The following is a 44,483-nucleotide window of genomic DNA, read 5'->3' on the forward strand; positions in this document are numbered from 1 at the left end:
ACGTCACCGAGATCCTCTCCGCCGCCCCTCCCGGTTTCATGGGCGAGCGGAAGGTGGACCTGGGCCTCCTCGACGGCCCCGTCCTGGTGGGCATCGCGGACGTCCTGCGCGGCTACCCCGCAGAGCACTGCGCACACATCGGCCTGCTGCTCGTCCGGGGAGACCGCCACGGGCGCGGACTCGGCCGGCAGCTGCACCGGCACGTCCTGGACCTGGTCCAGACCTGGCCCGAGGTGAGCACCCTGCGGCTGGGCGTTGTGGAGACGAACGCGACGAGCGCCGTCGGCTTCTGGGAGGCCCTGGGCTACACGCCCACGGGCGAGACCGCGCCGTACGAGAACGGCTCGGTGCGCTGCCAGGTGACCCCCTACGAACGGCCCGTGCCGCACGCCTGATCGCGCGCAGTTCAGGGAGCAGGGCGACGACGCCGCCCGCTCACCTCAGCGCCGCGCCACCCGCGCCTCCAGACCCGCCTTCACGGAGGGCCACTCGTGGGCGAGCACCGAGTAGACCACGGTGTCCCGGAGCACGCCGTTGGACTCCAGGCGGTCGCCGCGCAGGACGCCGTCCAGCCGGGCGCCGAGATGCTCGATGGCGGTGCGGGACTGCTGGTTGGCCCAGCTGGTCTCGTAGCGCACGCACTGGCAGCCGAGCTCCTCGAACGCGTGGGTCATGAGCAGCAGCTTGGACTCCGCATTGGTGCCCGTGCCGTGGGTGGAAGCACGGTTCCAGGTGTGGCCCACGCTCACGCGGGGCACGGCCCACTGGGGGTCGTGGAAGGTGGTCATCCCCAGCACGGTGCCGTCCGCCTGGCGCACGGTGGTGAAGGGGAGCATGAAGCCCTCGTCCTGCCACGTGAGGCGCTGCTCGATCGCGGCCGCCATGCCGTCCGGCGCGGGGATGCTCGTGTACCAGCGGTCCCACATGCGCCCGTCCTCGGTGGCCTCCACGAGCCCCTGCAGATGATCGCGGCGCAGCGGTTCCAGCCGCACCAGCCGGCCCTCGAGTGTCACGGGTGTCCACGTCATGGGGTCACTGTCTCACGGACGGGACCACACCTACAGGTGTAGCCAGAACCGTCAGCGCCCTGGCAGTCTGGATGTATTGCGTCCAATGTTTTATCCGATGGGCGTGAGCCGTCTCTCCGCAGGAGGATCACCATGTCCGCACACGAGAACCAGACACCTCAGGTCCCGGGCGTTCCCGGCACGGGGGAGCCGTCCCTCGAGGAGCCCACGACGCCGCGCGAGCCCCTGCCGCCCAAGCCGGACCAGGGCGCGCCCGAACGGGTGTCCCCCACCGGTGCACCGACCGGTGCGCCGATGTCCAGCATGGCGCAGCAGGGCGAGTACCTCACCACCGCCCACGGTGCCCGGCTGACGAACTCGGACCAGTCCCTGAAGGCCGGACCTCGCGGCCCGGTGCTGCTGCAGGACCACCACTTCCGCGAGAAGATCTCGCACTTCGACCACGAGCGCATCCCCGAGCGCGTGGTCCACGCCCGCGGCGCCGGCGCCCACGGCACGTTCCGCTCCTACGGCACCGCGTCCCGCATCAGCCGCGCGGGTGTCTTCGCGGAGGGCAAGGAGACGCCGGTGTTCGTGCGCTTCTCCACCGTCCTGGGCTCCCGCGGCTCCGGGGACCTGGCCCGTGACACCCGCGGCTTCGCCACGAAGTTCTACACGGACGAGGGCACGTGGGACCTGGTGGGCAACAACATCCCCGTGTTCTTCATCCAGGACGCCATCAAGTTCCCGGACGTGATCCACGCGGGCAAGCCCCACCCGGACCGCGAGATCCCCCAGGCGCAGTCCGCGCACGACACGTTCTGGGACTTCGTCTCCCTGCACACCGAGGCGCAGCACCACACCATCTGGAACATGTCCGACCGCGGCATCCCGCGCTCCTTCCGCACCATGGAGGGCTTCGGCATCCACACCTTCCGGCTGGTGGCCGAGGACGGTTCCAGCGTGCTGGTCAAGTTCCACTGGAAGCCGCGCCTGGGTGTGCACTCCGTGGCCTGGGAGGAGGCGCAGCTGATCAACGGCGCGGATCCGGACTTCCACCGCCGCGACCTGGCGGACGCCATCGAGGCGGGCGCCTACCCGCAGTGGGAGCTGGGCGTGCAGGTCTTCGACGACAACGAGGACCAGAGCTACCAGGGCATCGACCTGCTCGACCCCACCAAGCTCGTGCCGGAGGAGCTGGTCCCGGTGCAGCCGGTGGGTCTCATGACCCTGGACAGGAACCCCTCCAACTACTTCGCGGAGACGGAGCAGGTGGCGTTCAACCCCAACAACCTGGTGCCGGGCATCGACGTCACCAACGACCCCCTGCTGCAGGGCCGGCTCTTCTCGTACCTGGACACCCAGATCACCCGCCTGGGCGGGCCGAACTGGAACCAGCTGCCCATCAACCGCCCGCACGCGGCGGTCAACGACATGCTGCGGGACGGCTACCACCAGAGCGCCGTGCACTCCGGTGTGGCCCCGTACCGCCCCAACTCGCTGGACGGCGGCAACCCGTTCGAAACCCCCGAGAACGAGCACCCGTTCATCGACTTCCCCGCCCCCGTGGCGGCCTCGGTGAAGGAGCGCGCCCGGCCGCAGTCCTTCGAGGACCACTTCTCCCAGGCGCGCATGTTCTGGCTCAGCCTGAGTGAGGTGGAGCGCGAGCACACCGCGCAGGCCTACGCGTTCGAGCTCGGCAAGTGCTGGGACGAGACCATCCGCACGCGCCAGCTGCGGCACCTGTTCGCCATCGACCCCGCCCTGGGTCACGCGGTGGCGCAGGGGCTGGGTCTGCCGGACCAGGAGCCCACGGAGGCCCCGGCCCAGGACGTGCAGCCCTCCCCGGCGCTGTCCCAGGTGGGTGGCACGTGGCCCGTGGACGGCCGTCAGGTGGGCATCCTCGCGGGTCCGGACACGGACGCCGGGCAGCTCACCACGCTGATCTCCCGGATCGACGCCGCGGACATGGTCCCGCTGGTGATCGCCCCGCAGGGCGGCGAGGTGGCCCCGGGCGTCGTCGCGCACCGCACGCTGCTCACGGCGCGTTCCATCGAGTTCGACGCCGTGGTGGTCGCCACCGCGGGCGCGCCGGCCCACCAGGTGGCCGCGGGCATGGACGCGAAGGCGGGTGCCCCCAGCCCGGGCGACGTCGACCCCCGCGTGAGCCTGCTGCTCAACGAGATGTGGCGCCACGCCAAGGCGATCGCCGCGGTCGGGCCAGGCACCACTGCACTGGACTCGCTGCAGATCGCGCAGACGCCCGGTGTGGTCTCGGCGGAATCCCCCGAGGACGCGCTGAGCGCCGTGGTGGAGCTGCTGGGCAGCCACCGGGTCTGGGAACGCTTCCCGACCACCGGTATGTTGGGCTGAGAAGCACCCGCAGCACCTCATCCGGGTGCCCGCATCCCGTGACCGGGTCACGGGGTGCGGGCACCCGCTTGCTCCCCCACCCATCCCGCGCGTGGCAGACCGTCGCGCGCCTCGTGCCGACGGCGCCGCCCCACCCGGTGTGCGCGGTCGGCGGCACGTCCGCCAGCGGGCCATCCCGTCCGCAGGCGGGCCATCCACGACGTCTTCACGGGAGATCACGATCATGACCACCACCGCCGTCCGCACCCCCGTTCCGACCGCCCGCGGCCCCGTGAGTTCCGCCCTCCTGGATGTCCTCACCGGTCCCGAGGACACCCCGGCGGCCGCGTACGAGACGCTCGCGAGCGCCGTCGCCCGCGCCGTGGAGAGCACCGAGGACGTGCTCGCGGACGAGGATGTCCAGCTGTCCCTGTTCCTGCTGTACCTGCTGCACTACGGCCCGGCGGAGTTCGTGACCGGGGAGCGCGAGTGGGATCCCGAGCTGCTGCGGATCCGCGCGGTGCTGGAGGAACGCTTCGAGCGGGAGCTGCGGGACCGGGTGCCCGTGCCGGATCCCCTGCCGCAGGACGGTGCCGAGCTGGTGGACGCGATGTTCACCATGACCGGTGGCGAGGAGAAGCCCACCCTGGCCACGTGGCTCGCCCGGCACCCCAGCGAGGAGATCCTGCGGGAGTTCCTGATCCACCGCTCCATCTACACGCTGCGCGAGGCGGACCCGCACTCGTGGGGCATCGCGCGGTTGCGCGGGCGGGCGAAGGCCGCCCTGGTGGAGATCCAGTCGGACGAGTACGGCGGCGGGCGCCCGGAGCGCGTGCACGCCACGATCTTCGCGCAGAGCATGCGCGGCGTCGGCCTGGACGACACCCTGGACCACTACCTGGACCTCGTGCCCGCTCCCACGCTCGCGTCCATGAACGTGATGAGCCTGTTCGGCCTGCACCGCAGGCTGCGCGGCGCGATCGCCGGGCACCTCGCGGCGTTCGAGATGACCTCCTCGATCCCCAACAAGTACTACGGCCGCGCGTTCCGCAAGCTCGGCTACGGCGAGGACGTCACCTGGTACTACGACGAGCACGTGGAGGCCGACGCCGTCCACGAGCAGATCGCCGCCCGTGACCTCGCCGGAGCACTCGCCCAGGACGAGCCCGCCCTGCTGCCGGACATTCTCTTCGGTGCCGCCGCGTGCCTGTACGTGGACGGGCTCATGGGCGAGCACATGCTGGAGTGCTGGCGCGAGGAGCGCTCCTCCCTGCGCCCCGCAGAGGCCGCCCTGTGAAGAACGAACGCTCCGAAGATCCCAGTGAGGACCCCGTGGTGATCACCCCGTGCCCCAACGGGCCGCTGCTGGTGCGCGGGGACGTGCTGATCGCCCCGGAACCGGGGGCCGAGCCGCAGAAGCCGCCGCGCCGCGTCGTCGCGCTGTGCCGGTGCAACATGTCCTCGATCGCGCCGTTCTGCGACGGCTCCCACAAGCTCGCGAACTTCCGCACGCGCCCGCCGCGCTACAACATCGGCAGCCCGCGGGAGGACGCGGGCGAGGAGGACTGAGGGGCTCTCCGACGGGCGGTGCGGGGCGTCCTGCATGGCATCTGCGCCCCCCGGCCGAGCGGCCCCGTGTCGCGCACCGGGCGCCCGCGCGGCACCGCTCCGGCCGCGGCGTCGTGTCGCTACGGGACCAGCCGGGAACCACCACACGCTCGCACCACGCACAGAACGGCGCCCCGCAGGCCTGCGGGGCGCCGTCGGCAATGGCGGGGACTCAGTTCTCGGTGGCCGGGGCCTCACCCTTGTTGTCGGTCATGGCGCCCACGCCCTCGTCGGCGGGCTCGGCGTCCACCTGGGTGTCGCGGGCCATGGCGGCGGCCTCGTCCTGCGGGTTCATCTTGATGGACTCTTCGCCAGCACTGGCGGGATTCTTCTGTGCCACGGTCCTGCCCTCTCTGTGGACTGCTGATCGGCGGGATCGCCGACATGCCCATTTTCGTCAGTGTGCTGTCGGATGACAAGGGGAGGTGTGGGCCACGGTGCGGGGGTGGGTGTCAAGCGTGCGACATGGGAGGACGCGGGAGGACGCACGGCGCAACATTGCTTGGGCCCGGGTTGCGCCCGTTTCTAGGCTGGGGCGATTCACGCGGCACCCGCCGGCACACCACCGGCTCCGCCGCCCGTCGACCGCCCCGGGAGGGACATCGTGCGCACACTGGTTCTGCTGGCCCTCGTGGGCTTCGGCGCGCAGCTCGTGGACGGTTCCCTGGGGATGGCGTACGGCGTGACGTCGTCCACCCTGTTGCTGGCCGTGGGGCTCACCCCGGCGTCCGTGTCCGCGACCGTGCACCTCGCTGAGGTGGGCACCACGCTCGCGTCCGGGTTCTCGCACTGGCGCTTCGGCAACATCGACTGGCGCGTGGTGGGCTTCATGGCCGTTCCCGGTGGCATCGCCGCGTTCTTCGGCGCCAATCTGCTGACCGTGTCCGGCGACGCCGCCGCGCCGGTCATGTCCACCATCCTCCTGCTGCTCGGGGTCTACGTGGTGTGGCGCTTCCTCAGCATCGGCGGGCGGCGCCCTTCCTTCCACGGTCGGGTGCCCGCGGCGTTCCTGGTGCCCCTGGCGGCGGTGGCCGGGTTCATGGACGCGATCGGCGGCGGCGGGTGGGGGCCCGTGGGCACCCCCACGCTGCTGGCTTCCGGGAAGATCGCCCCGCGCAAGGTCATCGGCTCGATCGACACGTCCGAGTTCGTGGTGAGCCTGGGCGCCTCGGCGGGGTTCCTGCTGGCGCTCGGCGGCCAGCACATCAACTACGGCATGGTGGTGGCACTGCTCATCGGCGGCGTGGCGGCCGCTCCCCTGGCCGCGTGGCTCGTGCGCCTGCTCGCCCCGCGCATCCTCGCCATCGGCGCGGGCGGGCTCATCATCGTCACCAACGCGCGCACGCTGCTGCGGGTGGACGCCGTCCGCAACGCCCTGCCCGACGCCGCTCCCGCCCTGGTCCTCGCGGCTCTCGCCGTCCTGTGGGCCGGGGCGCTCGTGTGGGTGATCCGCCGGGAGGTGGCGGACCGCCGCGCCTCGCCCGCGCGCACGGAGGTGCGGGTGCCGGAGAAGGTGTGAGGGCGCCGTCGGCCTTGTGCTGGGCCAGCCCGCTGAACCACTGGACGCCGCTGTCCGTTGGCGCCGTTCTGGGGCGCCCACATGGCCTCAGGCCATGAGGAGATACTCCGAGCTCACGTCACAACCCCTCCGGACTGTCCGGGGTCTGTCGATGGAAGAAACGCGCCATGACCCAGTAGGCCATGCCGCCGAAGGCCGCTGCGATCAGCACGGTGACAGCTGCGCCGGGCAACGACCGGTCCAGCAGTATGAACCCGGGCGCGGCGTACGCCACAGCCGCGAGCAATGTGGCCGCAGCGGTCTTCGCGGGGCTGGCGAGGAAGAATCCCAGGTACACAGGGTGCTTGATGGCGTGAGGAAGAAGTAGAGCAGAACAGCGGTCGGCCCCACGATGATGAAGCCGCTCAACGCCGCCCGGGTGGTGCCGTCGTCATGGCGCATCGTCCCGACCATGGTCCGCAGCAGGCCGAGTGCCGCGCCAACGAGGGCCACGAGCACCCAGGCGGCCCCTCGGGGAGGGAGTCCGGCGTGAGTCACATTTGCGTCGATAGAGAACACACTATGGAAGTCTGGGGTTCAAGGGGCAAGACGCCGATGACCCCAGATAAGGAGTGCCATACCCATGCGGCTGTTTTTTGTCGTAGGTACGTTGCAACTGGCCCTTGGGCTCTTTCAGTTCCTCACTGACCGATCGTCAGTCCTCGCGTGGTGGAACATCGGTCTCGGTGTGTTCTGGTTCCTGCTGGGTTGGCGCGTGAAGCGCCGCGAAGACCCCGCTGCCGGTATGGAAGGGCGCGAGGCGGACTCCCTTATGCAGGAAGCACAATCGCCGGAGAGAAGATGGCCGTCACCCAAAGATTCCCCTCGCGGGTAAGACGCACCACGTATCGGCAAACGAGAAACCCTCGGGTCTCCGGCTTGCTTGGCCCCGCATCATTCCGGTCACTCGATTTGGGGAGTGCCAGTCCGCTAGCGTGGACCAGATCCAGATTTCCTCGCGCTAGCTGTCAATCCGACCCCGCCCGTCGTACCCGAAAGGAACCCCGCCCGTGACGAACACGTCAGCCATCCAGTACATCGGCACCGCCGTGGTCACGCTCATCGCGGTCTTCGCAACTGCCGGGATCCATGAGATTTGGGTGCGCCTGGTCGTGGGGCTCGTCATCGCATGCGTTGGCGCCTTCGTGGTGGAGTTCTTCCGACGCCGCACGGGGCGGCTCGCCCGTGAGGACCAGCCGGAATAGGCCGCTCACCCCTTCCGCTCCCGCAGCGCCTCGATCAGCTGCGGCAGCACCTTGTTGAGGTCTCCCACCACGCCGTAGTCCGCGATGTCGAAGATCTGCGCGTTCTCGTCCTTGTTGACGGCCACGATGGTCTGCGAGGTCTGCATTCCCGCGCGGTGCTGGATGGCGCCGGAGACGCCCGCGCACAGGTACAGCTGCGGGGACACCGTCACACCCGTCTGACCCACCTGCGCGGAGTGCTCCGCCCAGCCGGCGTCCACGGCCGCGCGGGACGCGCCCACCGCGGCACCGAGCTCGTCCGCCAGCTCCTCCACCAGGGAGAAGTTCTCGCCCACACCACGGCCGCCCACCACGACCACCCGGGCCTCGGTGAGCTTGGGGCGCGACGACGCCGGGGCCACCTGCGTGCCCGTCACCGTGGCCGCCGCCCCGGAGGCCGAGACCGCCAGCGGCTTCACGTCGGGGGCCTGCCCGCCCTGCGCTTCCCCGGCCGCGACGGCGTTCGGCGCGACCGTGACGAACGCGAGTTCCGTGGTGGGTTCCACCGTGGTGGTGTACCCACCCGCGAGCACGGACTTGGTCACGGTGCGGTCCGCGTCCACGCCCACGGCGTCCGTGATGATCGCAGCCGAGTGACGCACGGCCAGGCGGGCGAAGCAGTCGGTGACCTCCGCGGCGTTGGGCCCGAGGACCAGGGTGGCGCCGGACTCGGCCAGGGCGGCATCGAGCAGGGCCGTGTCTGTGAGCGAGAGGTCCGGGGCCGCGTCCTGCGGGGCGAGCAGCACGGCAACGTCGAAGCCGCCGAGCTCCTCCGCCAGTCCGGCTGCGTCCGGCGCGTGGGTCAGCACGGAGACGGTACCGCCCGCGGCCACCGTGCGCGCGAGCGTGAGGACCTCGCGGTCCGGGGAGCGCAGGGCGGTGGTGTGGCCGAGGTCGACGAGAACGTTCATGGTGTTTCCTCTCGAACGGAGTGGAAGAACGGGAAGATCGTGGGTGCGGGACGGGCCCGGTGTGTTAGCCGGACCCCCGGGACGCAGGCGCCGGGGTCCCGGGCAGCCGTGCGGCCCCCGGCCCCGCCGGCGTCAGAGCAGACGCTGCTCCGCCAGGTAGGCCGCGAGCTGAATCCCGGCCTCGCCCTCGTCCTGGATCTTGACCCCGGCCGCGCGCGGGGGCCGGGGGGTCGCGGACTGCACGGACGCGGCCGCGGCATCACGGCCCACGGTGGAGGCGTCCACCCCGAGGTCGGCGAGCGTGAGCACCGCGGAGGGCTTCTTCTTGGCCGCCATGATGGCCTTGAAGTTGGGGTAGCGGGGCTCGTTGGCCTGGTCCGTCACGGACACGACCGCGGGGAAGGCCACCGCAACGGTCTGCGTGGCGTCCGCGGTCGCCCGGGTCAGGGCCAGGCCGTTGCGCTCCTCGCCCCACTCCACGGTCCCCGCGCGCGTCACGAGCGCGAAGTCCAGGCGCTCCGCGAGCATGGGCGGGACCACGGACATCTCGCCGTCCGTGGACGCCATGCCCGTGAGCACCAGGTCCACCCCGCCGTGCTCCTCGCCCACGTGCTGGATCGCGGCGGCGAGCGCCGCGGAGGTGCCGAGCGCGTCGGAACCGGCCAGGGCGGCGTCGTCCACGTGGAAGGCGGCGTCCGCGCCCATCTGCAGGGCCTTCTTCACCGCCCCCGAGGCGGCCGCGGGCCCCACCGTGACGGCTACGATGGTGACCTCCGCCTCCGGGGCGGCCTCCCGCAGCGCGAGCGCGGCCTCCAGGGGGTACTCGTCCAGCTCGGAGAGGATCGCGTCCGAGCGGTCCACGGTGAGGTCCTCCCGGAAGGTGCGCTGCTTCTGCGCGTCCGGCACGTACTTGACCGGCACCACGATGTTCACGCTCATGAGTTCTCCCTCGAATCGGTCCGGGTGGCGCGGGCCAGCGTGCGCTCCGCGTGGCGCAGCAGCGGCCCGTCGATCATGTGGCCCTCGAAGCGGAACACGCCTGGGGCCCCCTCGGCGGCCTCCAGCAGCCGCCGCGCGTGGTCCACGTCCGCGGCGGTGGGCAGGTACGCCTCGCGGATCACGGCCACCTGGCCGGGGTGGATGCACGCGGTCGCCGCGAACCCGCTGCCCGCGGCGTCCTCGGCCTCCGCCGCGAGGCCCTCGGTGTCCGCGATGTCCACGTGCACGGCGTCGATCGCGGCCCTCCCGTGCGCCCCCGCGGCCAGCAGCACCGCGGCGCGCGCGGCCACGGCCACGTCCCGGTAGGAGCCGTCCGGGCGCCGGCTGGAGCGCCCGCCCAGGGACGCCACCAGGTCCTCCGCGCCCCACATCAGGGCGACGACGCCGCTCGCCGCCGCGATCTCGGGCGCCGCCACGATCCCGGCGGCCGTCTCGCACAGGGCAATGACCCGCACGTCCGGCAGGGCCTCCGTGACCCGGCGGACCTGCTCGGCGGACTCCGCCTTGGCGAGCATCACGGTCCGGAACGGGGTGTCACGCAGGGCCGCGAGGTCGTCCTCGAAGAACTCCGAGGCGGCGTCGTTCACGCGCACCACTGTGGTGGCGGGGTTCAGCTCGGCGGCGCGGACGTTCTCCCGCGCGGCGGGCTTGGCGTCCGGGGCCACGGCGTCCTCGAGGTCCAGGATCACCGCGTCCGCGCGCTCCGCCGCCTTGGCGAAGCGCTCGGGGCGGTCCGCCGGGCAGAAGAGGAGGGCGGGGCCCATCGTGAAGGTGGGGTCGCTCATGACTGGTCCTTTCCGGGGGCGCCCTGCATGAGCACCGAGCGCACGCACGTGGCCACCACGGTGCCGTCCTGGTTACGGCCCACGTGGCGGACCCGGATGATTCCCTGGCCGGGCCGGGACTTCGAGGGACGCGCGTCCAGAATCTCTGACTCGCTGTAGAGGGTGTCCCCGTGGTGCATGGGGTGCGGGAACGCGACCTCCTCGAAGCCCAGGTTCGCCACGATGGTGCCCTGTGTGAGCTGCGCGACGGATGCGCCCACGACGATCGACAGCGTCATCATGGAGTTCACCAGACGCTCCCCGAACTCCTGGCGCCCGCTCCACGCGGCGTCCAGGTGCAGGGACTGGGTGTTCATGGTGAGCGTGGTGAACAGGACGTTGTCCGCCTCGGTGACGGTGCGCCCCGGGGCGTGCTTGTAGAGCGCCCCCACCTCGAACTCGTCGAAGTACAGTCCGCGCTGCTCGATGACCTTGCCCATGGACCCCCCTTACAGACCCAGCTCGCGGGCGATGAGCATGAGCTGGACCTCCGTGGTGCCCTCGCCCACCTCCAGGATCTTGGAGTCGCGGTAGTGGCGGGCCACGCGGAACTCGTTGATGAAGCCGTAGCCGCCGAACACCTGTGTGGCGTCCCGGGCGTTGTCCATGGCGGCCTCACCGGCCACGAGCTTGGCGATCGCAGCCTCCGTCTTGAACGGCCTGCCCTTGAGCATGCGGGACGCGGCGTCGTAGTACGCCAGGCGGGCCTGGTGCACGCGGGCGCGCATCCGGGCGATCTTGAACGCGACCGCCTGGTTCTTGCCGATCGAGCGGCCGAACTGCTCGCGCTCCGTGGCGTAGCGGATGGCCTCCTCCAGGCAGCCCTGCGCGGCTCCCGTGGCCAGGGCGGCGATCGCGATCCGGCCCTCGTCCAGGATGCGCAGGAAGTTCGCGTAGCCGCGGCCCTGCTCACCCAGCAGGTTGGCCTCGGGGACGGTGACGTCCTCGAACGTGAGGGGGTGGGTGTCGGAGGCGTTCCAGCCCACCTTGTTGTACGCCTTCTGCGCCGTGAAGCCCGGGGTGTCCGCGGGGACCAGGATGGTGGAGATCTCCTTCTTCTCCCGCCCGTCCGCCGTGGTGGAGGTGCCCGTGACCGCGGTGACCGTGACGAGCTTCGTGATGTCCGTCCCGGAGTTGGTGATGAACTCCTTGCTGCCGTTGACCACCCAGTTCCCGTCCCTGAGCTCCGCGCGGGTGCGGGTGCCGCCGGCGTCGGAGCCGGCCTCCGGCTCGGTGAGCCCGAAGCCCGCGAGCGCCTGACCGCTCGCGAGCTGCGGCAGCCACTGCTGCTTCTGCTCCTCGGTGCCGAAGAGGTACACGGGCATCGCGCCCAGCGAGACGCCGGCCTCGAGGGTGATGGCCACGGACTGGTCCACGCGGGCGATCTGCTCGAGTGCGAGGCACAGCGCGAAGTAGTCCCCGCCCTGCCCGCCGTACTCCTCCGGGAAGGGCAGGCCGAACAGGCCCATCTCCGCCATCTGCGCCTGGATCTCGTACGGGAACGAGTGCTCCTCGTCGTGCTTCGCGGAGACCGGGGCGATCTCCTCGTCCGCGAACTCGCGCACGGCGTCCGAGAGCGCCTGGTACTCCTCGGACAGTTCGAACGTGTTCAGCTCGGTGTTCTCGCTCATGCCTGTTCCTCCGTGTGTTCGTCGGTGTCCTGCTCGCTGCTGTCCTGCTCGATCGTCGCGACCACCTGGTCCACCTTCACGCGGTCCCCCACGGCCACGAGGACCGTCACGGTTCCGGGCAGGGTGGCGGTGATGGGGTGCTCCATCTTCATGGCCTCCACGGAGACCACGGTGCGGCCCTCGGCCACGTGCTCCCCGGTCTCGGCCAGCACGGCCACCACGGTGCCCGGCATGGGCGAGCGCAGCTCGGGCCCCCCGGCGTGCACCTCGCGCTCGATCCGGGCGAGCTGCGCCTGCAGCGCCCCGGAACGGGTCCACACGGGGATCTCGAACGACGCCGCCCCCTCGCTCACGTACACCGTGCGGCCTTCCGCGCGGTCCGGGTTCCCGGAGCCCACGGCGGTCACGACGTCGCGCTCCGGGTCCTCCTCGAACGGCACCGCACCGGGCAGCGCGGTGGTCGCGGAGAAGCCGTCCGCGCGCCACGCGGTCCCACCGATGCCCTGGGCGGCCAGTGCGTCAGGTGCCGGGGCGGCGTCGTCGGGGGACGGAGCCCCCAGGCCCGCGTGGGCGGCGAGGGCCGTGAGGTAGTCGTCCGGCTGCGCGAAGACCAGGTCCGGGAGCTTGCGCTCGATCAGCCCGGTGTCCAGGCGCCCGGCCACCACGTCCTCGTCCGTGAGCAGCATGTGGAGGTACTCCACGTTGGTGCCCACCCCCAGGACCACGGTGTCCTCCAGCGCGGTGCCGAGGCGCTCGAGCGCGGTGCGCCGGTCGGGGCCGTGGGCGATGACCTTGGCGAGCATGGGGTCGTAGTCCAGGCCCACCCGCTGACCGGCCATGATGCCGGAGTCCACGCGTACCCCCGGCCCGGTGGCGTCCCACAGGGCCACCACGGTGCCCTCGGTGGGCAGGAAGCCGCGCTCGGGGTTCTCCGCGTAGACGCGAGCCTCCACGGCATGACCGTCCAGCTGGAGGTCCTCCTGGGCGAGGGTGAGATGCTCACCGTCCGCGATCCGCACCTGCCACTCCACGAGGTCCACGCCCGTGACCATCTCGGTGACGGGGTGCTCCACCTGCAGGCGGGTGTTCATCTCCATGAAGTAGAAGGTGTCCGGGTCCCGGTCCGAGACCAGGAACTCCACCGTGCCCGCGCCCACGTAGTCCACGGCCCGGGCCGCGGCCACGGCGGCCACACCGATCCGCTCGCGTGTGGCCGCGTCCAGCAGGGCCGACGGCGCCTCCTCGATCACCTTCTGGTGGCGGCGCTGCAGCGAGCACTCACGCTCCCCCAGATGGATCACGTGGCCGTGGCTGTCCGCGAGGACCTGCACCTCGATGTGCCGCGGGGTGGGGACCAGCTGCTCGATCAGCAGGGTGTCGTCCCCGAAGCTCTGCTTCGCCACGCGACGCGCGGCGGGCAGCGCGTCCGCGAGGTCCTCGAATCGCTCCACCACGTGCATGCCCTTGCCACCACCGCCCGCGGAGGGCTTGATGAGCACGGGGAACGGCATGTCACGGGCCGCGGCGACGAGCTGCTCGTCGCCGAGCCCCGGTTCGGAGACGCCCTGCACGAGCGGGACGCCGTACTCGGCCACCTGCAGCTTGGAGGCGATCTTGTCCCCCATCACCTCCAGTGCGCGCTCGCGGGGTCCGATGAACGCGATCCCCGCGGCGGTGCACGCCCGGGCGAAGGCCACGTTCTCGGCCAGGAACCCGTAGCCGGGGTGGATCGCCTCGGCGCCGGTCTCGCGGGCGGCGGCCAGGACGGCGTCGATGTTGAGGTAGCTCTGCGCTGCGGGGGCGGGGCCGATGCGCACGGCCACGTCCGCCTCCGCGACGTGGCGGGCACCGGCGTCGGCATCCGAGTACACGGCCACGGAGCGGATCCCCATGGCGCGCAGGGTGCGCATCACGCGCACGGCGATCTCGCCGCGGTTGGCCACCAGGACGGTTGAGAACATGGGGGACTCCTACATCCGGAAGAGGCCGAAGCCGGGGTCGGGAAGGGGCTGCAGGGACGCCGCGGACAGTGCCAGGCCCAGCACGCGGCGGGTGTCCTGGGGGGCGATCACGCCGTCGTCCCACAGCCGGGCCGTGGAGTAGTACGGGTTGCCCTGCGCCTCGAACTGCTCGCGGATGGGCGCCTCGAAGCTCTCCTGCTCCTCCGGCGCCATCTGCTCGCCGCGCGCGGCCAGCTGGTCCTTCTTGACCGTGGACAGCACGGACGCCGCCTGCGGGCCGCCCATCACGGAGATCCGGGCGTTGGGCCACATGAACAGGAACCGCGGGGAGTAGGCGCGCCCGCACATCGAGTAGTTGCCGGCGCCGAAGGACCCGCCCACCACCACCGTGAACTTGGGCACCCGGGTGGAGGCCACCGCGGTGACCATCTTGGCGCCGTTCTTGGCGATGCCCCCGGCCTCGGCATCCCGGCCCACCATGAACCCGGTGATGTTCTGCAGGAACACCAGGGGCACGCCGCGCTGGTCGCACAGCTCGATGAAGTGAGCGCCCTTCAGAGCGGCCTCCGAGAACAGGATGCCGTTGTTCGCCACGACCCCCACGGGGTGGCCGTCGATGTGCGCGAAGCCGGTGACCAGGGTGGTGCCGTAGTCCCGCTTGAACTCGTGGAACTCGCTGCCGTCCACGATCCGCCCGATCACCTCCCGCACGTCGTAGGAGGCGTTCACGTCCGCGGGGACGATCCCGGGCAGATCCGCGGGGTCCAGGTCCGGCTCGCGCGCCGCCAGCACGTCCCACGCCACGCTCCGCTGCCGCGGCAGGGTGCCCACGATGTCCCGCACGATCTCCAGGGCGTGCTCGTCGTTCTCCGCGAGGTGGTCCGTGACGCCCGAGGTGAGGGTGTGCAGCTCGCCGCCGCCCAGCTCCTCCGGGGTGACCTCCTCGCCGATGGCCGCCTTCACCAGCGGTGGGCCACCCAGGAAGATGCTGCCCTGGTTGCGCACGATCACGGTCTCGTCGCTCATGGCCGGGACGTAGGCGCCCCCGGCGGTGCACGAGCCCAGCACCGCGGAGATCTGCGGGATGCCCCGGGCGGAGAGGTTCGCCTGGTTGTAGAAGATCCGCCCGAAGTGCTCGCGGTCCGGGAAGACCTCGTCCTGCAGCGGCAGGAACGCCCCGCCCGAGTCCACCAGGTACACGCACGGCAGGTGGTTCTCCGCCGCGATCTCCTGCGCCCGCAGGTGCTTCTTGACGGTCATGGGGTAGTACGCGCCGCCCTTCACGGTGGCGTCGTTGCACACCACCACCACCAGGCGGCCCCGCACCATCCCGATCCCGGCGATCACCCCGGCGCCCGGGCACGCGCCGTCGTACATGCCCTCCGCGGCCAGGGCGCCGATCTCCAGGAACGGTGAGCCCTCGTCCAGCAGCCGGGCCACGCGCTCACGGGGCAGCAGCTTGCCGCGGGAGCGGTGGCGCTCACGGCTGCTCTCGGAGCCGCCCAGCGCGGCCTTCCCCGTGCGCTCGCGCAGCTCGTCCAGCAGCCGGTGGTTGGTCTCGCTGTTCGTGCGGAACGCGGCGGAACTGCGATCCAGCTCGCTGCTGAGGAAAGCCATGTCGCCCCTTCGGCCGATTTCAGTTAATGCTCGATAACTAGGATGGACTATAGTGATGCGCATCACCGTTGTCCACGCCCCACCCCACGGTTCCACCGGGGCCCGGGCGCGGGCGAGACACCAAGGAGGGTCCGTGGCAGGGACGCCCCGCGAGCAGGCCAAGAGCGAGCGACGTCGTCGGATTCTCGACGCCGCCGCGGAGCTCTTCGCGCGCCACGGCTACCAGGCCGTGTCCCTCCAGAGCGTCGGGGAGCAGGCGGGGATCTCCGGACCGGGCGTGTACCGGCACTTCGAGAGCAAGCAGGACATCCTCGCGGAGCTGCTCCAGGGGATCTCCGAACGGCTGCTCCGGGGCGGCCGGGCCATCCGCGAGCGCCGCGGGGACACCCCTGAGGCCCTCGCGGAGCTGATCTCGTTCCACGTGGACTTCGCGCTGGCGGACTCCGCCCTGATCCGCGTGCACGAGCGGGACTTCGGGTCCCTGGAGCAGCAGACCCGCCGCTCGGTGCGCGAGATCCAACGGCAGTACCTGGCCGAGTGGCGCGAGGTGCTGCGCACCCTGCAGCCGCAGCGCCCCCTGGAGGACCACACCACCCGCGCGTACGCGGTGATCGGTCTGATCAACTCCACCGCGTACGCGCGCACCCGCACCGCGAGCTCCGACGCCCAGGTCGGCGCGGTCCTCAAGGGGATGGCGCAGCTAGCCCTGGACATCCCTCCCGAACGAAAGGCGACCCCATGATTTCCGGCTTCTACGACGACGAGCACGACGAGTTCCGCACGGTGGCCCGCGAGTTCAACGAGCGGGAGGTGGCCCCGCACTACGCGCAGTGGCACGCCGAGCACATGATGGACCGCGGCATCTGGAACCGGGCCGCGGAGGCCGGGTTGCTGGGGCTGGCCGTGCCCGAGGAGTACGACGGCATGGGCCTCACCGACTACCGCTTCCGCGCGGTCATGGACGAGGAGTTCGTGCGCGCGGGCCACCTGGCCCTGGGCCTCGCGTTCCACCTGCAGGACGACTGGGTGCTGCCCCACCTGCTCGCCTACGGCACGGACGGGCAGAAGCAGCGCTGGCTGCCCGCGATCCTGGGCGGGGAGATGGTCACGAGCGTGGCCTTCACCGAGCCGGGCGCGGGATCGGACCTGCGCGGCGTGCGCACGAAGGCGGTGCGGGACGGCGAGCACTGGGTGCTCAACGGGCAGAAGACGTTCATCGGCAACGGCATCTCGGGCGACGCCGCCCTGGTCCTGGCCCGCACGGACGGCGGCAGCTCACCGCGCGGGAACCGGGACAGCTTCAGCCTGTTCCTCGTGGAGAAGAAGGACCACGAGGGGTACACCACCGGCAAGCAGCTGGACAAGATGGGCCTGCAGGCCTCGGACACCGCCGAGCTGTTCTTCGACGACGTCCGCGTGCCCGCCGAGAACCTCGTGGGTGAGGAGGGCCGGGGGCTGGACCAGATCACCGCGCAGCTGCCGCAGGGCCGCCTGGGTGTGGCCGTGGCCGCGGTGGCCGTGGCCGAGGGCGTGCTGGCCGAGACCGTGGAGTTCGTCTCCAGCCGCAACGTGTTCGGCGAGCGCGTGCTGGACTTCCAGAACACGCAGTTCGAGCTCGCGGAGCTGACCGCGCAGCTGGCGGCGTCCCAGGCGTACGTGGCGCACTGCGTGGGGCTTTTCGAGCGCGGGGAGCTGGACCTGGTCGCGGCGTCGACGGTGAAGCTGCAGGCCACCAACACTGCCAAGAACCTGGTGGACCGCTGCCTGCAGCTGCACGGCGGCTTCGGCTACATCCTGGAGTCCTCCGTGGCCCAGGCGTACACCGCCGTGCGGCTGCTCACGATCTTCGGCGGCACGGACGAGATCCTCAAGGCCACCGTGGGCCACCACATCGCGTCCGGGCAGTGACCCGCCGCGCGTCGTCGCGCACCCCGCAGCACACACCAGGCCACACCCCACGCCGGTCCTCCCCCGGCACCCGCGCAAGGAGACCCCGATGACCGATCCCACGCCGTCGTACGCCAAAGGGCCCACCGACCAGCCCCTGCTCGAGCAGACCATTGGCGAGAACCTGCACGAGACCGCCGAGCGGTACCCGGACCACGAGGCCCTCGTGGACGTGGCCGCCGGGCGGCGGTGGACCTACCGCGAGTTCGTGCGGGACGTGCAGTCCCTGGCCACGGGCCTGGACCGGCTGGGCGTGCGCGCCGGGGACCGCGTGGGCGTGTGGGGGCCCAACTCGTGGGAGTGGGTGCTCACGCAGTACGCGTCCGCGGAGATCGGCGCGATTCTGGTGAACATCAACCCCTCCTACCGCCAGCACGAGGTGGACTTCGCGCTCGCGCAGGCCGGAATCTCCACGGTCATCAGCAGCCCCGCGTTCAAGACCAGCGACTACGCCGGGATGCTGCAGGCCGCTCGCCCCAACGCCCCCGAGCTGGAGAACGTGGTGCTCATGGGCAGCCCCGAGTGGGACGCCCTGTTCGTGGCACCGGACACCGCCCGGCTCGCCCGGATCGCCGCGGGCCTGCACGCCGACGACGCCGTGAACATCCAGTACACGTCCGGCACCACCGGGCGCCCCAAGGGAGCCACGCTCAGCCACCGGAACATCCTCAACAACGGGTACTTCATCGGGGAGCTGCTGCACTACACGGCCGAGGACCGGATCGTGGTGGTGCCACCCCTGTACCACTGCTTCGGCATGGTGATCGGCAACCTCGCGGCCACCAGCCACGGCTGCACGATCATCCTGTCCGGGCCGGGCTTCGACCCGCGGGCCGCGCTGCGCGCCGTCGCCCGGGAGAAGGCGACCAGTCTGTACGGGGTGCCCACCATGTTCATCGCGGAGCTGGAGCTGCCGGACTTCGCGGACCACGACCTCTCCACCCTGCGCACCGGTGTGATGGCCGGGTCCCCGTGCCCCATGGAGATCATGCGCCGGGTCATCTCCGAGATGCACATGAGCGAGGTGGCCATCTGCTACGGCATGACCGAGACCTCCCCCGTGAGCTTCCAGACCCGCTCGGACGACTCCCTGGAGCGCCGCGTGGGCACCGTGGGCCGGGTGCACCCGCACGTGGAGGTCAAGATCGTGGACCCCGCCACGGGTGAGACCGTGCCGCGCGGGCAGGCCGGCGAGTTCTGCACCCGCGGCTACTCCGTGATGAAGGGCTACTGGGGTCAGGAGGAGAAGACCCGTGAGGCCATCGACGCCGAGGGCTGGCTGCACACCGGGGACATCGCCGTGATGGACGAGGACGGCTACGCGCAGATCACCGGGCGGATCAAGGACATGGTGATCCGCGGCGGCGAGAACATCTACCCGCGCGAGGTGGAGGAGTTCCTCTACACCCACCCGGACATCGTGGACGCCCAGGTGATCGGCGTGCCCAGCGAGAAGTACGGCGAGGAGCTCATGGCCTGGATCCGGCTGCGCGATGGCGCTCCCGCCCTCACGCCCGAGGCCGTCCTGGAGTTCGCGGACGGGAGGATCTCCCGCCACAAGATCCCCCGCTACGTGCACGTGGTGGACGAGTTCCCCATGACCGTGACCGGCAAGGTGCGCAAGGTGGAGATGCGGGAGGAGGCCCTGCGGATCCTGGACCTGGAGGGGTGACCCTGCGCAAGAGACCACTGGCCCCAGGCACTTCTGTCGCGCTGAGTCGCTGAAACAGTGCTGCTCCCCGGCCGCAGGATGAACCGAGCCACGGTTGCCGACTGAGAGGATGGGGCATGCTCACCCTCGAAGAGATCTTCCCCCCGTTCGGGCTCCGCATCACGTGCGGGGACATGGAGCTGCGCGTGCTACGGGACGAGGACTTCCCGGAGCTCGTGGAGCTCGTCCAGGGCGGCATCTCCGTGGCGGGACTCCCCATGCCGTTCCTGCGCGCCTGGCACGAAGAACCGTTCGCTCCGGGGACGCCCGACGGCTTCCCGACCACCTCACTGTCCTGGTGGTGGACGCAGCGGGCAACGTTCGCGCCGGACCGCTGGAACCTCGCCCTGGCGGTCCGGCACTGCGGTGAGCTCGTGGGCATGCAGGACCTCATGGCCGAGGACTTCCCACTCACCCGCTCGGTGTCCTCGGGATCGTGGCTCGGGCGGGCGCACCAGAGCCGGGGGCTCGGGACGCTCATGCGTCAGCTCGCGGTGGGTTTCGCGTTCGACGAGCTGGACGCCCTGGCGTGCCACTCCGAGTACGTGGTGGGCAACCACGCCTCGGCCGCGGTGAGCCGCAAGACCGGGTACGTGGCCAACGGCCGGGCGCGCCACGTGCAGCACACGCACGAGGGGCCGGTGGGCATGGTGGAGCAGCGCGTCGTCGTCACCCCGGAGACGTACATCCGCCCCGAAGCGCCGGGGATCTGCGAGGGCACCGGGGCGCTGCGCCGCTTCCTCGATGTCCAACGCCGGTGAAGGTGACACGCCCCAACCGCGTGTCACTCGCGAGACGGCGCGCAGGGAACCCTGAAGATCCTGGGTCTGCCCGGCTGATCGGGCCCGGGCTGCGGTCCCGGGAGGGGCAGACATGACTGTGGGCCCGGCGTGCGCCGGGCCCACAGTGTGCAACAACTTCACGCGGTGGTGTTTCGTCGGTTCAGACGATGCGGCGGGTGTCCAAGCCAAGGACAGAACCTGTCCTCTGCTGCCGGGCCCCCACCTACCGGGGAGGATCAGCGGTTGCGGCGCTGAACGTCCGTGTCACCGGTGCGAGCCACCGAGCGGGAACCGAAGAGACCCGCCAGGGACGCGATGATGGCCCCGATCAGCAGGCCCACGAAGCTCCAGATGGCACCCGAAGCAGCGGTGTCTGCGGCCTGTTCGGCCTTCGGTGCGGCATCCTTGGCGGCCTGGCTGGCCTTCTGCTGGGCGTCCTGAGCCGCCTGGCTGGCCTCCGAGGGGTCAATGCTGGGGGCAGCCGAAGCAACCATGTCAGCGTTCTGTCCGGCAGCATTAGCCGCCGTGGAGGTGAGGGAACCCAGCGCGCCTCCTGCAGCACCCAAAATGCCGCCGGCCAGGAGGGAAGCAAGCACGAGAGCCGTCAAAAGGGACGTGGCCCAGGTGAGGAAACCGTGGATCAGACCCGCCCGGCCTGCGAGCAGCCCGGCGACGAACCCGCCAGCCGCGAGGGACAGGGCGAGGGAGATCACGGACCAGATGCCGGTGGCGATGCCCACGCCTTCACCCGGGTTGGCCGAAGTGAGGTTGAGGTTGCCCAGACCAAGTGCGGCAGTGATGAAGGACAGCAGGATCAGTAGCGCGAGGAAAGTGACCACGCCCGCGATGACCGCTCCCCAGGAGATGTTCTTGACATCACCGCTGCGGCGGTCGCCCAGGAGATCGTCCTTCCAGGAGGGCTTCGAGTTCTTCACGGGCGCAACGTCGTGATCGTGATTCACAGTCACTGCCTGCGATCCAGAGTGATCCCCCGTGGGGTTATTCTTCGTCAAGGTGAGATTCCGTTCGTGGTGGTTGATCCGCCTTGCGGGCGGGTACGTCAAGTGTGCAGAGTGATCCTGTCCTGTCGGCTGGACCACACGCCTGCCTAGAGCAGAAAATTATGCCCACCGTATGGTATCGTACCAAGCCGGGAAAACTGTGCGGGACTCTTGAGGGTCGCCGGTGAAGGCGGCAGGAACGTCCACCCCCGGGGGGAGGAAATTCCCCCGGCAGGCACGCGGACCCGCCCGGTGCCCGTGTGTCAGCGCAGCCAGTCCTCGAAGCGCGTGGCGGTGATGAACGCGTCCTGCGGGATCAGCCCGCCGTTCGCGATGCCGCGCCCCAGGTAGGGCGCCTCCCTGACCACCGCCGGGCGTTGCCCGCCCAGGTCCCCGCCGACCATGAGGATGCGGCGGGCGAAGTTCGCGATGGTGTCCGCCTCGGGACCGCGGACCGCGCGGATCTCGTGCCGGGCCTGCCGAGGTGCGGTGGCGGCGTCGGCCACGACGTCCGCGACTTCCTCGCGCAGGGCGGGTGCCATGAGCATGGTGGGTGCCAGCGCCACCGGGCCCTTGTTGACCATGCCCATGGTGGCGGGGATGAAGTCGAACCACTGGGTGGAGCGCACCGTGACGGACGGGACGGGGGCCTGCTGGTAAATGCTCTCCTGCACGGCCTTGCCCTTGTAGTAGCCGTCCCCGCCGTTGAGGCGCGGGTCCGCCGCACCGGCGATGGACAGGTACACGATCCGCCCCACGCCCTGCTCATGTGCCGCCGGGGTGATGTTCGATGCCGCTCGGTGCGGTCCCCCCTATAGGGACGTGAACAGCTCCAGCGCGTGCGCCCGGGACTCCTTGAGGTCCACGATGGGCTCCACACCCTCCTGCCGTCCGTTCCAGCGGTCCACGTAGCCGAAGTCCGGGTCGAACTTCTTCTGCTGCGTCTCGGCGTTGAAGATCCGGAAGTAGGGCGCGGCGTCCGTGCCGCACCCGGCCACCCACTGCCAGTTGTGGGGGTTGCTCGCGGGGTCCGCGTCCACCAGGGTGTCCCAGAACCACTGCTCACCCAGGCGCCAGTCGATCAGCAGGTTCTTGGACAGCAGGGACGCCACCACCATGCGCACCCGGTTCTGCATGGTCCCGGTCTCCCACAGCTCGTGCATCCCGGCGTCCACGAGCGGGATCCCGGTGCGCCCCTGCTGCCACGCTGCGAGCGCGTCCTCGTCCAGCGGTGGCCAGGGGAAGGCGTCGAACTTCGGATTGATGTTCCGGGTGGCCATCCCCGGGTGGACGTAGAGGTTGTACCAGGAGAACTCGCGCCACCCCAGCTCGGTGAGGAACTTCCCGGGGTTCTCGGCACGGTGCAGGGCGGTGTGCCACACGGTGTGCGGACTGATCTCGCCCCAGCGCAGGTGGGGTGAAAGCCCGGAGGTGGCGGGCTTCGCGGGCACGTCCCGGTCCTCGGCGTAGCGGGGCAGCCGCTCGTCCAGGAACTCGTCCAGCCGCTCGTGCGCGGCCCGCTCCCCCACGGTCCACGTGCGCGCGAGCCCCCCGGACCAGTCCGGACGGGTGGGCAGCAGCCCCCAGTCCGCCAGGGCGTCGGACGCCGGCGCTGGATCGGCGGGCACCACGGCCGACGGCGCCGGGTACGGTTCCCGGGGCGGCGGGCCGCTCGTGCACGCGCGCCAGAACGGCGTGAACACCCGGTACGGGTCCCCGTTCTGGGTGGAGACGGTCCACGGCTCGAACATGAGCGATCCGGCATACGAGTGGGCGTCCACCCCGTTCACCCCGGCCCACTCCTTGAGCCCGGCGTCCACCGCGCGCTCGGGGCCGCCGTAGCGCCGGTTCCACAGCAGCCGGTCCGCGCCGGTCTCCCGCACGACGCCGGGCACCACCTCCCCTGCCGGGCCGCGCCGCAGGGTGAGGGGCACCCCCAGCCCCGCGAGGTCCTCGGCCAGGGAGGTCAGGGAGTGGTGCAGCCACCACCTGGCGGCCCCACCGAGCGGGCGGACGCCCTCCGACTCCTCGTCCAGGACGTAGAGGCACACCACGGGCTCGCCGTGGGAGACGGCCTCGTGCAGGGCGGGGTGGTCCCCCACCCGGAGGTCGTCGCGGAACAGCACCACGGTGGTCATCTGGACTCCTCACCCGTTCTGTCGTGGGTGTGCAACGACCCCCGCTGCTCAGCAGCGGGGGTCGCGGCCTCGGTCACGGCCAATCTACACAGCGGGGCCGCACCGGGCCCGGGGCGGAAGGCCCGCAGCGGTGTGCACCGCGCCACCGGTGGCCGGGCGCGGACCCGGCCGTGCGGCGTCGTCGTGCGGCGTCAGGAGACCAGGCCGTAGATGATGCCGCTCACGGCCACCAGACCGGCCACCGTGACGAACACGTTGGAAATCTTGCCGCGGTAGGGCTCCAGTGCGGGCAGCTTGCGGATGGCGTACATGGGCATCAGGTAGAGGATCACCGCGATCACCGGCCCGGCGAGGGACTCGATGAGCGAGAGGATGCTGGGGTTCGCAATGGCCACGAGCCACGCGGTGACGAAGATGAACACGGCCACGGCGGTCTTGAGGGCCTTGTCGCTGATCTTCGTGCCCCGGGGGTCCACGGTGGAGCGGACGACGCCCACGGCACCCTCGGCGGCACCCATGTAGTGCCCGAAGAAGGAGGAGGCGATCGCGGCGAGCGCCACGGCGGGGCCCAGGTAGGCGATGAACGGGCTGCCGTGCTCGTTGGCCAGATAGGACAGCACGGGCAGGTTCTGGGCCTTGGCGCCCTGCAGCCCGGTGGGGCCCAGCGCCAGGACGCAGGACCACACGAAGCCCATGGTGAAGATGACCAGCAGCACGGTGCTGCGCTTGAGCACCACGGAGGCGCGTTCGCTCGCGCGTTCCCCGTACTCGTGCTTCATGGCCACGGAGAACTGGGAGATGGCGGGCGAGTGGTTGAACGCGAACACCAGCACCGGGATGATCATCCACACGGACATCAGGAAGTCACCGGGGGCGGGCGCGCCCTGGAAGACGCTGAGGTCCCAGCTGGGGATCAGGTAGAGCGTCACGCCCAGCAGGATCAGGATCAGCGGGTAGACCAGCCACTGCGTGATGATCAGCATGATCCGCTGGCCCGCGAGCATCACGGCCATCATGGCGGCCACGAGCAGCCCGGAGAGCAGCCAGCGCGGCGGGGACGCCAGGTGGAACTGGTTGACCAGGAGGCTGTCCACGGTGTTGGTGATGCCCACGCCGTAGATCAGCACGATCGGGTAGATGGCCAGGAAGTACACCACGGTGATCACGCGGCCCAGGCCCTCGCCGAAGGCCTTGCGGGCCACGCCGGTGATGTCCTCGCCGGGCACCGGGGAGGCGCAGACGAAGCGGGAGAGCGCCCGGTGGGACAGGTACGTCATGGGCCCGATCAGGATGGTGACGACCAGCAGCGGCCACAGCCCGCCGAGACCCGCGTTGATGGGCAGGAAGAGCACACCCGCACCCACGGCGGTGCCGAACAGGGAGATGGCCCAGTTGGTCTCGAACCGGCGGTTCGCGTGACCCGCGGCAGGGGTCTGCGCGGGGGTCGCCGCAGTCGTGGCCGTAGCCGCGGAGGCCCCTCCGGCATGGGCGGTCGTGGGGTCGTGGTCGTGTTCCGCCACCGGGGTCTCCGTGCTGTCGGGGAAAGGGAAGAGCAAGAGGATGCGGACACCCTGTGAGCCGGATCATAGTTATACGCGACTCACCCGGATTGTTCAACAAGTTTACGTTGTCCCGGGTCACACCGTCTTCGACGACGCCGCCGCGCCCCGGCAAAGAGTGGTGCGCAACCACATGGCGCGCCACACGATGTGTCGTCGCGTGTCCCCCGCGCACAGGGCGCCCCGTAGCATGTGTGCATGAATCCCGATCTCCGCCTGGACACGCAGCTGTGCTTCGCGCTGTATTCGGCCTCCCGCAAGGTCACCAGCGCGTACCGGGAACCCCTGACGAAAATGGGGGTCACCTACCCCCAGTACCTGGTGCTGCTGGTGCTGTGGGAGCAGGACCACCGCACCGTGAACCAGCTGGGTGAGGCCCTGATGCTGGACAGCGGCACCCTCTCCCCCCTGCTGCGCCGCATGGAGAACGCCGGTTTCGTGACCCGCCGCCGCTCCGAGCAGGACGAGCGCTCCGTGGTCGTGTCCCTCACGGACGCCGGCCGCGCCCTCGAGGAGGACGCGGCCGGGATGCAGGAGGACCTGCTGGACAGCCTGGACATGAGCGTCCAGGAACGGGTGGTCCTGCACGATCTGGCGCAGAAGCTGTACCGCGTGCTCTGACGCGCCGCGCGGGCGGCTGCCGCCACCACCCTCCGAGCCCGCGCACCCGCGCCGGAACTGCCTGCCCCGCGAACGGGGGGCGCCGGGGAGGCCGCGGGCGGCGGCGTCGTCCGGGCGCGGGAAAGCCCCGGCGCGCGGGGTGTGCGCACCGGGGCTCCGGCGGTGGCTGATCAGGTGCGGGGCAGGGTGATCAGCGCGGTGTGGTCGTCCAGGTCGGGACGGTGGCGGCCACCGCCCTTGACGAACAGCGCGTAGCCCACGCCCAGCAGGGCGAGCCACACGACGCCCACGACCAGCGCCACGCGGGTGTCCGGGAACCAGCCGAGCAGCACGATCACGAACAGGATGCCGGCGGTCGCGGCCCACGAGGCCACGGGCCAGAACGGCACCTTGAACGCGGACTCGGGGCGGTTCTTGCGCTCGATCTCGCGGCGCATGGCGATGTGCGAGAGCAGGATCATGAGCCACACCCACACGGTGGCGAACGTGGCGATGGAGGCGATCACCAGGAACACGTCCTCGGGGATCAGCGCGTTGAGGACCACGCCGATGCCCAGGGCCACGCCCATGACCACCACGGTGAGCCAGGGGACGCCGTTCTTCGAGACCTTGGTGAACGCGTGGGGCGCCTGCCCCTGCTCCGCGAGGCCGAAGAGCATGCGCCCGGCGCCGAAGGTGTCCGCGTTGATGGCGGAGATGGCGGCCACGATGACCACCACGTTCAGAATGGATGCCGCCGCGGGAATGCCCAGGGCGGAGAAGATCTGCACGAAGGGGCTGGCCTCGCCCGTGATCTCGGTCCACGGGACCAGGGACATGATGACCACCATGGTGCCCACGTAGAACAGCAGGATGCGCGCGGGCACGGCATTGACGGCCTTGGGGATGGAACGGGCGGGATCCCCGGCCTCACCCGCGGTGATGCCGATGGTCTCGATGCCGCCGAACGCGAAGACCACCACGGACAGCGCGGCCAGCAGACCGCCCACGCCGTGGGGCATGAACCCGCCGTGGTCCACGAGGTTCTGCAGCCCCACGGGCTGGCCCGGTGCGAACGAGGTGCCGATGACCATGAGGACGATGCCGCCCACGATCATGGCGATGATGGCCCCCACCTTGATGATGGTCAGCCAGAACTCCATCTCCCCGAAGATCTTCACCTTGCGGGTGTTGATCGCGGCAATGAAGAGGATCACCGCGGCCACCCAGATCCAGCGGGGGGTGTCCGGGAACCAGAAGCCCATGTACACGCCGAACGCGGTGACGTCCGCGATGGCCACCACGATCATCTCGAACACGAACGTCCAGCCCGTGACGAAGCCCGCGAAGGGGCCCAGGTAGCGCGCGGCGTACTGGCCGAACGAGCCGGGCACGGGGTGGCGCACGGCCATCTCTCCCAGGGCCCGCATGACCATGTAGACCACCGCTCCGGCAATCAGGTACGCCAGGATCACGGAGGGCCCGGCCGCCTGGATGGCGGTGGCGGAGCCGTAGAACAGGCCCGTGCCGATCGCGGAGCCCAGCGCGATGAACTGGATGTGGCGCATGCTCAGACCACGGGACAGCGTGGGGTGACCCGCGCCGCCCTGCTGCGGTGCGGGCGGCGGGGATGCGGGACTACTCATGGCGCTCTCCTGTGGTGTTCCCGGCGGGGCCGGTGGCTGGTTCGGGTGCCTCGTCGTCGGTCGAGGCGGCAGACGGCACCGCGTCGGGTGCCGCGGTCGCCGCTCCGGGGTACGACGCCGCGGCGGCGCCCCCGGTGCGCTGGGACGACGCCGCGGCGGCGCCCTCCGCGTGCGGGGACGTTCCCCCGGGTGCCGAGTGGGGCGTCGTCGTGCTCAGCGCGTCGTGCGCCAGGGTGGTGATGAGGCGGGCGGCGGCGCGGGCGGTGCGGCCGTCCACGTCCATGCGGGGCAGCAGCTCCACCACGTCCACCAGGACCAGTTTGCCGCTGCGGGCCACGCGGTGGCACACGGCCTGGATGGTCTCCAGGGGAACACCGTATCCGGCGGGGGCGCTCACGCCGGGCGCCACGGCGGCGGGCAGGACGTCCAGGTCGATGCTCAGGTGCACGGCGTCCACCCGTTCCAGCATCCGCTCCACGGTGGCCAGCACGTGGTCCAGGAGGCGCGGGGCGCACTGCTCATCGGTGAGGTGCTCGACGCCCAGCTCCTCCGCGGTGCGGAAGAGGACGCCGGTGTTGTTGGGTTCGCTGATCCCCAGCACCGTGTAGTCGAACGTGCGCCCGGACTCCTGGTCCGCACGGGCCATCTGCAGGAACGGGGTGCCAGAGGACGGCTCGTCCGCCTGGCGCAGGTCGAAGTGGGCGTCCAGGTTCAGCACGCCCACACGCTGGCCCCTCAGGCGTTCGCTGCGGGTGCGGCCCAGGTAGCTGCCCCACGCGGTGTCGTGGCCGCCGCCCAGGACGACCACGGGGTTCCCGGTGTCCAGGAGTCGTGCAACCTGGTCCCCCAGGGTGTCCTGACCGCCCTCCAGGTCCCGGTCCGGGACCACCACGGTCCCGGCGTCGTGAATGCCGAAATCGGCATGCATTGCCAGCGGGGCGAGCGCGGCGCGCAGGGCGTCCGGGCCCTCGGAGGCACCCACGCGGCCCTTGTTGCGGCGCACTCCCTCGTCGCAGGAGAAGCCGATGAGCTCGACGGCGGGGCCCTCAGTGGCGCTGCCCTGGCTGCCTGATTCTGGGCGCGCCTTCTGATGCCAGCGCAGGTGCTCGGGGGTGTCGCCGTCCGTTCGTCCGCTCCAGACGGAGTCGTCCGGTGGAGTGATCCGGGTGGGATTCATGGAACGCCCTTTCCTGCGGTGCCTGCCCCCAGCGTGGCACGGTGCCGGGCACCCGCGAGTGTGATCTGAATTACGCTGCCCCCAGCCAATCCCACCACGGGGCGCGGAGACGAGGGCGCACACCAGATATCGTCTGGTATTCCAGACACGCAGATCGTACGACACACCGCGTGTCCGACGACGCCGCTCGCCGGGTTCCCGGGGTGGGGCACCACTGGTGGCCACGCTGCGTCGTCGTCACCCGCCACTGCTCGTCGAAGGAGACCCCATGCCGGGAACCAAAGTGCCCGCCGCCCAGAGCACGCTGCGGATCCTGCGGTTCCTGGCGTCGCGGAAGGGGCCGGTGGCGGCGTCGTCGATTGCGACGGCGCTGCAGCTGCCGCGGTCCAGCGTGTACCACCTGCTGACGGTGATGACGGAGCAGGGGTTCGTGGTGCACCTGCCCGAGGAGCGGCTGTACGGGCTGGGGATCGCGGCGTTCGAGCTGTCGTCCGCGTACACGCGGCAGGACCCGATGGCGCGGCTGGGTGAGCCGCTGCTGCGCGCGCTGGTGGATGCGGTGGGCGAGAACGCGCACCTGGCGGTGATGCACGGGCGGGACGTGGTCTACGTGGTGGAGGAGCGGGCGCCGTACAAGCCGTCGCTGGTGACGAACGTGGGGGTGCGCATCCCGGCGCACCTCACGGCGAGCGGCCGCTCGATGCTCGCCGGTCTGCCCGCGGCGCAGGTGCGGGCGCTGTACCCGGACCGGGCGTCGTTCGCGTCCCGGTGGGAGAGCACGGCGATCACGACGCCGGGGCAGCTGCGCGCCGAGCTCTTGCGGACCCGTGAGCGCGGCTGGGCAGTCGAGGAGGGGGACGTGACGCCGAACTTCGCCTCCGTCGCAGTAGCGGCGCACGACCACCGAGGGCTGCCCGTGGCTGGCGTGGCGCTGACGTTCCTCGGGCACAGGACGGACGAGACACGACGGGCGGAGCTGGTGGAGCAGCTGCGGCGGACGGCGGAGGCGCTGACGCGGAGGTTGCACGGGGCGGTGCCGGGGGTTGGGGCTGAGCGTTCCCGGGCCAGAAAGAAGCCGATATCGCAGATCACTTCACCTGCACGGCAATTTCGGTCCTGAACGGTGGTAAGACTGGGGACATGAAGCACTCGATGAAGAGGCATCAACCTGCGGGCCTCCGCAGGCCGGTATCGTTCGCCGTCGCGGCGGCCGTAGTCATGCTGTTCGGTGCAGGATGCAGCGCCGACCACCGGGACGCAACCGCGCCGAGCACGGCTGCTGCCTCTCATTCCCCGTCACGCATGCCCTCCGCGATTCCGTCCGTGACGCCGTCCCCCACGGCGCCGACCTCCCCGACGGCGGTTCCGACGTCGAGAACTCCGGCCACGACGCAACCAACCGCCGCTCCCCAGACCCCGACGGCACCGCTCACCCAGCAGCCGCAGATGCAGCCGAGTCCCCAACCCACCGGGACCGTGAAGTCCATGCATCCGGCGACCCCCACCGAGATTCCGGGCGTCACCACCGGTCAGCCGTCAGGAAAGCCGATCCCGGGAATGCACATTGCGACGGAAGAACAAGCCCTGGAGCTGATCGGCAAGGTCGACGGATTCAATCCCGACATCTACTACATCAGCGACAAGAACCCCGACGGGTCATTCACGGTCACAGGACAGTCCAAGTCCATGGCGGGCCAGGGCGGTTCCGGCACCACGGGAGTGTGGACGGTCTACCCGGACGGGTCGTACCACATGGGGCAGGATTCGGTCGACAGCTGAACATTTTTCTGGAAAGGATCCACATCATGACCCCCGTGAAACCATGGCCTGTTCCTGATCCCCTACCCGGGGAGGACCGCACGTACGGCGGCGGGCTCTACGTGGACCTAATACCCCTCCAAACCTTCGGTATCAATTGTCGACAAGTCCTCTCAAAGTACCAGTGGGCCCGCCTCAGCCGCGGCCTAAAAGCTCGCGCCGATTTCACCTGCGAATTCTGCGGGATGCCAGAGATTCCCGGGCAGAACATTTATCACCTCACCCATGAGCGATTCTCGTATGACGACGCGACTGGCGTGCAACGGCTAATTCGCTTCATCTGCTCTTGTCGGCGCTGCGACGAGTTTACCCACTTCGGTCATGCGCTGATATTTGGGGGAGACCCCACAATGATCTTGACTCATACCGAGGCTGTCAGGATGCAAACCCCCGGAGACATGAGCACTATAGAGAGCCTTGAAGCGGAAGCACAGGCAGCACTTCAGCTCTGGAAACAGCGTCGACGGATAGATTGGACGGTTGACCTATCAATTCTCGCTGGGACTGGGGTGCCGGTCGCAGAGGAGGACTTGATCCTCATGGCCCCAGCCCTGCCAGGCTAGCTGCAAGGGGGCATGACGTTGTTGAAGCGAAGCCCCACCATCACGCTACGAGTCGCGTGTACCGCTGCCGAGCAGCCTCACCGGTCGTTCCAACGAAGGCTCCAATCGCAGCCCATGACATACCCGCATGTCGGGCCCCGCGCACGGCATCGATGACGTGACGCTCCGCAGCGGACTGTTCAGCAACGGCCGTACGAAGAGCCGTGATGGCATCTACGTCCAGCTCGTCCTCGGGCCGCGGGTCGTACTGCTCGAAGCGCGCAGCCAGCTCATCGGCGTGAGCAAGAATTTCCTCGACGGTACGGGGCATGGTCATCACCTCAGGTATTTCCGACGGGCAGGCATCGCATGGACGATGACGTCAGCGGTGTGTCCCTGCACGTATCCGACTTCCAGAACGATGGCCGCCTGATTCGCACCGATCAGCATGGTGAACCCCTCGCCGAGGTCCCACGCACGGATGGGGTTGCGGTAGGCGTGAAGAATGTCGGCCTCCACGAGGCCGTGCTTCAACGCTGAGGGCGCGATGATCGGCTCGTCCACTCTTACAAGTTATCTTGTCTTGCCGCAGAGACACAAGGTTTTGACCTCTGCCTCTGTCTGGCATCCCAGACACAACCCCCTCCAAAACCCGTGACCCCCGTCACCTCCCGTGGTCCCATGGACTCATTCACCGTCCCCGGCCTCGCACGCCCGGACTGAACCGCACCAGGAGGACCACTCATGGCACTGCCCAACGCCCGCCCCGTCCGCGCTCCCCGCGGAACCGAGATCAGCGCCAAGAGCTGGCAGACCGAGGCTCCCATGCGCATGCTGATGAACAACCTGGATCCGGAGGTCGCGGAGCGCCCTGACGACCTGGTGGTCTACGGCGGCACGGGCCGTGCGGCGCGCAGCTGGGAGGCTTTCGACGCGATCGTGAAGACCCTCAAGGAGCTCGAGGACGACGAGACCCTGCTGGTCCAGTCCGGCAAGCCGGTGGGTGTGTTCCGCACGCACAAGTGGGCGCCGCGCGTGCTGATCGCCAACTCGAACCTGGTGGGGGACTGGGCCACGTGGCCCGAGTTCCGCAAGCTCGAGGACGAGGGCCTGATGATGTACGGCCAGATGACGGCCGGTTCCTGGATCTACATCGCCACGCAGGGCATCCTGCAGGGCACCTACGAGACGTTCTACGCCGTCGCCCGCAAGCTCTACAAGGAGGGCCGCCTGCAGGAGCCCACGCTCGCCGGCACCCTGACCATCACTGGCGGCTGCGGCGGCATGGGCGGCGCCCAGCCGCTGGCCGTGACGCTCAACGGCGGCGCGTGCCTGGTGGTGGACGTGGACGAGTCGCGGCTGCGGCGTCGTCAGTCCAAGCGCTACCTGGACGAGGTCGAGACGGACCTGGACACCGCGCTCGCCAAGGTCAGCGCCGCGAAGGCCGAGCGTCGCGCGCTGTCGGTCGGCTACGTGGGCAACGCCGCGGACGTGTTCCCGGAGCTGCTGCGCCGCCACCGCGCGGGTGAGATCACGGTGAACGTCGTCACGGACCAGACCTCCGCGCACGACCCCCTCTCCTACCTGCCCACCGAGTTCACCGTGGAGCAGTGGGACGCGGAGGCCAAGGCCGATCCCGTGGGCTTCACCAAGAAGGCCCAGGAGGCCATGGCCGCCCAGGTGCAGGCCATGGTGGAGTTCCAGGACGAGGGCGCCGAGGTCTTCGACTACGGCAACTCCATCCGCGACGAGGCCCGCCACGCCGGCTACACCCGCGCGTTCGAGTTCCCCGGCTTCGTCCCGGCGTACATCCGCCCGCTGTTCTGCGAGGGTCTCGGCCCGTTCCGCTGGGTCGCGCTCTCCGGCGACCCCAAGGACATCGAGGTCACGGACGCCGCCATCAAGGAGCTCTTCCCGGACAACAAGCACCTGCACGAGTGGATCGACGCCGCCCAGGAGCACGTGGAGTTCGAGGGCCTGCCCGCGCGCATCTGCTGGCTGGGCTACGGCGAGCGCCACAAGGCCGGGATGCTCTTCAACCAGCTCGTGGCCGAGGGCAAGGTCTCCGCGCCCATCGTGATCGGCCGTGACCACCTGGACTCCGGTTCGGTGGCCTCCCCCTACCGCGAGACCGAGTCCATGAAGGACGGCTCGGACGCCATCGCGGACTGGCCGCTGCTCAACGCGCTCACCGCCGCGTCCTCGGGCGCCACCTGGGTCTCCATCCACCACGGCGGCGGCGTGGGCATCGGCCGTTCCATCCACGCGGGGCAGGTCTCCGTGGCGGACGGCACCGAGCTCGCCGCTCAGAAGCTCGAGCGCCTGCTCACCAACGACCCCGGCATGGGCGTGATCCGCCACGCGGACGCCGGCTACGAGCGCGCCGTGGAGGTCGCGGACGAGCGCGGGGTCAACATCCCCATGCACAACGACCTCGCGGCCACCCGCCAGGCGGACCAGTGACCGGCCACGCCCCCGCAGGCCGGGACGACGACGCCGCACGCGGCCACCGCGCCGACGGTCACCCGGGCGCGCAGGCGCCCCCGGCGGCGTCGTCCGCTGGCGGCTCCGAGCTCATCACCGGCATTGGCGAGCTGCACACCGTGGACCCCGCCCGCGGTGCGGACTCCGTGCTCACGGACGCGGCCGTCGTCGTCGAGAACGGGCTGATCGCGTGGGTGGGCCGCGCGTCCGAGGCGCCCGCCGCAGACCGCGCGACGGACGTGGAGGGCCGCGCGGTCCTGCCCGGCTGGGTGGACTCGCACACGCACCTGGTGTTCGCCGGGGACCGCGGCGCCGAATTCGCCGCACGTATGGCCGGTGAGGCATACGCGGCGGGTGGCATCGGCGTGACCACGAACGCGACCCGCGAGGCCGGCGACGAGACCCTGCGCGGCCTCGTGGCCGGGCGGGTGCGGGACGCCGTGGCCGGTGGCACCACGTACCTCGAGACCAAGACGGGCTACGGCCTGGACGTGGAGCAGGAGCTGCGCGCCGCGCGGATCGCCGCCGACGCCGCGGACGAGGTCACGTTCCTGGGCGCCCACCTGGTGCCCGAGGGCGCGGACCCGGACGACTACGTGGAGACCGTGTGCGGACCCATGCTCCAGGCCGTGCGCCCGCACGTGCAGTGGGCGGACGTGTTCTGCGAGCGCGGTGCGTTCACCCCGGAGCAGTCCCGCCGCGTGCTGGAGGCGTGCCGGGACGCGGGGCTCGGGCTGCGCGTGCACGGCAACCAGATCGGCCCCGGTGAGGGCGTGGCCCTGGCCGTGGAGCTGGGTGCGGCGTCCGTGGACCACTGCAACTTCCTCTCGGACGAGGACGTGGCGGCGCTGGCCGGCTCGGCCACCGTGGCCACGGTCCTGCCCGCGTGCGACCTCTCCACCAGGGCGCCGCTGGCCCCCGCCCGGAAGCTGCTGGACGCCGGGGCCACGGTGGCCATCGCGTCCAACTGCAACCCGGGGACCAGCTACACCACGTCCATGAACTTCTGCGTGGCCACCGCGGTGCTGCAGATGAAGCTCACGGTGGACGAGGCGATCCGGGCGGCCACGCTCGGTGGCGCGAAGGCGCTGCGCCGGGACGTCTCCGCCCCGGACCGCCCCGCCGTGGGCCACCTGGCCGTGGGCACCCGCGCAGACCTGCACGTCCTGGACGCACCCGCCGCGGTGCACCTGGCCTACCGCCCCGGCATGCCCCTCACGTGGGGCGTGTGGCGGGCGGGCCGCCGGGAGGTCTGACCGCGCTGAGTGGCCCGGGGTCATCCGATCCCGGGCCGCCCGCAGGCCACCCCTCTACTTCTTCCCGAGCCGCTGAGACGGCTCGGACCACCGACCGGAAGGACCCCTCCCCATGACCACGTTCGACACCGACCTGCCCACCACCGTGCAGCTGGGCTCGTCCGGCGCAACCGTGGCGGACGTCGTCGCCGTCGCCCGCCACGACGCCCGGGTGGAGCTCACCGACGAAGCCCGCGAGCACGTGGCGACGGTGCGCCGCCACATCGACGAGCTGGCGGCGTCGGACGTGCCCGCGTACGGCATCTCCACCGGCTTCGGCGCGCTGGCCAACAAGCACATCCCCCTGGAGAAGCGCACGCGGCTGCAGAAGTCCCTGGTGCGCTCCCACGCCGCGGGCACCGGGCCCATCGTGGAGCGGGAAGTGGTGCGGGCGCTGATGTTCCTGCGCGCCAAGACCCTGGCCTCGGGGCACACGGGCATCCGCGTGGAGACCCTGGAGACCATGCTGGCCGTGCTCAACGCGGGCATCACCCCGGTGGTGCACGAGTTCGGCTCCCTGGGCTGCTCGGGTGACCTGGCGCCGCTCGCGCACTGCGCCCTGGTGCTCATGGGCGAGGGCCGCGCCACCGGGCCCGACGGCGTCGAGCGCCCCGTCCCCGAGCTGCTCGCCGAGGCCGGCATCGAGCCCGTGACCCTGGCCGAGAAGGAGGGCCTGGCCCTCATCAACGGCACGGACGGCATGCTGGGCCAGCTCATCATGGCGCTGGCGGACCTGCAGAACCTGCTCACCGCCGCGGACATCACCGCCGCGTTCTCCGTGGAGGGCCTGCTGGGCACGGACCGCGTGTTCGTCCCCGAGCTGCACGAGCCGCTGCGCCCCCACCCGGGCCAGAAGAATGCCGCCGCGAACATGCTCAAGGTGCTGGAGGGCTCCGGCATCGTGGCCTCCCACCGCGTGGGTGACGACCGCGTGCAGGACGCCTACTCCCTGCGCTGCGCCCCCCAGGTGGCGGGCGGCAGCCGGGACACCGCGGCGTACGCCCTGACCGTCGCGCAGCAGGAGCTCGCCGCGGCCGTGGACAACCCCGTGGTCCTGGACGACGGCACCGTGAGCTCCAACGGCAACTTCCACGGCGCCCCCGTGGCGTACGTGCTGGACTTCCTGGCCATCCCCATTGCGGACCTGGCGTCCATGTCCGAGCGCCGCACCGACCGCATGCTGGACCCGGCCCGCTCCCACGGCCTGCCCCCGTTCCTCGCGGAGGACCCCGGCACGGACTCCGGGCTGATGATCGCGCAGTACACCCAGGCGGGTCTCGTCTCGGACATGAAGCGCCTCGCGGCACCGGCCTCCGTGGACTCCATCCCCAGCTCCGCCATGCAGGAGGACCACGTGTCCATGGGCTGGCACGCGGCCCGCAAGCTGCGCCAGGCCGTGCTGAACCTGCGCCGGGTGCTCGCCATCGAGCTGCTCACCTCCACCCGCGCGATCGCCCTGCGCGCGCCCCTGGAACCCGGCGCGGCGGCGTCGGCGGTCATTGCGGACCTCGACGGCCGCGTGGGTGCACCCGGCGAGGACCGCTTCATGGCGCCGGAGATCGAGGCCGCCGAGGAGTACGTGGCCTCGGGGCGCCTGGTGCGCACGGTCGAGTCCGCGGTGGGCCCGCTGAACTGACGCGCGGAGCCGGGGACGACGCCACCGCGACGGCTCGCGCGCCCGGCGCACCGTGCGGCGCCGTCGCCTGATTCCCAGGTGTGGAAACGCCCGTTTCGCGCCACGTTTGCGTGGTGGTTCTGCACCTCAGAGTGGCGGGCCGCGGTGCACAAGACCCCTGTTCCCCGCGAACCCCCGGCTGTATCGTGGCTCACACGCGAAGGGAGCGGCACATGCCCGTCTACGAGTTCCGGTGCGAGGCCTGCGGGCCTTTCGACGCGCACCACGCCATGGCGCAGGTCCCGCGCGCCCAGGCCTGCCCCGCGTGCGGCGCGGCCGCCCGGCGGGTGTTCTCCGCCGTGGGCCTGTCCCGCGCGAACTCCCCGCGAGCACGCGCCATCGACGACGCCGCCCGCACGGCTGACGCGCCCGAGGTCGTCCGCTCCGTGCCCCGGCAGGCAGGCGCCCCGGGAGCAGTACCCCGGGTCTCCCGCGCCCCCCGGCACGCGAAGCTGCCGCGGCCGTAGCATCCCCGCACTGCCGCGCGGGAACCACCCGCGGGGCTCTCCAGAAAGGTCACGGACCATGCCAGAAGTGATTTTCCCGCTGGACTCCACCAAGCCCTTCACCGAGCAGAAGCTCACCGGACACAACCGCTGGCACCCGGACATCCCCGCCGTGGCCACGCTCAAGCGCGGGGAGAGCTACCGGATCGACTGCCGCGAGTGGTTCGACGGCGCGATCGTCAACGACGACTCCGCGGACGACATCCGGGACGCTCCCCTCAACAAGGTGCACGCGCTGTCCGGGCCGTTCCGGATCGAGGGCGCGGAGCCCGGGGACCTGCTGATCGTGGACATCCTGGACGTGGGACCGATCCCGCAGGAGGAGGGGCCGCTGGCCGGTCAGGGCTGGGGGTACACCGGGATCTTCGCGCAGAAGAACGGCGGCAGCTTCCTGGTGGACCAGTTCCCGGACGCGTACAAGGCCGTGTGGGACTTCCGGGGCGGCGAGTGCCCCTCCCGCCACATCCCCGGTGTGAAGTTCACGGGCATGGTGCACCCGGGCCTGATGGGCACCGCACCGTCCGCGGAGCTGCTGAGGAAGTGGAACAAGCGTGAGGAGGACCTGATCGCCACCGATCCGCAGCGCGTGCCCCCGCTGGCCCTGCCGCCGGAGCCGGACTCCGCGATCCTGGGCTCCCTCACCGGCGCGGAGTTCGACCGCGTGGCCGGGGAGGCCGCCCGCACCGCTCCCCCGCGGGAGAACGGCGGCAACCAGGACATCAAGAACTTCACCAAGGGCTCCCGGGTGTTCTACCCCGTGTACGTCTCCGGCGGGCACCTGTCCGTGGGTGATCTGCACTTCTCCCAGGGGGACGGCGAGATCACGTTCTGCGGCGGCATCGAGATGAGCGGTTTCATCGACATCCACGTGGACGTCATCAAGGGCGGCATGGAGGCCTACGGGGTCACGGAGAACGCCATCTTCATGCCGGGCCGCAACGGTCCCGTGTACTCCGAGTGGCTCGCGTTCTCCGGGACCTCCGTGACCCTGGAGGGTGAGCAGCGCTACCTCGACTCGCAGCTGGCCTACCAGCGCGCGATCCTGCACGCCATCGACTACCTCGCCAAGTTCGGGTGGTCCAAGGAGCAGGCATACCTGCTGCTCGGTGCGGCACCCATCGAGGGCCGCTTCTCCGGCGTGGTGGACATCCCCAACTCGTGCGCCACGGTGTACCTGCCCACGGAGATCTTCGATGTGGACATCCGCCCCTCCGCGGGCGGACCCGCGCAGGTGGACCCGGGCATGGGTGCCCCGCGCTCGATGAACCCGGCCTGACCCCGGCCCACCCTCCACGGTGAGAGGGGCCCGACGACGCTCGTGGGCGACGTCGGGCCCCTCGCCTTCCCCGTCAGCTTTGGGAGGAGACGGTCAGACGCATCGAGAGCTGGTAGCGGTCTGCCCGGTAGGTGGAGACGCAGTACTCGATGGGCGTCGAGTCCGAGAAGGAGCGCCGACGGAACAGCAGCACGGGGGACCCGTCGTCGATGTCGAGCCACTGCGCCATCTCTGCGGATGCTGACGCCGCCTCCACCGTCTGCTCCACGTGGGTCACCGGGTGGCCCTGGGCGGCCAGGAACCCGTACAGGGAACCCGAGAGGTCCGCGGCGGAAAGACCGGGCAGCAGGTGCCCCGGGAGCCACGACTCGTCCACGCTCACGGGCTGGCCGTCGGCGAGGCGCAGCCGCCGCAGCAGGTGGACCTCCGCCGGCTCTGGAACCTGCAGGTGGGCAGCCGCCGCCCCGCCCGGGTGTTCGGGCCCGGCGGTGATGATGCGTGTGGTGGGTCGGTGCCCGGCCGAGAGCATGTCCTCGTTGAAGGAGGCGAGGTGCAGATCGGAGCGCACCCGTCCGTGGGACACGAAAGTGCCCTTTCCCTTGACCCGAACCAGCACGCCCTCTCCGACCAGGTCCGAGATGGCCCGGCGGACGGTGATGCGCGAGACGCCCAGCTGCTCCTCGAGCACGCGCTCCCCGGGCAGCTTGTCCCCGGGGCGCAGCTCGCGGGTGGCCAGGGCCCGGAGGTGGTGCCGGATGCGCTCGTGCTTCAGCTCCGGGCCGTGGGGCGTCACAGGGACACGGCGAAGAGGTCCTGACCCGCCATGACGTCCTCGTCCTGTGACCGCGCGGTGATGGCATCCTCCGCGGCATCCAGCACCACCACGGGGCAGCACGCGCTCAGACCCGCCTCCCGGACGACGGTCAGGTCCACGTCCATCAGAGGATCCCCGGCGTGCACCTGATCACCCTTGGCCACGCGCACGGTGAAACCGTTGCCCTCGAGCTTCACGGTGTCGATCCCCAGGTGCACCAGCACTCCCGCTCCGGAGGGAGCCTGGACCACGAACGCGTGGGGCATGACCTTGAGCATCCGCCCGGACACGGGGGCCACCACGGTCACGGAGTGCTCAGAGGTCGGAGGCTCCAGGGCGACCCCGTGTCCCACCATCCCCTGGGCGAAGACGGGATCAGGCACCTCGGAGAGCGGCACCAGCTTCCCGGACAGCGGCGCCCGGACGACCAGCGCGCCCGGGGTGTTCACAGCAGGTCCTGAATGTCCTCGGCCAAGCTCTCGGCCTCCGGACCCACGACCACCTGGACCACCGTGCCCGCCGCCATGACACCGTGCGCGCCGAGGGCCTTCAGGGTTGCCTGGTCCACCAGGGAGGGGTCGGACACCTCGGTGCGCAGGCGCGTGATGCACCCCTCGATCTCCTCCACGTTCTGCGCGCCACCCAGTGCGGCAAGGATCTGTTCGGCCTTGGACATCGTGTCTCCTCGGTGTCTCCGGACGCACGGACCCGCGGGACCGCACGGAGCGGTCCATCCCACGGTTGACAAGCGCTCGCCCGCACATCAAAGTGATGGTCATCACTGGTTATAACCAGTGTTCACGACACTACTGATTCCCGGCACCGGGGACAAGCGTGCTCCCGGGAGAAAACGAGGCCCCCATGACCGCGGAGAACACCCCCGCCGCCGGCAGCGCGCCGGCCACCGGCGCAGCCAAACCCAAGCGCAGCGGCAAGTCCCTCCAGAACCTGCAGCGCTTCGGGCGGAGCCTCATGCTGCCCATTGCGGCGCTGCCCGCGGCGGCACTCCTCCTGCGCCTGGGGCAGGACGACCTGCTGGGGAGCATCGGGTGGTTCGCCACCGCGGCGCACGTGATCAGCGCCGCCGGTGGGGCCCTGTTCGACAACCTCCCCCTGATCTTCGCCGTCGGCATCTCCTTCGGCTTCGCCCGCAAGGGCGACGGCTCCACCGCCCTCGCCGCGGTGGTGGGCTACCTGGTGATGACCAACGTCTTCGAGGCCATGACCCCCCTGGTGCTCGGCACGGCAGAGGTGGCGGGCAAGGCCCCGAAGATCGACTACGGCGTGCTGGCGGGCATCATCATGGGTATCACCACGGCGCTGATCTGGCAGCGCTTCCACCGCACCAAGCTTCCCGACTGGCTGGGCTTCTTCTCCGGGCGGCGCCTGGTACCCATCCTCACCGCGGTGGCGGCCATCCTGATCGGCGTGGTGCTGGCGTTCATCTATCCCCTCTTTGACCGTGGCCTGACCTCGGTGGGCCACGCGGTCTCCGAGAACGCCGTGGTGGGCAGCGGTCTCTATGGATTCCTCAACCGGATGCTGATCCCCCTGGGTCTGCACCACATCCTGAACTCCATCGTGTGGTTCATCCTCGGCGACTACAACGGTGCGCACGGCGACCTCAACCGGTTCTTCGCCGGGGACCCCTCCGCCGGTGTGTTCATGACCGGGTTCTTCCCCATCATGATGTTCGCCCTGCCTGCCGCAGCGCTGGCCATCTGGCAGGAAGCCCGCCCCGAGCAGAAGAAGGTGGTGGGCGGCATCATGCTCTCCACCGGGCTCACCGCGTTCCTCACCGGCATCACCGAGCCGCTCGAGTTCTCCTTCATGTTCGTGGCCTGGCCGCTCTACATCATCCACGCCGTGCTCATGGGCTCGTCCATGATGCTCACCAACGCCCTGGGCATCCACGACGGCTTCGGATTCTCCGCAGGAGCGATCGACTACGTGCTGAACCTCGGGATCGCCACCAAACCCCTGCTGCTGATCCCCATCGGGCTGGGCTACGCGGTGGTCTACTACGTGCTCTTCCGCTTCGTGATCCGCCGCTGGAACCTCAAGACCCCGGGTCGTGAGGACGACGCCGCGGCCACGGAGGACACGCATGTCGCCTGATCCCGTGCTCACCCCCCGCGACGTTCCCGCGAGCGCACCCTGGGCACTGCGGGGCGAGCTCTGCACGGGTCTGCCCGGTGAGCCCACGGTGCGGGACGGTCTGGTGGTGGTCGAGGGCGAGCACATCGCATGGTGCGGTCCCGCCGACGACGCCCCCGCCGCCCTGCGCGACGCCGCCCGGCGGGTTCCCCTGGTGCTGCCCGGCCTGGTGGACGTGCACTGCCACGGCGGTGCGGGTGCCACGTTCTCGGCGGACGTCCCCGGGAGCCTCCGCGCGGCCCGCCACCACGCGGCCCACGGCACCACGTCGGTGCTGGCGTCGCTGGTCTCCGCGCCGTCGGACGTGCTGCTGGAGCAGATCCGGGCGCTGCGCCCCCTCGTGCAGCGCGGGGACCTCACGGGGCTGCACCTGGAAGGGCCGTTCATCACGGAGTCCATGTGCGGTGCCCAGGATCCGCACGCGATCATCCCCGGGGATCCGCAACTGCTGGAGCAGTGGCTGCGGGAGGGCCAGGGAACCGTGCGGTCCATGACCCTGGCGCCGGAGACCCCGCGCTTCTCCGAGCTCGTGGCACTGTGCCGAGCGTACGGTGTCGTGCCCTCCATCGGGCACACCGCCGCAACGGCCGCCCAGACCCACGACGCCCTCGCCGCGGACCTCACGGGCGGCACCTGGACCGCAACTCATCTCTTCAACCGGATGCCCGCCCTGGACCACCGCACGCCGGGGCCCGTGCCCGTGCTCCTGGAGAACGCTCGCGAGGACCCGGAGTCCATGGTTCTGGAGCTGATCGCGGACGGCGTGCACCTGGACCCGGAGATCGTGCGCATGGTCTTCTCCCTGGTGGGCTCCGAGGCCGTCGCGCTGATCACCGATGCCATGGCGGCTGCGGGCATGGCGGACGGGCACTACACGCTCGGTACGCTGAAGGTGGGCGTGAGCGGCGGCGTCGCCCGCCTGGATCCGGACCAGCCTGGTTCCACGGACGGTGCCATCGCAGGGGGAACCAGCCGGCTGATCGAGGGCGTGCGGAACTGCGTCGACTGGGGCATCCCCCTGCCGTGCGCCGTGACCGCGGCGTCGTGGACCCCGGCCCGCGCCCTGGGTCTCGACGACGTCGGCCACCTGGGTGCCGGGGCCCGCGCGGACCTGGTGGTCGCCGGACAGGACCTGACGGTCGGAACCGTGGTCAAGAACGGCGCACCCGTCACCGAGTGAGGAGCGAGCATGCACGTGATCCTGTGCGACTCCGCCGCTGAGGTCGCCGTGGCCGCCGCAGACCTGGTCACGCGCCGGGTGCGGCGGGGACCCGCGGTACTCGGTCTCGCAACCGGCGGCACACCCCAGCCCGCCTACCGGGAGCTGATCCGCAGGCACCGGGAGGAGGGTCTCAGCTTCGCGGGTGCCACCGCGTTCACCCTGGACGAGTACGTGGGACTCGCGTCCGAGCACACGCAGTCCTACCGAGCGACCATCCTGCGGGACTTCGTGAGCCACGTGGACCTGCCGGTGGAGCGGCTGCGCACTCCCCGCGGAGACGCCCCGGACCCTGCGGCCGAGGCCCAGCGCTACGAGGAGTCGATCACAGCAGCGGGCGGCGTCGACCTGCAGATCCTGGGCCTCGGGACCAACGGGCACATCGGGTTCAACGAGCCCGGATCCTCGCTGTCCTCCCGCACCACCGTGCGGGCGCTGACACGCCAGACCCGCGCGGACAACTCCCGCTTCTTCAACCACGGGGAGGAGGTTCCCCGCCTGTGCCTCACCCAGGGGCTGGGCACCATCTCCGCAGCCCGCGAGATCGTGCTCCTTGCCGTGGGCAGCGGCAAGGCCCGCGCCGTGCGGGACATGGTGGAGGGGCCGGTCAGTGCGCGCTGCCCCGCGTCCGTGCTGCAGTTCCATCCACACACCACCGTGCTTCTGGACCGGGAGGCGGCTGCCGAGCTGGAGTACCTGGAGGACTACCGGGATGCCGCGCGGCTGCTGCGCGAGCAGAGCTGAGACGACCGAGGCCGCGCAAGCACCGCGTCTGAGGCGAGCTTCCACCAACGAAATATGCGTTATCGGTGACCGACCTTCCCCTGACGCGTCGGGCCACCGTTGCGGGGCCCCGCCCGCAGGGCAGAACCCACCCCGACCGTTCGGAACGGCCCGTCCACCCGCGGGGCACGAACCCCTACTCCCCCTCGAACGGCCACCCGTGCGCCGCGAGCATCGCGCGGACGCGCTCCAGCTCCTCGGGCTTGGGCTCGTCCTCCGTGGCGCGGTGGATCGCCTCTCGGGCGTCGGCCTCGGACGGGGCCACACCGTGGGCGCGGGCGTCCTGAGCAAGCTGCTCCGCGATCGCGGCCATGTCCTCCTCCGCGAGCTGCGGGCGCAGCACCGCGAGCACGGGCAGGTAGTCCTGGGCGGGCACCCCGTTGGGGTAGTCGGCGCGCAGCCAGTTCATCACCCGGGCCACGTACCCCGGCTGCCGGGGCACCTCGTCCTGGCTCGCCCCCACGAGCGGCCAGCCGGCGCGCGCGAGCTCGGCGGCGACGTCGCCCAGCTGGGTCTCGGATGCCGCCGCCGGTCCCAGGAGGTCCCCCGCAGGCAGCCCCAGCGTCTCGAGCAGCCGCTCGGTGCGGTGGGGGCCCACCGTGCGGGCCAGCAGCTCCGCGAGCGGGGCGTGCTGATCGCGCGGGACGCCGTGCGGGTAGGCGGCGCGAATGTGGTCGAGTGCCGCGTCGAAGGTCATCATCCGAACACCGAGATCCCTAGGTAGTGGTCCAAGCTCTTGCGGGTGATCCACAGGACTCCGATCACCACGGCGGCGAGCACGATGGCAAAGCACAGCACGGCACCCACGAGGGCGGCGCCACCGCGGCGGGCCGTCCCGTCCGGTCCGGGCTGCGGGGTGGCACGGCTCCAGAGGGCGATGCCCACGGTGAACAGGGCAGGCAGCCCGGCGCCGAAGCAGAGCCCTGCCAGCAGCACGGCGAGGGCGGATCGGGCCATCTCGGCGATCATGAGCGGGCCACCTCCTGGATGTCGGCACGGTCGGGGTCGGCGGGAACCACGGAGTGGGTCTCCTCGTCCCAGTCCGCGTTCACATTGTGGCGGTCCACCTTCTGGTGCCGGGACCGCGCGTAGATCCCGGCGGAGGCCACCACCAGGAGCAGGAAGATCACCACGGCGCCGGGCAGACCCCCCACGGCGTGGGCGAGCACGAAGCACACCGCTCCCACCACGGCGGCGGCCGGGAGAGTGAGCAGCCAGCCCACGACCATGCGCCCGGCCACGCCCCACCGCACGTGCGCGCCGGGCTTGCCCACGCCCGAACCCAGGATGGAGCCGGTGGCCACGTGGGTGGTGGACAGCGCCATGCCGAAGTGGCTGGAGGTGAGGATGATGGCCGCCGAGGACGCCTCCGCCGCCATGCCCTGCGGGGGTTCGATCTCCACGAGACCCTTGCCGAGCGTGCGGATCACCCGCCAGCCGCCCAGGTAGGTGCCCAGCGCGATGGCCACCGCGCAGCTGACGATGATCCACACCGGCAGACCGCTCTCCTCGATTCCCTGGATGCTGAGGCTGCCGTGGGCGATCAGGGCCAGGGCGATCACGCCCATGGTCTTCTGAGCGTCACCCGTGCCGTGGGCCAGGGAGACGAGCGACGCCGTTCCCACCTGCCCCCAGCGGAAC

At 70.7% G+C, this 44,483-nt stretch carries 44 protein-coding genes; 21 read left to right on the plus strand and 23 right to left on the minus strand.

Features of this window, described 5'->3' with window-relative positions; translation table 11 throughout:
- A partial coding sequence (locus CWC38_RS02045; RefSeq protein ID WP_121845173.1) for a GNAT family N-acetyltransferase occupies nucleotides 1–395 on the plus strand: 395 nt, incomplete at its 5' end.
- 45 nt (nucleotides 396–440) lie between these two features.
- Here CWC38_RS02045 and CWC38_RS02050 read toward each other — a convergent pair.
- Nucleotides 441–1,028, minus strand: a complete 588-nt coding sequence (locus tag CWC38_RS02050) for a GNAT family N-acetyltransferase (RefSeq protein ID WP_121845174.1) — start codon at nucleotides 1,026–1,028, stop codon at nucleotides 441–443.
- 132 nt (nucleotides 1,029–1,160) lie between these two features.
- Between CWC38_RS02050 and CWC38_RS02055 the strand changes: the two genes are divergently transcribed.
- The 3 genes from CWC38_RS02055 (at nucleotide 1,161) to CWC38_RS02065 (ending at nucleotide 4,928) form a co-directional block, all read left to right on the plus strand.
- Nucleotides 1,161–3,380: a catalase gene (locus CWC38_RS02055; RefSeq protein WP_121845175.1), complete on the plus strand. Its 2,220-nt coding sequence runs from the start codon at nucleotides 1,161–1,163 to the stop codon at nucleotides 3,378–3,380.
- A gap of 223 nt (nucleotides 3,381–3,603) precedes the next feature.
- A complete protein-coding gene (locus tag CWC38_RS02060) occupies nucleotides 3,604–4,656 on the plus strand; it encodes an iron-containing redox enzyme family protein (protein ID WP_121845176.1) in 1,053 nt (350 codons plus the stop codon).
- Nucleotides 4,653–4,928, plus strand: coding sequence for a CDGSH iron-sulfur domain-containing protein (locus CWC38_RS02065; RefSeq protein ID WP_121845177.1), 276 nt, complete (start codon nucleotides 4,653–4,655; stop codon nucleotides 4,926–4,928). Before CWC38_RS02060 ends, CWC38_RS02065 begins: the two co-directional genes overlap by 4 nt.
- Nucleotides 4,929–5,139: 211 nt before the next feature.
- Here CWC38_RS02065 and CWC38_RS12080 read toward each other — a convergent pair whose 3' ends face one another.
- A complete protein-coding gene (locus CWC38_RS12080) occupies nucleotides 5,140–5,307 on the minus strand; it encodes a hypothetical protein (RefSeq protein WP_165860319.1) in 168 nt (55 codons plus the stop codon).
- A 264-nt stretch (nucleotides 5,308–5,571) separates the two neighbouring features.
- On the opposite strand from CWC38_RS12080, the gene CWC38_RS02070 reads away from it, so the two are divergent.
- Nucleotides 5,572–6,486, plus strand: a complete 915-nt coding sequence (locus CWC38_RS02070; RefSeq protein ID WP_121845178.1) for a sulfite exporter TauE/SafE family protein — start codon at nucleotides 5,572–5,574, stop codon at nucleotides 6,484–6,486.
- A 118-nt stretch (nucleotides 6,487–6,604) separates the two neighbouring features.
- On the opposite strand, the gene CWC38_RS02075 is transcribed toward CWC38_RS02070, so the two are convergent.
- Nucleotides 6,605–6,823 (minus strand): hypothetical protein, encoded by a 219-nt coding sequence (locus tag CWC38_RS02075; RefSeq protein ID WP_121845179.1) that lies wholly within the window; start codon nucleotides 6,821–6,823, stop codon nucleotides 6,605–6,607.
- 712 nt (nucleotides 6,824–7,535) lie between these two features.
- Here CWC38_RS02075 and CWC38_RS02080 point away from each other — a divergent pair.
- Complete coding sequence (locus tag CWC38_RS02080) at nucleotides 7,536–7,730, plus strand: hypothetical protein (protein ID WP_121845180.1); 195 nt, start codon at nucleotides 7,536–7,538, stop codon at nucleotides 7,728–7,730.
- Nucleotides 7,731–7,735: 5 nt separating this feature from the next.
- Here CWC38_RS02080 and CWC38_RS02085 read toward each other — a convergent pair whose 3' ends face one another.
- The 7 genes from CWC38_RS02085 to CWC38_RS02115 form a co-directional block, all read right to left on the minus strand.
- Nucleotides 7,736–8,680: an electron transfer flavoprotein subunit alpha/FixB family protein gene (locus tag CWC38_RS02085; RefSeq protein ID WP_121845181.1), complete on the minus strand. Its 945-nt coding sequence runs from the start codon at nucleotides 8,678–8,680 to the stop codon at nucleotides 7,736–7,738.
- Between the two features lie 132 nt (nucleotides 8,681–8,812).
- A complete protein-coding gene (locus tag CWC38_RS02090) occupies nucleotides 8,813–9,619 on the minus strand; it encodes an electron transfer flavoprotein subunit beta/FixA family protein (protein ID WP_121845182.1) in 807 nt (268 codons plus the stop codon).
- Nucleotides 9,616–10,464 carry an HpcH/HpaI aldolase/citrate lyase family protein gene (locus CWC38_RS02095; protein WP_121845183.1) on the minus strand — a complete coding sequence of 283 codons (849 nt, stop codon included), beginning with the start codon at nucleotides 10,462–10,464 and terminating at the stop codon, nucleotides 9,616–9,618. Before CWC38_RS02095 ends, CWC38_RS02090 begins: the two co-directional genes overlap by 4 nt.
- Nucleotides 10,461–10,943, minus strand: coding sequence for a MaoC family dehydratase (locus CWC38_RS02100; RefSeq protein ID WP_121845184.1), 483 nt, complete (start codon nucleotides 10,941–10,943; stop codon nucleotides 10,461–10,463). The genes CWC38_RS02095 and CWC38_RS02100 overlap by 4 nt, the downstream gene beginning before the upstream one ends.
- Nucleotides 10,944–10,952: 9 nt before the next feature.
- Nucleotides 10,953–12,116: an acyl-CoA dehydrogenase family protein gene (locus CWC38_RS02105; RefSeq protein ID WP_121845213.1), complete on the minus strand. Its 1,164-nt coding sequence runs from the start codon at nucleotides 12,114–12,116 to the stop codon at nucleotides 10,953–10,955.
- A gap of 14 nt (nucleotides 12,117–12,130) precedes the next feature.
- A complete protein-coding gene (locus CWC38_RS02110) occupies nucleotides 12,131–14,095 on the minus strand; it encodes an acetyl/propionyl/methylcrotonyl-CoA carboxylase subunit alpha (protein WP_121845185.1) in 1,965 nt (654 codons plus the stop codon).
- A gap of 9 nt (nucleotides 14,096–14,104) precedes the next feature.
- Nucleotides 14,105–15,712: a carboxyl transferase domain-containing protein gene (locus tag CWC38_RS02115; RefSeq protein ID WP_121845186.1), complete on the minus strand. Its 1,608-nt coding sequence runs from the start codon at nucleotides 15,710–15,712 to the stop codon at nucleotides 14,105–14,107.
- A 133-nt stretch (nucleotides 15,713–15,845) separates the two neighbouring features.
- On the opposite strand from CWC38_RS02115, the gene CWC38_RS02120 reads away from it, so the two are divergent.
- The 4 genes from CWC38_RS02120 (at nucleotide 15,846) to CWC38_RS02135 (ending at nucleotide 20,131) form a co-directional block, all read left to right on the plus strand.
- Complete coding sequence (locus CWC38_RS02120) at nucleotides 15,846–16,454, plus strand: TetR/AcrR family transcriptional regulator (RefSeq protein ID WP_121845187.1); 609 nt, start codon at nucleotides 15,846–15,848, stop codon at nucleotides 16,452–16,454.
- A complete protein-coding gene (locus CWC38_RS02125; RefSeq protein WP_121845188.1) occupies nucleotides 16,451–17,620 on the plus strand; it encodes an acyl-CoA dehydrogenase family protein in 1,170 nt (389 codons plus the stop codon). Before CWC38_RS02120 ends, CWC38_RS02125 begins: the two co-directional genes overlap by 4 nt.
- Nucleotides 17,621–17,708: 88 nt before the next feature.
- A complete protein-coding gene (locus CWC38_RS02130; RefSeq protein ID WP_121845189.1) occupies nucleotides 17,709–19,331 on the plus strand; it encodes an AMP-binding protein in 1,623 nt (540 codons plus the stop codon).
- Nucleotides 19,332–19,447: 116 nt separating this feature from the next.
- Entirely contained in the window at nucleotides 19,448–20,131 is a 684-nt protein-coding gene (locus CWC38_RS02135) for a GNAT family N-acetyltransferase (protein WP_121845190.1), read from the plus strand.
- A gap of 257 nt (nucleotides 20,132–20,388) precedes the next feature.
- Here CWC38_RS02135 and CWC38_RS02140 read toward each other — a convergent pair whose 3' ends face one another.
- The 4 genes from CWC38_RS02140 to CWC38_RS02155 all read right to left on the minus strand — a co-directional run bounded on the left by CWC38_RS02140 (nucleotide 20,389) and on the right by CWC38_RS02155 (nucleotide 24,811).
- Nucleotides 20,389–21,087 (minus strand): hypothetical protein, encoded by a 699-nt coding sequence (locus tag CWC38_RS02140; RefSeq protein ID WP_121845191.1) that lies wholly within the window; start codon nucleotides 21,085–21,087, stop codon nucleotides 20,389–20,391.
- 329 nt (nucleotides 21,088–21,416) lie between these two features.
- Entirely contained in the window at nucleotides 21,417–21,911 is a 495-nt protein-coding gene (locus CWC38_RS02145; protein ID WP_121845192.1) for an SDR family oxidoreductase, read from the minus strand.
- A 54-nt stretch (nucleotides 21,912–21,965) separates the two neighbouring features.
- Nucleotides 21,966–23,291 carry a cryptochrome/photolyase family protein gene (locus tag CWC38_RS02150; protein ID WP_121845193.1) on the minus strand — a complete coding sequence of 442 codons (1,326 nt, stop codon included), beginning with the start codon at nucleotides 23,289–23,291 and terminating at the stop codon, nucleotides 21,966–21,968.
- Nucleotides 23,292–23,482: 191 nt separating this feature from the next.
- Nucleotides 23,483–24,811, minus strand: coding sequence for an SLC5/6 family protein (locus CWC38_RS02155; protein WP_121845194.1), 1,329 nt, complete (start codon nucleotides 24,809–24,811; stop codon nucleotides 23,483–23,485).
- Nucleotides 24,812–25,048: 237 nt separating this feature from the next.
- Here CWC38_RS02155 and CWC38_RS02160 point away from each other — a divergent pair, with 237 nt between their 5' ends.
- A complete protein-coding gene (locus CWC38_RS02160; protein WP_121845195.1) occupies nucleotides 25,049–25,471 on the plus strand; it encodes a MarR family winged helix-turn-helix transcriptional regulator in 423 nt (140 codons plus the stop codon).
- A gap of 170 nt (nucleotides 25,472–25,641) precedes the next feature.
- On the opposite strand, the gene CWC38_RS02165 is transcribed toward CWC38_RS02160, so the two are convergent.
- Together CWC38_RS02165 and hutG are read right to left on the minus strand one after the other, a co-directional pair.
- The gene (locus CWC38_RS02165; RefSeq protein WP_121845196.1) at nucleotides 25,642–27,096 is read right to left on the minus strand and encodes an amino acid permease; all 1,455 of its coding nucleotides are present in this window, start codon (nucleotides 27,094–27,096) and stop codon (nucleotides 25,642–25,644) included.
- The gene (gene hutG, locus CWC38_RS02170) at nucleotides 27,089–28,273 is read right to left on the minus strand and encodes a formimidoylglutamase (RefSeq protein ID WP_121845197.1); all 1,185 of its coding nucleotides are present in this window, start codon (nucleotides 28,271–28,273) and stop codon (nucleotides 27,089–27,091) included. Before hutG ends, CWC38_RS02165 begins: the two co-directional genes overlap by 8 nt.
- 268 nt (nucleotides 28,274–28,541) lie before the next feature.
- Here hutG and CWC38_RS02175 point away from each other — a divergent pair, with 268 nt between their 5' ends.
- Nucleotides 28,542–29,393 (plus strand): IclR family transcriptional regulator, encoded by an 852-nt coding sequence (locus CWC38_RS02175; protein WP_240625000.1) that lies wholly within the window; start codon nucleotides 28,542–28,544, stop codon nucleotides 29,391–29,393.
- A 356-nt stretch (nucleotides 29,394–29,749) separates the two neighbouring features.
- The gene (locus CWC38_RS02185) at nucleotides 29,750–30,052 is read left to right on the plus strand and encodes a hypothetical protein (RefSeq protein ID WP_124106133.1); all 303 of its coding nucleotides are present in this window, start codon (nucleotides 29,750–29,752) and stop codon (nucleotides 30,050–30,052) included.
- Nucleotides 30,053–30,969: 917 nt separating this feature from the next.
- Here the strand turns inward: CWC38_RS02185 and CWC38_RS02195 are convergent.
- Nucleotides 30,970–31,197: a hypothetical protein gene (locus CWC38_RS02195; RefSeq protein WP_121845201.1), complete on the minus strand. Its 228-nt coding sequence runs from the start codon at nucleotides 31,195–31,197 to the stop codon at nucleotides 30,970–30,972.
- A gap of 180 nt (nucleotides 31,198–31,377) precedes the next feature.
- On the opposite strand from CWC38_RS02195, the gene hutU reads away from it, so the two are divergent.
- The 5 genes from hutU (at nucleotide 31,378) to fmdA (ending at nucleotide 37,869) form a co-directional block, all read left to right on the plus strand.
- On the plus strand, nucleotides 31,378–33,096 hold the full coding sequence (gene hutU, locus CWC38_RS02200) for a urocanate hydratase (RefSeq protein WP_121845202.1): 1,719 nt from the start codon (nucleotides 31,378–31,380) through the stop codon (nucleotides 33,094–33,096).
- A gap of 113 nt (nucleotides 33,097–33,209) precedes the next feature.
- Nucleotides 33,210–34,373: an imidazolonepropionase gene (gene hutI, locus CWC38_RS02205; RefSeq protein ID WP_121845214.1), complete on the plus strand. Its 1,164-nt coding sequence runs from the start codon at nucleotides 33,210–33,212 to the stop codon at nucleotides 34,371–34,373.
- Nucleotides 34,374–34,485: 112 nt separating this feature from the next.
- The gene (gene hutH / locus CWC38_RS02210; protein WP_121845203.1) at nucleotides 34,486–36,048 is read left to right on the plus strand and encodes a histidine ammonia-lyase; all 1,563 of its coding nucleotides are present in this window, start codon (nucleotides 34,486–34,488) and stop codon (nucleotides 36,046–36,048) included.
- Between the two features lie 212 nt (nucleotides 36,049–36,260).
- Nucleotides 36,261–36,554 (plus strand): FmdB family zinc ribbon protein, encoded by a 294-nt coding sequence (locus CWC38_RS02215; RefSeq protein WP_121845204.1) that lies wholly within the window; start codon nucleotides 36,261–36,263, stop codon nucleotides 36,552–36,554.
- A gap of 58 nt (nucleotides 36,555–36,612) precedes the next feature.
- Nucleotides 36,613–37,869 carry a formamidase gene (fmdA, locus tag CWC38_RS02220; protein WP_121845205.1) on the plus strand — a complete coding sequence of 419 codons (1,257 nt, stop codon included), beginning with the start codon at nucleotides 36,613–36,615 and terminating at the stop codon, nucleotides 37,867–37,869.
- 73 nt (nucleotides 37,870–37,942) lie between these two features.
- On the opposite strand, the gene CWC38_RS02225 is transcribed toward fmdA, so the two are convergent.
- Genes CWC38_RS02225 through CWC38_RS02235 form a run of 3 tightly spaced genes read right to left on the minus strand, consistent with a single transcriptional unit; the run spans nucleotide 37,943 to nucleotide 39,359 of the window.
- Entirely contained in the window at nucleotides 37,943–38,662 is a 720-nt protein-coding gene (locus CWC38_RS02225; protein ID WP_121845206.1) for a GntR family transcriptional regulator, read from the minus strand.
- Nucleotides 38,659–39,132 carry a PTS sugar transporter subunit IIA gene (locus tag CWC38_RS02230; protein WP_165860320.1) on the minus strand — a complete coding sequence of 158 codons (474 nt, stop codon included), beginning with the start codon at nucleotides 39,130–39,132 and terminating at the stop codon, nucleotides 38,659–38,661. Before CWC38_RS02230 ends, CWC38_RS02225 begins: the two co-directional genes overlap by 4 nt.
- Nucleotides 39,129–39,359, minus strand: a complete 231-nt coding sequence (locus tag CWC38_RS02235) for a PTS sugar transporter subunit IIB (RefSeq protein ID WP_121845207.1) — start codon at nucleotides 39,357–39,359, stop codon at nucleotides 39,129–39,131. The genes CWC38_RS02230 and CWC38_RS02235 overlap by 4 nt, the downstream gene beginning before the upstream one ends.
- A 185-nt stretch (nucleotides 39,360–39,544) precedes the next feature.
- Here CWC38_RS02235 and CWC38_RS02240 point away from each other — a divergent pair, with 185 nt between their 5' ends.
- The 3 genes from CWC38_RS02240 to nagB are packed head-to-tail and all read left to right on the plus strand — an operon-like array spanning nucleotide 39,545 to nucleotide 42,803.
- The gene (locus CWC38_RS02240) at nucleotides 39,545–40,801 is read left to right on the plus strand and encodes a PTS transporter subunit EIIC (protein WP_121845208.1); all 1,257 of its coding nucleotides are present in this window, start codon (nucleotides 39,545–39,547) and stop codon (nucleotides 40,799–40,801) included.
- Entirely contained in the window at nucleotides 40,791–42,020 is a 1,230-nt protein-coding gene (locus CWC38_RS02245) for an N-acetylglucosamine-6-phosphate deacetylase (RefSeq protein WP_121845209.1), read from the plus strand. The genes CWC38_RS02240 and CWC38_RS02245 overlap by 11 nt, the downstream gene beginning before the upstream one ends.
- A 9-nt stretch (nucleotides 42,021–42,029) precedes the next feature.
- Nucleotides 42,030–42,803: a glucosamine-6-phosphate deaminase gene (gene nagB / locus CWC38_RS02250; protein ID WP_121845210.1), complete on the plus strand. Its 774-nt coding sequence runs from the start codon at nucleotides 42,030–42,032 to the stop codon at nucleotides 42,801–42,803.
- Nucleotides 42,804–42,978: 175 nt separating this feature from the next.
- Here nagB and CWC38_RS02255 read toward each other — a convergent pair whose 3' ends face one another.
- The 3 genes from CWC38_RS02255 to CWC38_RS02265 form a co-directional block, all read right to left on the minus strand.
- Entirely contained in the window at nucleotides 42,979–43,542 is a 564-nt protein-coding gene (locus CWC38_RS02255) for a DUF3349 domain-containing protein (RefSeq protein ID WP_121845211.1), read from the minus strand.
- Complete coding sequence (locus CWC38_RS02260; RefSeq protein WP_121845212.1) at nucleotides 43,539–43,811, minus strand: hypothetical protein; 273 nt, start codon at nucleotides 43,809–43,811, stop codon at nucleotides 43,539–43,541. The genes CWC38_RS02255 and CWC38_RS02260 overlap by 4 nt, the downstream gene beginning before the upstream one ends.
- Nucleotides 43,808–44,483: inorganic phosphate transporter (locus CWC38_RS02265; protein WP_133306228.1), on the minus strand; the 676-nt coding region annotated here is incomplete at its 5' end. The genes CWC38_RS02265 and CWC38_RS02260, both read right to left, overlap by 4 nt.

This window comes from Kocuria tytonicola (genome assembly GCF_003687455.1).
GTDB lineage: Bacteria > Actinomycetota > Actinomycetes > Actinomycetales > Micrococcaceae > Kocuria > Kocuria tytonicola.

What these genes read in the sequence shown, in the direction of transcription:
- CWC38_RS02050 (WP_121845174.1), bottom strand. Translation starts at nt 1,028, where the DNA reads ATGACGTGGACACCCGTGACACTCGAGGGCCGGCTGGTGCGGCTGGAA.
- CWC38_RS02055 (WP_121845175.1), top strand. Translation starts at nt 1,161, where the DNA reads ATGTCCGCACACGAGAACCAGACACCTCAGGTCCCGGGCGTTCCCGGC.
- CWC38_RS02060 (WP_121845176.1), top strand. Translation starts at nt 3,604, where the DNA reads ATGACCACCACCGCCGTCCGCACCCCCGTTCCGACCGCCCGCGGCCCC.
- CWC38_RS02085 (WP_121845181.1), bottom strand. Translation starts at nt 8,680, where the DNA reads ATGAACGTTCTCGTCGACCTCGGCCACACCACCGCCCTGCGCTCCCCG.
- CWC38_RS02090 (WP_121845182.1), bottom strand. Translation starts at nt 9,619, where the DNA reads ATGAGCGTGAACATCGTGGTGCCGGTCAAGTACGTGCCGGACGCGCAG.
- CWC38_RS02095 (WP_121845183.1), bottom strand. Translation starts at nt 10,464, where the DNA reads ATGAGCGACCCCACCTTCACGATGGGCCCCGCCCTCCTCTTCTGCCCG.
- CWC38_RS02100 (WP_121845184.1), bottom strand. Translation starts at nt 10,943, where the DNA reads ATGGGCAAGGTCATCGAGCAGCGCGGACTGTACTTCGACGAGTTCGAG.
- CWC38_RS02110 (WP_121845185.1), bottom strand. Translation starts at nt 14,095, where the DNA reads ATGTTCTCAACCGTCCTGGTGGCCAACCGCGGCGAGATCGCCGTGCGC.
- CWC38_RS02115 (WP_121845186.1), bottom strand. Translation starts at nt 15,712, where the DNA reads ATGGCTTTCCTCAGCAGCGAGCTGGATCGCAGTTCCGCCGCGTTCCGC.
- CWC38_RS02125 (WP_121845188.1), top strand. Translation starts at nt 16,451, where the DNA reads ATGATTTCCGGCTTCTACGACGACGAGCACGACGAGTTCCGCACGGTG.
- CWC38_RS02130 (WP_121845189.1), top strand. Translation starts at nt 17,709, where the DNA reads ATGACCGATCCCACGCCGTCGTACGCCAAAGGGCCCACCGACCAGCCC.
- CWC38_RS02135 (WP_121845190.1), top strand. Translation starts at nt 19,448, where the DNA reads ATGCTCACCCTCGAAGAGATCTTCCCCCCGTTCGGGCTCCGCATCACG.
- CWC38_RS02150 (WP_121845193.1), bottom strand. Translation starts at nt 23,291, where the DNA reads ATGACCACCGTGGTGCTGTTCCGCGACGACCTCCGGGTGGGGGACCAC.
- CWC38_RS02160 (WP_121845195.1), top strand. Translation starts at nt 25,049, where the DNA reads ATGAATCCCGATCTCCGCCTGGACACGCAGCTGTGCTTCGCGCTGTAT.
- CWC38_RS02165 (WP_121845196.1), bottom strand. Translation starts at nt 27,096, where the DNA reads ATGAGTAGTCCCGCATCCCCGCCGCCCGCACCGCAGCAGGGCGGCGCG.
- hutG (WP_121845197.1), bottom strand. Translation starts at nt 28,273, where the DNA reads ATGAATCCCACCCGGATCACTCCACCGGACGACTCCGTCTGGAGCGGA.
- CWC38_RS02175 (WP_240625000.1), top strand. Translation starts at nt 28,542, where the DNA reads ATGCCGGGAACCAAAGTGCCCGCCGCCCAGAGCACGCTGCGGATCCTG.
- hutU (WP_121845202.1), top strand. Translation starts at nt 31,378, where the DNA reads ATGGCACTGCCCAACGCCCGCCCCGTCCGCGCTCCCCGCGGAACCGAG.
- hutH (WP_121845203.1), top strand. Translation starts at nt 34,486, where the DNA reads ATGACCACGTTCGACACCGACCTGCCCACCACCGTGCAGCTGGGCTCG.
- CWC38_RS02215 (WP_121845204.1), top strand. Translation starts at nt 36,261, where the DNA reads ATGCCCGTCTACGAGTTCCGGTGCGAGGCCTGCGGGCCTTTCGACGCG.
- fmdA (WP_121845205.1), top strand. Translation starts at nt 36,613, where the DNA reads ATGCCAGAAGTGATTTTCCCGCTGGACTCCACCAAGCCCTTCACCGAG.
- CWC38_RS02235 (WP_121845207.1), bottom strand. Translation starts at nt 39,359, where the DNA reads ATGTCCAAGGCCGAACAGATCCTTGCCGCACTGGGTGGCGCGCAGAAC.
- CWC38_RS02240 (WP_121845208.1), top strand. Translation starts at nt 39,545, where the DNA reads ATGACCGCGGAGAACACCCCCGCCGCCGGCAGCGCGCCGGCCACCGGC.
- CWC38_RS02245 (WP_121845209.1), top strand. Translation starts at nt 40,791, where the DNA reads ATGTCGCCTGATCCCGTGCTCACCCCCCGCGACGTTCCCGCGAGCGCA.
- nagB (WP_121845210.1), top strand. Translation starts at nt 42,030, where the DNA reads ATGCACGTGATCCTGTGCGACTCCGCCGCTGAGGTCGCCGTGGCCGCC.
- CWC38_RS02255 (WP_121845211.1), bottom strand. Translation starts at nt 43,542, where the DNA reads ATGATGACCTTCGACGCGGCACTCGACCACATTCGCGCCGCCTACCCG.
- CWC38_RS02260 (WP_121845212.1), bottom strand. Translation starts at nt 43,811, where the DNA reads ATGATCGCCGAGATGGCCCGATCCGCCCTCGCCGTGCTGCTGGCAGGG.